The sequence below is a fragment of the Schaalia odontolytica genome, assembly GCF_031191545.1.
Taxonomy (GTDB): Bacteria; Actinomycetota; Actinomycetes; order Actinomycetales; family Actinomycetaceae; genus Pauljensenia; species Pauljensenia odontolytica.
In genome coordinates this window covers 460,750-518,420 of sequence record NZ_CP133472.1, presented here as the reverse complement: position 1 = coordinate 518,420, position 57,671 = coordinate 460,750, and the positions used below count along the sequence as shown (strand labels likewise).

At 64.5% G+C, this 57,671-nt stretch carries 41 protein-coding genes (1 of these 41 running past the window's edge); 23 read left to right on the top strand and 18 right to left on the bottom strand.

Annotated features, from left to right (window positions below; translation table 11 throughout):
- Positions 1-1,076: 1,076 nt before the first annotated feature.
- Complete coding sequence (locus RDV55_RS02220; protein WP_111822738.1) at positions 1,077-2,852, bottom strand: DEAD/DEAH box helicase; 1,776 nt, start codon at positions 2,850-2,852, stop codon at positions 1,077-1,079.
- A gap of 253 nt (positions 2,853-3,105) precedes the next feature.
- Here RDV55_RS02220 and RDV55_RS02215 point away from each other — a divergent pair, with 253 nt between their 5' ends.
- On the top strand, positions 3,106-3,735 hold the full coding sequence (locus RDV55_RS02215; protein ID WP_111822739.1) for a ferritin-like fold-containing protein: 630 nt from the start codon (positions 3,106-3,108) through the stop codon (positions 3,733-3,735).
- Positions 3,736-3,820: 85 nt separating this feature from the next.
- Here the strand turns inward: RDV55_RS02215 and RDV55_RS02210 are convergent, their stop codons facing one another.
- On the bottom strand, positions 3,821-4,048 hold the full coding sequence (locus RDV55_RS02210; protein WP_111822740.1) for a DUF3107 domain-containing protein: 228 nt from the start codon (positions 4,046-4,048) through the stop codon (positions 3,821-3,823).
- Positions 4,049-4,126: 78 nt separating this feature from the next.
- Here RDV55_RS02210 and RDV55_RS02205 point away from each other — a divergent pair, with 78 nt between their 5' ends.
- The 6 genes from RDV55_RS02205 to RDV55_RS02180 all read left to right on the top strand — a co-directional run bounded on the left by RDV55_RS02205 (position 4,127) and on the right by RDV55_RS02180 (position 15,641).
- Positions 4,127-7,312, top strand: coding sequence for a PD-(D/E)XK nuclease family protein (locus tag RDV55_RS02205; RefSeq protein ID WP_111822741.1), 3,186 nt, complete (start codon positions 4,127-4,129; stop codon positions 7,310-7,312).
- Positions 7,313-7,331: 19 nt separating this feature from the next.
- A complete protein-coding gene (locus RDV55_RS02200; protein WP_111823112.1) occupies positions 7,332-10,769 on the top strand; it encodes an ATP-dependent DNA helicase in 3,438 nt (1,145 codons plus the stop codon).
- 292 nt (positions 10,770-11,061) lie between these two features.
- Positions 11,062-12,315 (top strand): ABC transporter substrate-binding protein, encoded by a 1,254-nt coding sequence (locus tag RDV55_RS02195; RefSeq protein ID WP_245907603.1) that lies wholly within the window; start codon positions 11,062-11,064, stop codon positions 12,313-12,315.
- Between the two features lie 143 nt (positions 12,316-12,458).
- The gene (locus tag RDV55_RS02190; RefSeq protein WP_111822743.1) at positions 12,459-13,427 is read left to right on the top strand and encodes a carbohydrate ABC transporter permease; all 969 of its coding nucleotides are present in this window, start codon (positions 12,459-12,461) and stop codon (positions 13,425-13,427) included.
- Entirely contained in the window at positions 13,420-14,241 is an 822-nt protein-coding gene (locus tag RDV55_RS02185) for a carbohydrate ABC transporter permease (protein ID WP_111822744.1), read from the top strand. The genes RDV55_RS02190 and RDV55_RS02185 overlap by 8 nt, the downstream gene beginning before the upstream one ends.
- Positions 14,241-15,641 (top strand): alpha-L-fucosidase, encoded by a 1,401-nt coding sequence (locus RDV55_RS02180; protein WP_111822745.1) that lies wholly within the window; start codon positions 14,241-14,243, stop codon positions 15,639-15,641. The genes RDV55_RS02185 and RDV55_RS02180 overlap by 1 nt, the downstream gene beginning before the upstream one ends.
- A 121-nt stretch (positions 15,642-15,762) precedes the next feature.
- Here RDV55_RS02180 and RDV55_RS02175 read toward each other — a convergent pair whose 3' ends face one another.
- The 3 genes from RDV55_RS02175 to RDV55_RS02165 all read right to left on the bottom strand — a co-directional run bounded on the left by RDV55_RS02175 (position 15,763) and on the right by RDV55_RS02165 (position 19,495).
- Complete coding sequence (locus tag RDV55_RS02175) at positions 15,763-18,252, bottom strand: AAA family ATPase (RefSeq protein WP_111822746.1); 2,490 nt, start codon at positions 18,250-18,252, stop codon at positions 15,763-15,765.
- 186 nt (positions 18,253-18,438) lie between these two features.
- Positions 18,439-18,708 (bottom strand): hypothetical protein, encoded by a 270-nt coding sequence (locus RDV55_RS02170; protein ID WP_111822747.1) that lies wholly within the window; start codon positions 18,706-18,708, stop codon positions 18,439-18,441.
- Positions 18,709-19,015: 307 nt separating this feature from the next.
- Positions 19,016-19,495 carry a hypothetical protein gene (locus RDV55_RS02165; protein ID WP_165835819.1) on the bottom strand — a complete coding sequence of 160 codons (480 nt, stop codon included), beginning with the start codon at positions 19,493-19,495 and terminating at the stop codon, positions 19,016-19,018.
- A 232-nt stretch (positions 19,496-19,727) separates the two neighbouring features.
- On the opposite strand from RDV55_RS02165, the gene RDV55_RS02160 reads away from it, so the two are divergent.
- The gene (locus RDV55_RS02160) at positions 19,728-20,861 is read left to right on the top strand and encodes an ImmA/IrrE family metallo-endopeptidase (protein ID WP_111822750.1); all 1,134 of its coding nucleotides are present in this window, start codon (positions 19,728-19,730) and stop codon (positions 20,859-20,861) included.
- Between the two features lie 3 nt (positions 20,862-20,864).
- A complete protein-coding gene (locus RDV55_RS02155) occupies positions 20,865-21,350 on the top strand; it encodes a DUF4411 family protein (protein WP_111822751.1) in 486 nt (161 codons plus the stop codon).
- Between the two features lie 429 nt (positions 21,351-21,779).
- On the opposite strand, the gene iolE is transcribed toward RDV55_RS02155, so the two are convergent.
- From iolE to RDV55_RS02135, 4 genes are all read right to left on the bottom strand, one after another.
- Positions 21,780-22,706, bottom strand: coding sequence for a myo-inosose-2 dehydratase (gene iolE / locus RDV55_RS02150; RefSeq protein WP_111822752.1), 927 nt, complete (start codon positions 22,704-22,706; stop codon positions 21,780-21,782).
- A gap of 282 nt (positions 22,707-22,988) precedes the next feature.
- Complete coding sequence (iolG, locus tag RDV55_RS02145) at positions 22,989-23,978, bottom strand: inositol 2-dehydrogenase (protein WP_111822753.1); 990 nt, start codon at positions 23,976-23,978, stop codon at positions 22,989-22,991.
- Positions 23,979-24,073: 95 nt separating this feature from the next.
- On the bottom strand, positions 24,074-25,150 hold the full coding sequence (locus RDV55_RS02140; RefSeq protein ID WP_111822754.1) for a transaldolase family protein: 1,077 nt from the start codon (positions 25,148-25,150) through the stop codon (positions 24,074-24,076).
- A 111-nt stretch (positions 25,151-25,261) separates the two neighbouring features.
- The gene (locus RDV55_RS02135) at positions 25,262-26,029 is read right to left on the bottom strand and encodes a GntR family transcriptional regulator (protein WP_111822755.1); all 768 of its coding nucleotides are present in this window, start codon (positions 26,027-26,029) and stop codon (positions 25,262-25,264) included.
- 189 nt (positions 26,030-26,218) lie between these two features.
- On the opposite strand from RDV55_RS02135, the gene iolC reads away from it, so the two are divergent.
- From iolC to RDV55_RS02110, 5 genes are all read left to right on the top strand, one after another.
- Complete coding sequence (gene iolC / locus RDV55_RS02130; RefSeq protein WP_111822756.1) at positions 26,219-27,184, top strand: 5-dehydro-2-deoxygluconokinase; 966 nt, start codon at positions 26,219-26,221, stop codon at positions 27,182-27,184.
- A gap of 67 nt (positions 27,185-27,251) precedes the next feature.
- Positions 27,252-28,124, top strand: coding sequence for a 5-deoxy-glucuronate isomerase (iolB, locus tag RDV55_RS02125; protein WP_111822757.1), 873 nt, complete (start codon positions 27,252-27,254; stop codon positions 28,122-28,124).
- 22 nt (positions 28,125-28,146) lie between these two features.
- On the top strand, positions 28,147-30,054 hold the full coding sequence (gene iolD / locus RDV55_RS02120) for a 3D-(3,5/4)-trihydroxycyclohexane-1,2-dione acylhydrolase (decyclizing) (RefSeq protein WP_111822758.1): 1,908 nt from the start codon (positions 28,147-28,149) through the stop codon (positions 30,052-30,054).
- A 661-nt stretch (positions 30,055-30,715) separates the two neighbouring features.
- The gene (locus tag RDV55_RS02115; RefSeq protein ID WP_111822759.1) at positions 30,716-32,218 is read left to right on the top strand and encodes a CoA-acylating methylmalonate-semialdehyde dehydrogenase; all 1,503 of its coding nucleotides are present in this window, start codon (positions 30,716-30,718) and stop codon (positions 32,216-32,218) included.
- 406 nt (positions 32,219-32,624) lie between these two features.
- Entirely contained in the window at positions 32,625-34,241 is a 1,617-nt protein-coding gene (locus RDV55_RS02110; RefSeq protein ID WP_111822760.1) for an MFS transporter, read from the top strand.
- A gap of 1,088 nt (positions 34,242-35,329) precedes the next feature.
- Here RDV55_RS02110 and RDV55_RS02105 read toward each other — a convergent pair.
- The 8 genes from RDV55_RS02105 to RDV55_RS02070 form a co-directional block, all read right to left on the bottom strand.
- Entirely contained in the window at positions 35,330-36,529 is a 1,200-nt protein-coding gene (locus RDV55_RS02105) for a glycosyltransferase family 4 protein (protein ID WP_111822761.1), read from the bottom strand.
- Positions 36,522-37,877 carry a lipopolysaccharide biosynthesis protein gene (locus tag RDV55_RS02100; protein WP_111822762.1) on the bottom strand — a complete coding sequence of 452 codons (1,356 nt, stop codon included), beginning with the start codon at positions 37,875-37,877 and terminating at the stop codon, positions 36,522-36,524. The genes RDV55_RS02105 and RDV55_RS02100 overlap by 8 nt, the downstream gene beginning before the upstream one ends.
- The gene (locus RDV55_RS02095) at positions 37,874-38,773 is read right to left on the bottom strand and encodes a LicD family protein (protein WP_111822763.1); all 900 of its coding nucleotides are present in this window, start codon (positions 38,771-38,773) and stop codon (positions 37,874-37,876) included. Before RDV55_RS02095 ends, RDV55_RS02100 begins: the two co-directional genes overlap by 4 nt.
- Positions 38,774-38,801: 28 nt before the next feature.
- Positions 38,802-39,659, bottom strand: a complete 858-nt coding sequence (locus RDV55_RS02090) for a LicD family protein (protein WP_111822764.1) — start codon at positions 39,657-39,659, stop codon at positions 38,802-38,804.
- Positions 39,660-39,715: 56 nt separating this feature from the next.
- Entirely contained in the window at positions 39,716-40,690 is a 975-nt protein-coding gene (locus tag RDV55_RS02085; RefSeq protein ID WP_111822765.1) for a DMT family transporter, read from the bottom strand.
- Positions 40,687-42,516, bottom strand: coding sequence for a phosphotransferase (locus tag RDV55_RS02080; RefSeq protein ID WP_111822766.1), 1,830 nt, complete (start codon positions 42,514-42,516; stop codon positions 40,687-40,689). Before RDV55_RS02080 ends, RDV55_RS02085 begins: the two co-directional genes overlap by 4 nt.
- A 93-nt stretch (positions 42,517-42,609) precedes the next feature.
- Positions 42,610-44,163 (bottom strand): DUF2142 domain-containing protein, encoded by a 1,554-nt coding sequence (locus RDV55_RS02075; protein ID WP_111822767.1) that lies wholly within the window; start codon positions 44,161-44,163, stop codon positions 42,610-42,612.
- 26 nt (positions 44,164-44,189) lie between these two features.
- Positions 44,190-45,353, bottom strand: coding sequence for a glycosyltransferase family 4 protein (locus tag RDV55_RS02070; protein ID WP_111822768.1), 1,164 nt, complete (start codon positions 45,351-45,353; stop codon positions 44,190-44,192).
- Positions 45,354-45,452: 99 nt separating this feature from the next.
- Here RDV55_RS02070 and RDV55_RS02065 point away from each other — a divergent pair, with 99 nt between their 5' ends.
- From RDV55_RS02065 to RDV55_RS02025, 9 genes are all read left to right on the top strand, one after another.
- Entirely contained in the window at positions 45,453-46,568 is a 1,116-nt protein-coding gene (locus RDV55_RS02065) for a glycosyltransferase family 4 protein (protein WP_245907605.1), read from the top strand.
- Complete coding sequence (locus RDV55_RS02060) at positions 46,565-47,551, top strand: glycosyltransferase family 2 protein (protein ID WP_111822770.1); 987 nt, start codon at positions 46,565-46,567, stop codon at positions 47,549-47,551. The genes RDV55_RS02065 and RDV55_RS02060 overlap by 4 nt, the downstream gene beginning before the upstream one ends.
- A gap of 99 nt (positions 47,552-47,650) precedes the next feature.
- A complete protein-coding gene (locus RDV55_RS02055) occupies positions 47,651-48,502 on the top strand; it encodes an NAD-dependent epimerase/dehydratase family protein (protein WP_111822771.1) in 852 nt (283 codons plus the stop codon).
- A gap of 4 nt (positions 48,503-48,506) precedes the next feature.
- Complete coding sequence (locus RDV55_RS02050) at positions 48,507-50,369, top strand: rhamnan synthesis F family protein (RefSeq protein WP_111822772.1); 1,863 nt, start codon at positions 48,507-48,509, stop codon at positions 50,367-50,369.
- Complete coding sequence (locus tag RDV55_RS02045; protein ID WP_111822773.1) at positions 50,366-51,637, top strand: acyltransferase family protein; 1,272 nt, start codon at positions 50,366-50,368, stop codon at positions 51,635-51,637. Before RDV55_RS02050 ends, RDV55_RS02045 begins: the two co-directional genes overlap by 4 nt.
- Positions 51,634-52,935, top strand: a complete 1,302-nt coding sequence (locus RDV55_RS02040; protein ID WP_111822774.1) for an alginate O-acetyltransferase AlgX-related protein — start codon at positions 51,634-51,636, stop codon at positions 52,933-52,935. The genes RDV55_RS02045 and RDV55_RS02040 overlap by 4 nt, the downstream gene beginning before the upstream one ends.
- Positions 52,936-52,975: 40 nt before the next feature.
- The gene (locus RDV55_RS02035) at positions 52,976-53,818 is read left to right on the top strand and encodes an ABC transporter permease (RefSeq protein ID WP_111822775.1); all 843 of its coding nucleotides are present in this window, start codon (positions 52,976-52,978) and stop codon (positions 53,816-53,818) included.
- On the top strand, positions 53,818-55,110 hold the full coding sequence (locus RDV55_RS02030) for an ABC transporter ATP-binding protein (RefSeq protein ID WP_111822776.1): 1,293 nt from the start codon (positions 53,818-53,820) through the stop codon (positions 55,108-55,110). The genes RDV55_RS02035 and RDV55_RS02030 overlap by 1 nt, the downstream gene beginning before the upstream one ends.
- Before the next feature lie 147 nt (positions 55,111-55,257).
- Positions 55,258-56,799 carry an NlpC/P60 family protein gene (locus RDV55_RS02025; protein ID WP_111822777.1) on the top strand — a complete coding sequence of 514 codons (1,542 nt, stop codon included), beginning with the start codon at positions 55,258-55,260 and terminating at the stop codon, positions 56,797-56,799.
- An 87-nt stretch (positions 56,800-56,886) separates the two neighbouring features.
- Here RDV55_RS02025 and RDV55_RS02020 read toward each other — a convergent pair whose 3' ends face one another.
- Positions 56,887-57,671, bottom strand: partial view of a glycosyltransferase family 2 protein gene (locus RDV55_RS02020; RefSeq protein WP_111822778.1) — the 3' portion only. It continues 262 nt past the right edge of the window; 785 of the gene's 1,047 nt are visible here — the last part of the coding sequence; its start codon lies beyond the right edge, outside the window — the gene reads right to left on this strand; its stop codon occupies positions 56,887-56,889.

Here is a 57,671-nt window from a genome sequence, read left to right as displayed (position 1 = left end):
GGGGACAGCGCGGTGCTCCACCGAGTTTTCGACAGCTGCGTGGCAGTGCCCGAGCGACGTTGTCAAGCTGCTGGCACAGGGCAGCCCGCTTTTGCTCTTGTCGTGGGGGCACTGCACCCGATCCGCGGCATTACACCCCTTCTGTTCGGGTGTTGCGCCCCGTAACGGGTGTACTGCCCCGTAACGGGTGTAGTTCCTGCTTCGTTTCTGCTGCGATGCCAACCCGCTGCTGGGGCGAGTATCTCGTGGCTGTGTGGCTGCGTCTGGGACTGCCGGATAGGGTGTGTGGGCAGGAGTTGCGCGCAGTTGTGGTTGTTGTGGGAGAAGGTGCACCCGATCCGTGGGCATTACACCCCTTCTGTTCGGGTGTAGCGCCACGTAATGGGTGTAGCGCCCCGTAATGGGTGTAGTGCGACGTATCGGGTGCAGCGACTCTCGTGTGGAGCTGGGGCGAGCATTGCGTGGCTGTGGCTGTGTCTGGGGCTGTCGGTTGGGGTGTGTGGGCAGGAGTTGCGCGCAGGTGTGGTTGTTGTGGGAGGTGGTGCACCCGATCCGTGGGCATTACACCCCTTCTGTTCGGGTGTAGCGCCACGTAATGGGTGCAGTGCGACGTAACGGGTGTAGTGCGGCGTAACGGGTGTAGCGACTCTCGTGTGGAGCTGGGACGAGCATTGCGTGGCCGTGTGGCTGTGGCTGTGTCTGGGGCTGTCGGTTGGGGTGTGTGGGCAGGAGTTGCGCGCAGGTGTGGTTGTTGTGGGAGGTGGTGCACCCGATCCGTAGGCATTACACCCCTTCTGTTCGGGTGTAGCGCCACGTAATGGGTGCAGCGCGGCGTAACGGGTTGAACGGTCCCGATCAGGTTGAATCCTGCGCCCTCAATGCGCCAATAGAGCAGCTCGGTCAGTTGGTGAGCCGCGTGTACGTCGCTAGCAGTGACATCGGTGCTAGTAAAACGCTGCAACCATGCTTCTCGGCTCACCCCCCCGCAACACAACAGGGGAGGGGCCCAAGCCGTGCGGCTTGGACCCCTCCTCATGTCGCATCAACGCGGGGCTCTATCGCCTCGCTCTATCGCCTCACTCGCCGCCCTTACGGCGGCGGATGCGCTTGCGAGTGCGGGGCGCGCGCTCAGAAGTAGAACCAGCGGAAGTGGAATCGGCTGATCCCGAGCGCGGCGAGTGCTCGCCGCGGCCGCGGCCGCGCGTGCCGCGATCGGAGCGGCCGCCCTTACCGGCGTTGAGCGTGCGATCCCCATCCTGGGAACCGCGCGCCCGCGAGCCGCGCGACCCGCGCGAAGAACGACTGGAATCGCCGCTGCGAGCGGAACGCCCGCGACCGCCACGCGATCCCGAACGGCCGCCACGGCCTCGACCCTCGGAGCGGGGAGCGGAGCCTCCCAGGTCCTCGAGGACCTCGGCGTCCAGGCCTGCGCGCGTGCGCTTGGCGCGCGGCAGTCGACCGGTCGTGCCCTCGGGAATGTCCAGGTCGGTGAACAGGTGAGGGGACGTGTGGTAGGTCTCGAGCGGATCCGGCACACCCAAGCCCAGGGCCTTGGAGATGAGCGACCAGCGCGGAATGTCGTCCCAGTCGACGAAGGTGACGGCCGTGCCCGAGTTGCCCGCGCGGCCGGTACGGCCGATGCGGTGGATGTAGATCTTTTCGTCTTCGGGGCACTGGTAGTTGATGACGTGGGTGACATCGTCGACGTCGATGCCGCGCGCGGCGACGTCGGTTGCGACCAGCACGTCTACCTTGCCGTTGCGGAAGGCGCGCAGAGCCTGCTCGCGTGCGCCCTGGCCCAGGTCGCCGTGCAGCGAGCCGACGGCGAAGCCGCGGGCGCTCAGGTCCTCGCCCAGACGAGCGGCGGTGCGCTTGGTACGGCAGAAGATGACGGAGCGGCCACGGCCCTCGGACTGGAGGATGCGGGCCACGACCTCGACCTTGTTCATGGCGTGAACGCGGTAGATGACCTGCTTGACCGTGTTGACAGTCTGGTTCTGGTCGTCGGGATCCTGGGCGCGGATGTGAGTCGGCTGCACCATGAAGCGGCGGGCGAGCGCCACGACGGGGCCGGGCATGGTTGCGGAGAACAACATGGTGTGGCGGTTCTCGGGAACACGGCCCAGCAGGGTTTCGACGTCGGGCAGGAATCCCAGGTCGAGCATTTCGTCGGCCTCGTCGAGGACGACGGTTTCGACGCCGGACAGGTGTAGGTGGCCTTTGCGCAGCAGGTCAATGAGGCGGCCGGGCGTGCCCACGACGATGTCGGCGCCGCGCTGGAGGGCCTCGATCTGGGGCTCGAAGGCGACGCCGCCGTAGATCTCGACGATGCGGGTCGACAGGTACTTGGCGGCACCGCGCAGGTCCTGGGCGACCTGCTTGGTGAGCTCGCGGGTGGGCAGGATGATGAGGGCCTGCGGCTGGTTCGGGTTGAGCAGGTCCTCGTAGCCCTCTTCGTCGGGCGCGATGACGTCCTCAAGGACGGGGATGCCGAAGCCGAGGGTCTTACCGGTGCCGGTCTTGGCCTGGCCGATGATGTCGTGGCGCTCGAGCGCCGGACCGAGGGTCAGGGCCTGGATCGGGAAGGGGTGCGTGATGCCCTTGTCTTCGAGGGCATCGACGATGGGGTCGGTGACGCCGAAGTCCGCGAAGGACTTCTTGTCGAGGTCTTCGCCTCCCTTGTCGGTGATGTCCGGGGTGGCCTCTTCGACCTCGGGGGCTGCGGGCTGGATGTTGCCCAGACGGACGACGCCTGCGGAGTATTCGACGGACGAGGCCGGGGCCTGGGGGGCCGCTTCGGTGGCGTCAACGTCGGGGGTGGGCACAGTTGCCTCAGTGCTCGTGTTGGTCACGATCTACCTTGTCTCCCGGGCTTTCCCGGGGTTGGGGTCGGTGCCGATCGCGCATTGTCTGGCACGGGGATTCTCGTCCGTGCGTATGTGTCATGTGTTCAAGAATGCGACCGGTCTTCCGGTGGTCGTCTTTCAGTGTAATGGTGTGGGTGACATTAGCGGGGGAGGGGCTGGTCACAGCGGGGGTGTAGCGAAGCGGTTTGAGGGGCGGATGCACCGGGCCGCGGAGGTTGTCAGGCACTATGCTGGAGTCATGGCACACGAATTTGATTCCGTCCCCGCCGACGACACAGAAGTCATTGGTCTTCTCGCCTATTCGTCGCTCGCGTTCATGACGCGCCTCGCGAAGGACGGGGAGCAGGCGCCCTCGTTCGAGGCTCACGTGGAGCATGCGCGTATGGCGGCGCAGTGCTTCACGCTCTACCAGCAGCTGGAGGTGTGGAGCGAGCATCGCGGCTTTGATCTGATGGCGGCCGCCGACGCGTTCACGAGCGCGTACGACGACTTGGATGCGCGCACGCGTCCGACGACGTTCGCGGAGCGCTCTGTCAAGACGTTTATTACCCGCGGCATGCTGGGCGACATGCTGATCCGCGTCGCTCAGGTGCATGGCCTATTCGAGGGGATTGAGGACGTGTGGCCCTTCGAGCAGGGGCATTGGGTGCGCAGCCACCTGGGCCCGCAGATCGAGGCGGATGAGCAGCTGTCGGCGCGCTTGTCCCTGTGGGGTCGCCGTGTCGCGGGCGAGGCCCTCGGCCTCGTGCGCGCGACACTGTTCACCTACCCGTCGCTGGCGGCTTCCCCGGAGAACGTTGATGAGATCACGGAGTACGTGATCAAGCGTCACGGTCAGCGCATGAAGGACATTCACCTGAAGGCTTGAGGCCGCAGGGCGTAGACGAGGCCGGGGAGCGGCGCGGACATGAGCCGCGTGCGCTCCCCGGCTTCTCTTGTTGTGGGTGGTGCGATCAGTGGATCGCGAAGCCGACACGGCGTTCGGTCTTGTTGGCGATCTGCACGTAGCCGAGGGCGTGTGCGGGTACGAGGGTGCGCTGGCCCTTGGTGTCGGTGAGGTCGAGGACGCCGTGGGCGGAGATGAGGGCCTCGTTGACCTTCGCCATGAGCTCGTTTTCGGTCATGTCGACGTCGAGGGCGAGCTGGCGCGTATTGTCGCGGATGCCGATGAAGATCTCCATGATGACTCCTTGCTGGTAAATGTCGTCATGGCCATCATATGTGCCGCAGATGCGGGTGGGGTCTGTCAGTATTGCGTCATGAGCGAAATAAAGGTCAGGTTGCGCAGCCGCGACGCCGATTGGTGGCGGTTGCCGGAGCTGAACCCTGAGCAGAGCGCGGTCGTGGAGGCTGCACGTTCGGGTGACGTGATTGCTCGGGGTGCGCCCGGCTCGGGGCGTTCGACGTGCGCGCTCGCCGTCTTCGAGCGGGCGGCCGCACAGGGGCGATCCGCCCTGATTCTCGCTCCGGATCGCGCGCGCGTCGACGTGTTGACGCCGCGCGCTCAGGCCCTCGGCCCGGACACGGTGCGTCCGGTGCGCACTCCCGCATCCTTTGCCTATCAGGTCGTGGCGACGTGGCGGACCCAGCGCGATGTCCCTCTTGAGGGGGTGGAGCTCGTGACGGGCGCGGCCCAGGATCAGATGCTCGCCGAGGCCCTCAAGTCGGTGGACGCCCCGTGGCCCGAGGACATTGGCGAGCAGATGCGCTCGATGCCGGCATTTCGCTCGGAGCTTCGTAACCTGGTGGCCCGCGCGGGCGAGGCAGGGATGGGCGCGGCCGCCCTGTCCGAGGCCGGGGCGCGCTTTGGGCGTCCGCAGTGGCAGGCGGCCGGCGCGATCGTGGCCGCCCTCGAGGAGGGTCCGCAGCATTGCCCGGAGTATCCGCAGACCTTGCGCGTTGACCTGTCGCGCATCCAATCCCTGGCAGCTGACCTGATCGACGCCTGGGAGAAGGACGCGCCTTCTCATGGCGTGCAGGCCGCGTGCCCGGTGCCCGACGTCGTGATCGTCGATGACCTGCAGGATTGCACTCCTTCGACACTGACCCTGCTGCGCGCCTGCCGAGATGCGGGTGCCCGCATCGTTGCTTTCTCGGATTCCGACGTGGCCGTGGCGGGGTATCGCGGCGGCGAGCCGCACCTGGATCGCAGGCTCGCCTCCGCGCTCGACATCGAGATCGAGGAGCTGGGCCAGGTCTACGACACGTCCCGCGCCGTGCGTGAGCTGGAGCAGCAGGCCTGCGCGCGCATCGCGCAGTCCGGCTCGCCCGCCCGCCGCGAGGCCTCAGTCGCAGACGACGCACCCGCGGGGCAGCTGGTGACGCACCTGGGGGCCACGCCCTCGCAGATGGGTGCCATGATCGCGCGGGCGATCCGCTCCCATCACCTGCACGACAGCATTGCCTTTTCGGACCAGGTCGTCATCGTGCGCAGCTCGTCGATGGTCGTCGAAACACGCCGTTACCTGGAGCGCGGCGGGGTGCCCGTGGCGGGCGGCGGCCGAGCCTTTGACTTCGCGACACAGCCGACGACGCGCCTGCTTCTGGACCTGGTGACGATGCCAGCCGGGGACAGCGACACGGATGTGGCCGCGCGCCGGGAACTCGCCGAGCGCCTGGTGCCCTCGCCCCTCGTGCGCGCCGACGCTCTCGCCGTTCACCGTCTGCTGCGCCGCTTGAATGCCGCGCGTGCCCAGGCCGCCGAGGATGCGGGCGACGAGGCCGCGCAGATTCCGCTGACGTCTGCGGACCTCGTCGATGATCCCGAGACGTGGAAGCCCACCCTGGAGCAGGCCGAGCAGGCGGGCGGCAAGCGCGCTCGAGCCGCCGCTCTGCTCGCGCGCCCCCTCGAGACCGCCGCGCGCCTGTGGGAGCTGGGGATGAGCGGCAGCGCGCGCCCCCAGGAGCGCCTGTGGTCCCTGTGGGAGGCCTGCGGGGTTGCGGGCGATTGGCGCTCTCGGGCCATCGCATCGGATGAGTCCTCGGCCTGGTACGACGACCAACTGGACGCCGTCGTGGCCCTCCTGCGCGTCGCCGACGTGTGGGAACAGCGCAACCCGGCCGGTTCCGCCGTGCGTTTTGCCTCCGAGCTGCTCTCAGGTTCTGTCCCCATCGACACGATTTCGCGTGTGGGCGTGCGCCCCTCCGGCGTCGAGGTCCTGACCCCCGCGCAGGCGATGGGCCGCCGCTGGCAGGTCGTCGTCCTCGCCGGCCTGCAGGACGGGGCCTGGCCGAACCTGCGGCTGCGCGACAGGATCCTTCGCGCCGACCTCCTCGCGGACGTGGGTGCGGGCCGCACGGTGGTGGGCGAGGACGGGCGCGAGGAACTGATTGACTCGACGCGCTCCGCTCGGCGCGTGGTCTTGGATGACGAGTACCGCCTCTTTGTCGCTGCCCTGTCGCGTTCGCGCTGCGTCGTGCACGCCGGTGCCGTGCGCTCGGAGGATGCGGCCCCCTCGGTGTTTTTCGACATGGTGGCGCGCCTGGCGGGCACGCCGCGTGACAACGACGTGGTGCCCATTGATCAGGTCGACGCGCCTTTGTCCCTGTCCGGGCACATCGCCGACCTGCGGGCACGCGCGGCTTCGCCGGATGACCCGGTCGACGCCGAGCTTGCGGCCACGCTGCTGGCGTTCATGGCCCGCGAGGGCATAGAGTCCGCGCAGCCGGAGCGTTGGTTGGGCGCGGGCGGCACGCCGACCAGCGCACAGGACTACCGTGGGCAGATCGTCTTGTCGCCGTCGCAATTCGAACGTGCGCTGGCATGCCCACTGCGGTGGTTCCTCACCACGATCGGAGCCGACGCGCCGTCGAACGCGGCCGCCAGCCTGGGCACTCTCGTCCACGCGGTGGCCGAGGAGCATCCGCACGGGACCCCCGAGGAGCTCACCGCGGCGCTGGAGGCGCGTATCGAGGAGCTGGGCTACAACCTGGACACGTGGGCGGGGCGCGTCGCCGATCGGCACGCCCATGACATCGTGAACAACCTGGCGTCTTACGTCGTCGGCGTTCCCGGCGACGTCACGGTGGAACAGACGGTGTCGGCCGAGGTCGAGGGCGTGACCATCCGAGGCCGGATGGACCGACTCGAGCAGGTGGACGAGGGCGTTCGCGTGACTGACCTGAAGACCGGTAAGAGCGGTTACACGAAGGCCAGCGTCAAAGAGAACCCGCAGCTGGCCGCCTACCAGATGGCCCTCCTTGCCTCGGGCGAGAAGGTCGCGGGGGCACGTATCGCACTGCTGGGTGGTTCCAAGCCGCAGATCTTCGATCAGCCAGCGCTTGAGGGGGAGGAGCTGGAGCGGTGGCGCGAGTGGGTGCGCGAGGTGGCACTCGCTGCTCGTGGCCCGTATTTTGAGGCGAGGCCCTCTGCGGAGGCCTGCAGGTACTGTTCCTTCGATCGGCTGTGCCCGGCACGCGAGCGCGGCCGCAAGGTGGTGGAGTGACGTGGGAAAGGACAGCGCCATGAGCCTGAGCGCTATGCAGATTCAGTCGATCGTCGACGCGACGAAGACGCCGACGCCGGAACAGGTGCGCGTGATCGAGGCCCCGCGTCGTCCCCTCCTCGTCGTCGCGGGTGCCGGGTCGGGTAAGACCGAGACCATGTCGATGCGCGTGCTGTGGCTCCTCGCCAATCACACGGACTTGAGCCCGTCGTCGATCCTGGGCCTGACCTTCACGCGCAAGGCGGCCGGCGAGCTGGGGGAGCGCCTGCGAGAGCGTATCCGCCTGCTGTCGCGTGAGATGCCTCAGCTGCGCGAGCGCCTCGACGAGGATCCTGTGTCCCTCACCTATAACTCATTTGCGGAGCGCATCGTGTCCGAACACGGGATGCGTATCGGCATCGACCCCGACTTCTCGATGCTCTCCGAGGCCGGAGCTTTGGACCTCATGCTGCAGATCGTCGAGGCATGGCCCACCGACCTCGACGAGGATCTCACGCCCCTGGGCGCAGTCGGCCAGATCCTGCACCTGGCCGGGGAGATCGCCGAGCACGGGTACGCGGTGGAGAGCGCCCGCGAGGCCCTCGTTGACTTTGGGCGCGAGCTCGAACAGGTGGGGGAGACGAACGACGACGCGCGGCGCCTGCTGCGCGCGAACCGTCGCCGCATCGCCTTCCTCGACCCGATTGAGGAATACCATAAGCGCAAGCGGGACATGGGTGTGCTGGATTTTTCCGACCAGCTCGTCCTGGCCACGCGCATCGTGCGCGAAGCGCCAGCGGTTCGTGAGTCTCTGCGCGAGGAGTTCCGCGCGGTCCTCCTCGACGAGTTCCAGGACACGTCCGTGATCCAGATGGACCTGCTGTCCATGCTGTTCGGCGACCACGCTGTCACCGCGGTGGGCGACCCGAATCAGGCGATTTACGGGTGGAGGGGGGCCTCGGCCTCGTCCCTGGAGTCCTTCCTGGATCGATTCCAGACGGGGGAAGCGCTGGAGAGCCAGACGCTCACCCTGTCCACGGCATGGCGCAACGACCAGGCGATCCTGGATGCGGCGAACCGCGTGGCCGCGCCGCTGCGCGATGTCGCCGCTTACCAGGAGGGCAAGCAGCGCCTTAAGGCCCAGTCGCCCGTCCTGGTCGCGCGAGACGGAGCTGGACCCGGGCATGTTGACGTCGCGTACGCCCCCGACTACGAGGCCGCGCTGGGGACCGTCGTCGACTTCGTTGGCAGTGTCCGCTCCCAGGCGGGCCCGGGCGGCAAACGCCGCACGGTCGCGGTGCTGTGCAGGCGACGCAAGGACTTTGCGTACGTGGACGCGGCCCTGCGCGACGCGGGAATCCCGACTGAGATTGTGGGGCTCGGCGGTTTGCTTGATCAACCCGCCGTGCAGGACGTGCGCGCCGCGCTGGAGCTGGCTTACGACGTCGAGGCCTCCCCGTGGTTGGCACGCCTGTTGGCCGGCGTCGACCTGGGGGCCACTGACCTGATGGCGCTGGGCGATTGGTCGCGTGTCCTTGCCCGCTCGGAGGGGACAAACCCGCACCAGGCGGTCCTTCTGGATGCGGTGGATTCTCCGCCGGAGCCGGGGTGGGCGGCCGAGGGACGGCCCGCGATTAGTGAGGAGGCGGTGCGCCGCGTGCGGCTGCTGGGCGAGCGACTGCGGCGGGTGCGCGAGGGCGTGGGGCGTTCGGTCACCGAGCAGGTCGAGCGGGCGATTCTCATCATGGGGACTCTGGATGATGTGATCGCCGATCCGCTGTCGATGGGTGGGCGCGCCGCGCTGGACGAGTTCATTGCGGTGACGGCGGCCTACGAGAAGGACACGCCGGGGGCCTCCCTCGGCTCGTTCCTGGCCTACCTGCGCATGGCCGACGAGCGCGAGGACGGGCTCGAGGCGCCCCTGGGGGAGCCTGACCCGCGCGCCGTGCAGATCATGACGGTCCACGCCTCCAAGGGGCTCGAGTGGGATTGCGTCGTCGTCTTCGGGTTGAGCGATGGAGTTTTCCCGTCGCACGACAAGCGCAAGACGGTGTCGTGGCTGGATGAGCCGCCGATCGCTACTGCCTGGTTGACGGATGCGAGCGCGTTGCCCCACCCGCTGCGCGGGGATCGCGCGGATCTGCCGCCTTTCTTGCTGGACGTGGAGGGGGAGTCCAAGCCCTCTGCCGCCTATTCGAAGTGGGTAAAGGGGAACTACGGGCGCGCGCTGGGTGAGCACGCGGAGCGCGAGGAGCGCCGCCTGGCGTACGTGGCGATGACGCGTGCTCGCAGTATCCAGCTCCTCGTGGGATCGTGGATCTATCGGACGGGTTCGACCTCGCGCCAGCCTTCCCGCTACCTCATGGAGGCGCGCGCACAGCTGTTCGGCGATGCGCCGGATCTGGTCGATGACTCGCTCGTGCGCGCGGGGGAGCACGGAGTGTGGGCGAGGGGAGATTGGCGCAGCCTGGGGGTGGAATCCGTGTCCGGGTCCGGGGTGTGCCTGATCGCGCCGGAGCCCGGCGACGAGGACATTGTCGAGCGCGAGGCCGGTGTGGCGTCGGTGTCGTTCCCGGAGGAGGCGGGACCCTCGCGTCAGAGGGTTGCGGCGGCTGCGCAGGCTGTCGAGGCGCGGATTCGTGACCTGGCGCAGGATCAGGACGTGTACGAGGCATTGGCGCAGTTGGGGGATAACCCTGCGGTGCGCGATACGGTCGCTCTCATCGAGGAGTATCACCTGTCCCGGGAGACGCCCGTCGTCGATCTGTGGGCGGAGCGTGTCCCCGCGACCTCGGTGTCGGCTCTCCTGCAGGACGCGGATGAGTTCGCGCGGGACATGCGTCGGCCGATGCCGACTCGCCCCAGCTCGTTCTCCGCGCTGGGCACGGTGTTTCACGCGTGGGTGGAGCGCGAGCTGCATCTAGCGGCGGCCGAACCGGCTGCCGAGACGACGGCTCCTGCTGGCGTCACTGCGGGGGAGGACAGCGCCCTGTCCGGGGGCGACGCGACGGCCGACGAAGCCCTGCTGACCGACGGTGAGCGCGAGCGCCTCGAGCGTCTGCGCGCCAGCTTCCGGGTCTTTGTCGCCCGCGAACTGGAGGACTATCGGGCCGTCGCGATCGAGGAGGCCTTCTCGGTTCAGGTGGGTGGCGTGTCCGTCCAAGGCCGTATCGACGCCGTGTTCGAGCGAGTGCGCGGCAATGGGAGCGGGCCGCGCTTCCTGGTCGTGGACTGGAAGAGCGGTCGTCCGGTGACGGATACGACCAAGCCGGACAAGGTGGCCTACTTCGTCACCCAGCTGCGCCTGTATAGGCGTGCCTGGGCGGCTCGAATGGGTGTGTCCGCGGATGAGGTCGGTGCGATGGTCGCCTTCCTTGCGGGCCCGTCGCACCACACGCTCGAGGGTCTTGAGTCGATGCTCGGCACGAGTGGAGCTGTCTCTCTGGACGATGCGCTGCGCGACGCGCTCACGTCATGAATCCCTGTTAAATCCGTTTTGCTGGCTGACAACCTGGTGGCAGTTTGACGAGAATGATTGAAACGCAAGTCGTTCACGCACCTGTGGGTCTTTACAGATTGGTCAGACTAAATGGCCGCGTGTGACGCTTGAGGAAACTTCGGTTGTGTGCCCAGCTCAGGGGCTGGTACAGTTGTCCTGTCAATTTCAATGACGAGAAACGGCACCCACGGGATCCTTACCCGCAACCGCGCTACAGAGAGGCAGCGCGACCACAGGAATCCCGGTGCCCCTGACAAGGAAGGAGCGCAGCGTGCGCCCCACTATCTCCAAGTTCCTCGCACTCGGTGCGACCGCCTCTGCCTTCGCGCTGCTCGCTGGTGCGTGCGGCTCGGGAAGCACCGCGTCCGGCGGTGGCTCTGGCTCCGACCAGGTCCACCAGATGTACACCTGGGTCTCCACCGATAACGATCGTGCCCAGTGGCAGTCCTTCGTCGATGCGGCCAAGGAGAAGGACCCCAACTTCACCCTGACCTTCGACGGCCCCGCCTTCAACGACTACTGGACCAAGGTCAAGACCCGCATGGTCGCCTCCGATGCGCCCTGCATCCTGACCACTCAGGCGGCCCGTGCTCAGGAGCTCTCCGGCCTGCTGGAGCCCCTTGACTCCTACATGGAAGCCGCCGGCATCAAGGCCTCCGACTACAACGCTGCGATGATGCAGGGCATGACGGTCGAGGGCAAGGTCCTGGCCCTGCCCTACGACGCGGAGCCTGACGTTTTGTACTACAACCGGGAGATGTTCGAAAAGGCTGGCCTGACGGCCCCCTCGACCTCCTACACGACCGAGCAGTTCCTCAAGGATGCGAAGGCTCTGACGGGTGACGGCAAGTACGGCATGGCCGTCAAGCCTCTGTTCCTGGGCAACGCGGCCGGTGACTTCGGCATCTCCTTCGGCGGCCAGGTCTCCAGTGATGGCAAGAACACCCTGACGGATCCCAAGTTCGTCGAGGGCGTCCAGTTTGCCTTTGACTTGGTGCACAAGGAGCAGGTCGCTGTGGCACCCAACGCCGCCGACAATGACGGCCCGGCTCAGACCGCCTTCACCTCCGGCACGGCCGCGATGATCGTGGACGGCCCGTGGATGTACGGTTCTTTCGAGAAGGAGCTCGGCGACAAGCTGGGCGTCGCGGTCATCCCGACACCCTCCGGCCAGCCCCGCGCGATCATCCAGGGTTCCGGCTTCGGCATCTCCAAGTCCTGCCCGGACAAGCAGGCTGCGTTCGACGTCCTCAAGGAACTGGTGACCCCCGAGGTCATCGGCACTGTTGCCGACAAGCAGGGCACCGTTCCCTCCGTTGCCTCCGCGATGGACAACTGGGCTGCCAACAAGCCCGAGGATAGCGCGGCCGCCGTGCAGGCCCTGCTTGACAACGGCACCCCGCTGGTGACGACCACGACGTGGAACCAGATCAACACGTCCTTCCAGCAGTACTCGCCTGAGGGCTTCCGTGGCACGAAGACCGCCCTTGAGATCCTCACCGATCTGCAGAACTCGGCTGGCTGAGGCTAGCTCACCATTGACGAGGCCGGGGCGATCGCTCGGTTCCCCGGCCTCGTTTAGTGGGTCCTGACCGTTAGCGCTAACGATGGCGTCAACGACCTGCCGAGGACCCGCTTTCTCACAAGACGGAAAGGTGTGCATAGCTCGTGAGCGTTGACACTGTCGTACCCGACCGCACGGCCGGTTCGGGGGAGGCCAAGGCCTCCAAGCGTGCGAAAAAAACCGCACGCGCCGAGGGGCGGTCGGGCGATGGCCTGCGCGCCCTCCTCTACCTGTCGCCCGGAATGACGGGCTTCCTTCTCTTCATCGTCCTGCCCCTGATCGCCTCGCTCGTGATCTCCTTCTTCGACTGGTCCCCCTTCGGCGGCGGCCGCTTCATCGGAGTTGAAAACTACCGACGCATGCTCAGCGGCGAGGATCCGGCGTTCTGGACGGTCATGCGCAACACGGTCGTGTTCGCCGCATGCTACACGGCCCTGAACCTGGTGATCTCGATCGGCCTGAGCTACTGGCTCCAGCGCGTTCCGGAGTGGCTCAGCCGCGTCCTGCGCGTCATCTTCTTCATCCCGGTCGTTACCCCGATGGTCGGAAACGCCCTCATCTGGAGGCTCATGCTCTCTGACCAAGGCGTCGTCAACTCCGCGCTCGGTGTCTTGGGGATCGAGCACATTCCCTTCCTCAACCATCCGGCGCTGGCAATGGGATCGCTGCTGGTGATGAGCCTGTGGCAGGGCCTGGGCTACAACATCGTCGTGCTGACAGCTGGCCTCAACGGCCTGAACACCTCGGTTCTCGAGGCCGCGACGATCGACGGCTGCAACGGCGTCCAGCGTTTCTTCAAGGTCGTCTTCCCGATGATTTCCCCGACCGTCTTTTTCTGCACGGTCATGACGGTCATCGGCGCCTTCAAGGTGTTCGCTCAGCCCTACTTCCTGACGCTGGGCGGCCCCGGCGAGGCGACCAACACCATCGTGCTGTCGCTCTACCGCAACGGTTTCTCTTTCGACAAGCTCGGTTACGCCTCCGCGATGGCGTGGGTGCTCTTCGTGATTGTCATGACGGTAACGGCCGTGCAGTTTGCCGGTCAGAAGAAGTGGGTGAACTACGATGCATAACAAGCGCATCTCCACGGTGATATCGGTCGTCCTGCTGGGGCTGATCGCCGTCGCGTTCCTCTTCCCCTTTGCGTGGATGGTTGCGACCTCCCTCAAGCCCACGACTGAGGTCTTCAGCTTGAGTCCGTCGGGTAGCCGGATCGCTTGGGACAACTACCCCTCGGCTCTCAACTCGATTCCCTTCGGTCGCGTCGTCCTCAACTCGTTCATCGTCTCCCTGTGCGGTGCGGGCCTCGTGGTCGTCGTGTCGGTGCTCTCCGCCTACGCGTTCGCGCGCCTGCGTTTCAAGGGACGCGATCACCTGTTCATGGTGTTCCTGGGAACGCTCGTTCTGCCGCAGGAGGTCCTCGTTATCCCCCTGTACATCGGCATGCAGCGCATGGGCCTGGTGAACTCCTACTTCGCGCTCATCGTGCCCTTCGCCTTCGGCGCCTTTGGTGCATTCCTGATCCGTCAGTTCCTCAAGTCCCTGCCCCTCGAGTTCGAAGAGGCGGCGCGCATTGACGGCTGCAGCGACTGGCAGATCCTCACGAAGATTCTGCTGCCACTCCTCAAGGCACCGATCACCGTCGTTGGTGTGTTTGCGTTCATCGACTACTGGTCCGCGTTCCTGTGGCCCCTCATCGTGGTCAACGATTCGACGCTGGCGACGATCCCCCTGGGCCTGCAGATGTTCTCGGGTGAGCGCGGCACTGACTGGGGCCCGCTGATGGCCGCGGTCACTATGACAACGATCCCGTCGATCCTGCTTGTCGTGTTCCTGCAGAAGCAGCTGGAAAAGGGCGTCACCCTGGGTGCCTTCGGAGGACGGTGATGAGCGTGAGTGAGCACAACGAGCTGACTGCCCACGCCGATCGCTGGAGCGCCCTGGCGCGCCCGACCCCGCAGTGGTTCGAGGACGCCCCCCTCGGTATCTTCGTCCACTGGGGCCCCTATTCGGTTCCCGCGTGGGCCGAGGATCACGGGGAACTGGGTGTCGAGGAGGACTGGGAGGCCTGGTTCACCCATAACTCCTACGCCGAGTGGTACTTCAACACGATTCGTATTCCGGGCTCACCGGCCGCGCTGCGGCACAAGGATCTGTACGGGTCGGCACCCTATGATGCCTTCCTGGACGCGTGGGATCCGGATGCGTGGGATCCGGCCGAGTGGATGCGACTCTTCCACCGCGCCGGTGCTGGGTACGCGGTGCTGACGACCAAACATCACGACGGTGTCACGCTGTGGGATGCCCCCGAGACGGGCACGCGCAACACGGTGCGCCGAGGACCGCGCACCGACCTTGTGGCCGGCTTCGCGGATGCCGCGCGCGACGAGGGCCTGCGGGTCGGCCTGTACTACTCGGGTGGCCTGGACTGGCACTACCGCCCCCATCGTCCCATCCTCTCCGAGGATGATTGCAAGGACCTGTGCCGCCCGAAGGACGCGGACTACGCGCGCTATTGCTTCGTGCACGTGCGCGACCTGATCGACCGCTACGCCCCCGACGTCATCTGGAATGACATCGAGTGGCCGGACGAGGGCAAGAACTTCGGCCCCTACGGCCTGGGTACGCTCTTCGAGTACTTCTACGCGGCGCGCCCCGAGGGCATCACGAACGACCGCTACGGCGGCGTTCACGCCGACTACCTGACGAGCGAATACCAGCACATGGGCGACTCCGAGACGAGCGGCAAGCCATGGGAAAACTGCCGAGGCGTCGGCTTGTCCTTCGGCTACAACCGCGCCGAGGGAGAGCATCAGTACCTCAGCGGCGCGGCCGCCGTCCGCCACCTGGTGGACGTGGTCTCGCGCGGCGGTCGCCTCCTGCTCAACGTCGGACCGCGCGCCGACGGCACGATCCCGCGCGAGCAGCGCGAGTGCCTGGAGGGCCTGGGCGTGTGGAACGACCTGTACGGCTCGGAGCTGCGCGGCGTGAGCCCGTTGTCCGCCGGTGAGGTGGGTGCGGTGAGCGCCTGTACGGGGGACTGCCAGGACGAGGCCTGGGTACGGCTCCTGGGCCACGGTGACCACATTGCCGTGGTGGCGGACGCGTTGGTCACGTCCGTGTCGGGCCTGCCACAGGGGTTTGACTATTCGCGTGCTGCCTGCTCGACGCGGGGAGCCCTATGTTCCTGGGATGGTCAGAGCCTGGTCATTGAAGCCGGGGACAATCCTCCGCGCGATGCTCGCGGTGAAGCGCTTCCGCTCGTCATCACCGTTCCTCGGGCGTGAGACGAGGTTGTCGGTGCGGGCATTGCCCGCACCGACAACATTTCAATGTGCCAACGCGAATACGCTCAACACATAACCGCTAGTACGAAGCAAAAAATGCGCTATTCATGCGTCGTATTCCTCATGGTTGCTTAGGTCGGGCGCTTGCAGGCAGCAATGCATATTCATCCTTAAAATCGAGTGCTTTACACATTCCCTGAAAGTGAGATTCGTCAACAAGATACATGAAATAGAAGACTTGGCGGATAAAGAGATCGATGGATTGACCCGAGTGCGTGCCAACAGTCGTGGGAAATCTGTTGTGTGAGCCCGTGTTTGTGACCGGTAATACGATATGCTGGCAAACTGTAATAATCTGGCTGACCTCAGCGGGGTCTACTCCGGCGTTATGTCCGTTTTTGCGTACGCGAGCAGCACCAGCGGTTATTCCGTCCTTGAAGTTTGTTGCGAGATGAGGAAACTCAAATGCCAAAAACTGCTCAAGAAGTCGTCGTGCAAGGTTTGGGTATAGTAGTTGTAGATCCATAATGGATTGCGTGGTTCCTCTGTTGGCAGTGCCAATTGCTCTGCCGAGCAGACCAAATGCGTGATGATAGGAGGAGAATACCTCCATCTTTGATCCGTCGCCGACGTGCCAATCCACAAGATAGGGGCGACGGACTCCGGAGGCGTGTTGAGAAGCGATTTCGTACGCGGAAGTGGGGCCAACTGGCTTGGCTTTCTCGGCAAGCGAGCAGAAGAGATATCTGAAAAAATCAAAATTGTGTGTTAATATAAATAGTTGTGATACGTCCGAAGTTTCTAAACTATTCTTGCGTGCGTTGAACTTGATCATCAGTTCTCGCATCATTGATGCAACTCCGTACTGGATGCGTTCGTCGAGGCTCGAAACCGGATCGTCGATCACGATGATTGGATGTCCGCCGTTCGCTGTGTAAACATCCACCATCTCGATGAAGTGCACGAAGGTGATTGCTGTTTGTTCTCCTTCGCTTAGTCGGATGGCGGGCTTACCGTTTCGGGTCACGCGATAATGGTCTCCATCAACCTCGAAGTGTAGTTCGTTGCGGCCGAGTAAGTCGGAAACTCGTTTGTTGAGGGAATGGGCAGAAGGGAGTGGGTCTCCACTGAAATTTCTGAGTTCACTCAGTTCGCCTTGAATTCGTCTCATTTCATTCTCGTGTGAAATCGCTTCAGAGTTGAGTTTGTCTCTATCTCTGGTGGCGCTTCGATAAGCCGTGCAGTGGCGGGCGCAGTAGTAGGAGCGAATTGTTGCTTCTGCGATTTCTTTTCGCTCTGCCTGTCTACTTGAGTTGTGGTTATAGGTGTTGATCCAGTCGATCAGAGATGTTGGATCAGGCATCTTTGTTGTCTGGAGCAGCTCTGAACTGGCTATCATGACGTTGTTCAGCTTGTTTTCAATGATCTGCTTTGCAGCTCGGATCCATGTTGTGTATGTAGCTAGTTCAGTAGTGTAGTTCTGCGAGAAGTTCCTTAGTTCGTCGCTATCGGAAAATTCGTCTGCCAGCCTGTCGATAGTCTCGGCTAACGTTTTGCCTACCTCTATCTCCTGTTCAAAGTCACTTCTGTGCTGTCGAAGCGTAGCCTGCAGTTCTTCGACTTCGTGAGAAAAGTGGGTACGAATGTCGATCATTCGGCTTGTGGATATACGAGCGCCGCAAAATATGCATTGTTCCGCGCCTTCGTGCAGTTGTATACCTTGTTGTACCCAGTTTGAGGCACCCGGATTGCTGTCGAGCGTGTCTAGTGTTGTGACGTTTGGGACCTTTTCTAAGAGCGCGTTGATTGTGTTGATGCGTTTTATCAGATTATCCCCGATAAAGACTGGCAGTGCCAGTTGTCGTTGTTCTCCTTCTGCGAGTGTCTTGAGGTGCTGTGACACCTCGTTCTCATCGAGGGATTCAAGACAATGAATTACCTCCTCATTTGTAGTTGCCCGCTCTTGTAGCATCTTGTCAATCTTGGCAATCTTGCTGGTGACATATTCTTGCAGATCCTGTTCTGCGCGCTTCTGATTGTACTTTCCCTTGGTGGCCCATCCCTTATAGCTTTTGAGAGTGTTGAATATGTCATTCTGAAAGTTTGATACCGTATCTTCTGCCATCGATTCAGAGTGTTCTCTGCGGCTACTAGTATCGGCTAGTTTTTTGGTTTCAATACTTAGTGCTTGCTCTAGTTCGGCGATTCGGCGTTCGCGGTCTACACGTTCCGTTCCGAGCGTGAGGATTGCAGACATTGTCGCATCGTCGACAGTTAGTGCATGAGCTTCCTTGACCATGTCTCGTGTGAATACGTGAACCTGCTCGAATACGGGATCGTCTAGATTGTTAGTTGTCCTCGAATATTGATCTTCATACCCCACTTCAAGGGAGACGTGTCCGAAGGTTCGTTCTGTTTCGGTCGGCCAATCATGAGCTAGCCCGTAAAACATGTTGGCTAGGGATGTTTTGCCGGATCCGTTTGGCCCGTAGATGAGATTTGTTCTCTGGAATTGCTTTGGAGCATTGCTTGATGTTGCTGTGTAGTCCCAGTTTCCAACATCGTGGAGGCTTTTTATTGACAAAATCTGTTCCGCTTTTTTCTTGCCCATCTAACTTCCGTTCGTTGGAGTCTGCCTCGGCGCAAACCTGTAGTTGACGTATCCTAAGCTACCAACTGTGTGCCCGATTGTCAGCAGTTTGACAGTTGTTTGTTCTAACGGAACTTTGGGCAGGGGGATGCTGTCATTTCTGATGCGGAGTCGTTGCGACAACGGTTGTCGCTGTGATGAGAGTCCTCAGGGCCGGTTGTCTTCCTCGTTGCTGTGGAGCGCGAGGCCGTTGTTGGCGGCGTGGGTGCGTGCGGTGTCGATGAGCTGGGTATCCTGCTGGACGTAGACCACCGGTCTCGGCCAGTGCTTTCCCGCGGAGGGCGTGCGCAAGTCGATAAGAGTGAAGGCACCGAGTTTGCCGAGAGGCGTTGATTTCCCGAGCCCGATCGTCTGATGCAAGCCCTCCGGCACGTTGACTCTGTCGGACAAGCTCCCGGTGGGTGTGGTGTGAAGCATGGTGTCGACAGTATCGGCCTCGATGCTCGTCAGTCGCGGGGGACTGAAGCCTTCGATGAGCTGATATTTGATCGCTGATTCGACGACGTAGTTCTTGCCAGTGCACGCGGGGAGGTTGCGGTCTTCGTTGCTCGACGAACACGCTCCAGCGAGCGAGGTGGCGTGCCCTATGGCGCAGCCGATCCGAAGGCCACTACAGACACGTGCGGACGTGACATGACTCCTTTATCGATGTTGACGGTTGATGCGCTCTGGAATGCATACCACTAGTGGGTGCCATCATGGGAAACGAGCAGGCTCCCCGCGCTTACATGAGCAGTTGCGCCGTCGCGATGATCGTCGTGACGATGACGTGTGTCCCGTAGACTGCTCGCGCGACGCGCTCTGCGCGCAGGACGAGCGGAACCCACCGGCGCTGAGCGAGCGTAATGATGATGATGAGAATGAGAAGGATGATGCCGACAGTGCGCTGCATCTGTGATTGCGTACTCACAGCTATTTGGAGAGCCCCAAGGCCTACGTCGGCGAGGATTGAGGGTACGAGGTGTCTCAGGATCGCGGTGTTTGCGGCGTGGCGATACGTCCACAGTGTGACCGCGTCGCCGATCAGGAGGAACGCGAGCATGGTGCCCGTCGACTCCTTCGCTGACGGAGCCAGGACGAAGAGTGAGGCAGCGACCGACGCCAGCCCGGGTGCAGCGTGCTCGTGGGACGGGGGCAGAGTGACGCTGCAGGTGGGAGAGCGCCCGCGCGATGCTCGCGGGGAAGCGCTTCCGCTTGTCTTCACCGCTCCTCGGGCGTGAGACGAGGTTGTCGGTGCGGGCCTGAGGCTCGCGCCGACAGTTTTCTTAGTAGGAGCGGCACCGCCGCTTCGAGGAGCATTTGGGCAGCTTGTGCCATAGCTGAGGACACGGTTCTTAGTAGGGTGATGTTGCATGGAGAACCGTGCAAAGAGACGGAAATGGCAGGGGTCCACTGTACGATGGAGCTATCGATAGGTGCATGGGAGGAGGAACACTATGAGCGAGCGTATTGCCGTCAGTCAGCCAGTGCTGTCGTGGGCCCTCAAGCGCTCTGAGCGTACCTTTGAAGAGGCACTTATGAGGTTTCCGAAACTTAGGGACTGGATGGAAGGAAGCGGCCAGCCGACTCTTCGCGATCTCGAAAAGTTTGCTGCTTACACCCACACGTCCCTCGGTGCACTCATCATGCCTGAACCACCCGATGAGACACTGCCTATCGCCGACATGCGTACTCGTGAGAGTGCCGCCATTGAGCGTCCATCAGGAAATCTGCTCGACACGATCGACCGTTATCAACAGTTCCAGGACTGGTATCACGATTATGCGAGCGAGCAGGGGGCAGAGAAACTTCAGTTCTTGGGTTCCGCGAGCTCACAGGATAAGCCACACGTGGTTGCTCGGAGTGTACGTGAGCTCTTGCTTCTTGACCAGATAACGGCGACCACCCCGGACCAATGGCGACGTGACATTGTCAAGGCACTCGAGGATGTGGGTGTCCTTGTGATGATGAGCGGGATCGTTGGAACCAACACTCATCGGTCCTTGTCTACGGATGAGTTCCGTGGCTTTAGCCTCTACGACGATCTTGCACCCTTGATTTTCGTGAATGTCGCCGGTGAGCCCTACACTGCACAGAACTTCACCCTGGTGCACGAGTTTGCACACCTGCTGCTCGGCCACAGCGCACTGTCCGGCGGCGACCGCGAGCTCGGCGGAACTGATGAGGAGGCATGGTGCAATCGGGTCGCTGCGTTTGTATTGCTGCCTGATGAGGTGATGAAGGCTTTCGGTTCGGCGCGAACTGTGCAGGCCTACCGTAACGTTGCGCGTCGCTTTGGCGTATCCGCCGAGGTTGCGCTCCACAGGCTGCACGGTGCTCGCCGGATCGACGAGGAACGTTACGTCGAGCTTTTGGATGCGGTACGTGCTGACTATGGTGGTGAGAAGCGCGGTAGCGGTGGTGGTAACTTTTACAACACCCTCACTGCACGTCTTGGCCGACCGCTCGCGACCGCGATCATCACCTCCACCCTGGAGGGGCGTACGGGCTTCACCGAGAGTTTCCGTTTGATCGGTACCCACAAACGGGAAGTATTCGACAAACTCGCGAGACATCTCCAGGTGGCGTGAGCGATGTACGTCCTCGACACAAACGTTTTCATTGACGCGGCAAACACCTACTATGCGTTTGACCTGACGCCTGGTTACTGGGACTTCATTGCGGGATTATTCAACTCGCAGCGCGCTGTGAGTATCACGCATGTCTACAAAGAACTTGTTCGTGAGGATGACGAGGATTCGTTGAAGGTTTGGGCTAGGAGAAACAGGAAACAATTCGTTGATCCAGACGCTCTTGTGATGGCCTCGTATCGGCAAGTGATGGAGTGGGCCCGGGGACAAAGCTACAAACCGAGTGCGATCAATGAATTTCAGAGCGTTGCGGACTCGTGGATTGTCGCGCACGCTTTGGCTTATGGACGGGTGGTCGTCACGCGCGAAAAACCTGCACCAGGATCTAAGAAGCGGATCAAGATTCCCGATGCTTGCGACGGGTTGAACGTGGAGTACCTGGATCCATTCACAATGCTGCGCGACGAGAAGATGAGTCTCGTTCTGTAGTGGCTCCGGTTTGTGGCGGGGATTGGACTACTCGCACTCCACGTTTCCTACGCCGGGCGCGGCGTGCTCGTGGGATGGCGAGAGATCGACCTTGCAGGTGGGGGAGTGCCCACCGAGCGATGCTCGCGGGGAAGCGCTTCCGCTTGTCTTCACCGCTCCTCGGGCGTGAGACGAGGTTGTCGGTGCGGGCATTGCCCGCACCGACAACCTTTTGTGGCAGAGGTGGGCTTGCGCGACCGAGGACTGTGCGGGCATAGCGGCTTCTGTCAGCCCCGTGAGGCTGTAGTAAAGGAGAAGATGCCCCGTGTGAGGGCAGTTAGCGGTGACGGTTTAGGTGCTTGACGGGGCGTCGATAGAGGGGTGGAAGCGAACGAGTCGCTTCCACCCCTCATGACTTGCGCGGGATGTTGAGGAACCGCGCGAAGCTGCTCACTGACCCAGCAGCGTGCCCAACACGTAGTCACGCGCGATGTGCGCGTACTCGAGCGGAGGGGCGATCTTCGGATCCTGCTCGGCCTCAACCAGGATCCAGCCCTTGTAGCCGTGCTCAACGAGGAAGGCGTAGGGCTCGGTGAAATCGATGGTGCCGTCGCCGGGGACCGTGAACATGCCGGCGAGGAAAGAATCGAGGAAGGAACGCTTGGCCTCGCGTGACTCTTCCATCTTGGCGGGGCGCACATCCTTGAAGTGCACGTGCTTGATGCGGTCGATCGCGCCGCGCAGCAGGCCCATGACGTCGCCGTCGCCGACGAACGCGTGGCCCGTGTCGAACAGGAGGGAGACCTTGTCCGGATCCGTCAGCTCGAGCATACGCAGCGTCTCGTCCTTGGTCTGGATGACGGTGCCCAGGTGGTGGTGGTAGACCAAATCGAGGCCGTACTCGTGGGCGATTTCGCCGAGCTTGTTCAGGCCAGCGGCGAGAACCGGCCATTCCTCTTCCTTGAGGACGGGCTTGTTCTCGAAGATACAGATGTCGCGGATTCCCTGCACGGAGCCGGTCTGCTCGGAGACCACGACGCGTGAGGCACCCAGGAACTGCAGGTATTCGCAGGTGGCGCGGAAGTCCGGGATGACGGCCTCGACGCCGTCGCGGACGATGAAGGAGGAGAACCACTGGGCGACGATCTTCAGGCCGGCAGCCTCAGCCTTTTCCTTCGTCTCTTCTTTCGAGGGATACCAGCCGGCGACCTCGGTGCCTGCGAAACCAGCCTCGGCTAGGTCATCGAACATGATGTCGATGGTGTTCCATTCGCCGACCTCAGGAATGTCGTCGTTACGCCACGCAATCGGGTGCATGCCCCATGTGATGCCGTTCGGGTCGAAGATCGCGGTTGCGGGATCGTAGACGTGAGTCATTGCAGCTCTCCTATGAGTCGCGGTTGTCAACATCGGCGAGAAGTGCCGGTGTCGCCATTCTACTCGATCCTGTCTAATTGTCCAGACAAAGAATCTGCCTTGGGAGATTTCCCAGCCCCCGGTGTGAGGCGTGAACACACGCGCATGCGCCGACCTGTGAAACCCGCCTGACATGCTGTTTTGGCATCCCCGTCAGATGGCGTAGTGCTTCGACAATGACCATCCACGCGCGAGAATCCCGGTGGGACGCCTTGCGTCCCACCGGGACAATTCAGGCTCATCTCAGGCCAGCGACACGGGCTTGCCGGTCTGCGCCGACTCCGTCGCGGCCTCGGCCAAGCGCAGAGCCTCAATCGCATCGTCAATGGACGGCGTGGGCTTGGTGCCCGCGACGACCGCGTCGATGAACTCGGTCAGCTCAATGCGGTAGGCGTCCGCGTAGCGCTGCAGGAAGAAGTCCAGGTAAGGCTCGGCCGCATCTGTGACCTCGCCGTTGGACAGACGCACGGTCGTGGCGCGGATGTTGTCCGCGTTGAGCGTCCCCGTCGAACCCTGGGCCTCAAGGCGCTGGTCGTAGCCAGCCGAGCACTTGCGGTTGTTGACGATGGTCGCGACAACGCCGGCAGCGTTCTTCAGGGTGACGACGGCGGCGTCGAAGTCGCCGGCTTCCTTGATCTCCTCGTTGAAGTTCTGGCCGAAGGCGTGAACCTCGACGATGTCGCCCAGGAAGAAGCGAGCCATGTCGAAGTCGTGGATGGTCATGTCGCGGAAGATGCCGCCGGAAACCTTCACGTACTCAGCCGGGGGAGCGGCGGGGTCGCGCGAGATGATGAGCAGGTTCTCCAGCTCGCCGATTGTGCCCTTTTCGAGCTGGGTGTGGACCGCGGCGAAGGAAGGGTCGAATCGACGGTTGAAGCCGAACATGACCGGCACGGACACGGCGCTCAGCTCGTCGCGGGCGGCCTCGACGTCCTCCATGTCCAGGGCGATCGGCTTCTCGCACAGCACGGCCTTGCCTGCCTTGGCGGCGGCGAGCAGGTGGGGGATGTGCAGCGGAGTGGGGGAGCCGATGACAACGGCGTCGACACTCTCATCAGCGAAGACGGAGTCCACGTCTGTCGTGTGGCGGGCACCGTATGTGGCCGCGAGTTTCTCGGCGGCGTCACCGAAAGGGTCCGCAACGAGGGCGAGGGTGGCACCTGGGTGGGCGGCGATGGTCTTGGCGTGGACGTGGCCGATGCGGCCGGCACCGATGACGGCAATGTTGAGCATCTTTGCTTCTTTCTGGTGAGGAGTGGGTTGTTGGAGGGCAGAGAAACCGTGACCGTTGGTGGCCCCACACCTCAGATGTGGGGCCACCGAGTGGATCATGGAGCGGGCATAATGACGTCGCGCACCAGGGTGTCGAGGTCGGCGTCTGCCTGCAGGAAGCCACGCAGGGTCTTCACGGTGGCGCCGAAGGTGTCGAACTCCTCCGGGGTCATGCCGTCGGGCTCGTAGGCGCGGACGAACTCGGGGATCGAGAGCAGCGTCTTCATGATGTCCTCGCGCACCGGGATATCCATGCGCTCTTCCATCTTGTAGTCCGACTCGTTGATGAGCTTGGCCCACTTGAACGGCGGGGAGACGACGACGTCGCCACCGACGAACTCGGACCAGTGCATGACGTTGCGGAATGCAGCGGAGAGCATGCGTGCGCGCAGGCCGCGCTCGCGGAACTCCTGGTAGGCGCGCTTGAAGGCGGCAACGCCACACCACTCGAGGTGACCCGGATCCAGGAACATCTTGTCGCGCGCGGCGACCTCTTTGATCCAGTCGTCGAGGCGGCCCACCATGAGGGTGACGACCGGGCCCATCTGGGAGGTGTCCTTGCCCTCGGCCTCGCGGCGCTTCAGGCCACGCTCGATGGCCTCGCCGGTGGTGACGGCCTGCGCGACGGAGAAGGACACCGTCACGTTAATGGAGACGCCACGGTAGGTGGCCTCTTCGATCGCCTCAACGCCCACCGAGGTGGCGGGGATCTTCACGATGATGTTCTTGGCGAGGTTGTGGAACTCCTCGGCCTGGTCGGCCAGGGCCTTGGCGGAGCGGGCCAGGCGGGGGTCCGTCTGCATGGACAGGCGGCCGTTGCGCCCCTTCTCGGCCTCGAAGATGGGTTCGAGGAGCTTGGCGGCCTCGAGGGACAGCTCGCGCACGACCTGCCAGCCGATCTCGGACTCGGTGGCGTCAGGCATCTCCTTGGCGAGTTCAGCGATGCGTGGCAGCCAGACGTCGCGACGCTGGTTGATGCAGGTGTAGGCGATGGTGGGGTTGCAGGTCGCGCCGACGCCGCCGAAGGAGATGGACTGTGCCAGCTCGCCCGGATCCGAGGAATCGTTCCACAGGGCGGTGGGGGTGTTGCGCGCGGCGTCCAGAAGGGGGCCGGGGGTGTACTCGATGGACATGGCGGGAAGCACTCCTTTGTGATTGCTTTTCAACTTTCTCCGTCGGGAATGAGTCTACGGCCAGCGCTTCTACCTGTCAACAGTTTGTTAGGACAAAGTGTCAATGCTTCGTCACTGAGCGAAAAGGCTGGCCTCGAAGGAGTATCGTGACGCGCGGTAGATGTGGGCGCCATACTCGACGATGCGTCCCGAGGGGTCGTAGGTCGTGCGCTGCGTTGTCAGCAGTGCCGCGCCGCGATGCTCGGATAGTAGCTTGGCTTCCTTGGTGGTAGCGCTGCGTGCGCCGATTACCTGACGGGCCGAGGCCAGGGTGACCCCGCGCTCGCGCATGAGGTCGTAGAGGGAGCCGGACTCGAGTTCTTGCATGGTCGGCGCGATGTCCGTGGGGATGTAGTTCGTCAGCACGGCGATCGGCTCATCGTTGGCGAAGCGGGTGCGTTCGATGTGGACAATGAGGGTGCCCTCGGTGATCTTCAGGGCATCTGCCTCCTGCGCTGTCGCCGGGCGGGCTTCGTAACGCTGGATGGTTGTATGAACCTTGTGGCCCGCATCGACGAGGTCGCGCATGAGCGAGGTGAGTTCCATGGGGCGGTGGACGTGGCGCGGGGACACAATCGTGCCGACGCCGCGGCGGCGCGTCAGGAGGCCTCGATCGACCAGACGTTGCAGGGCCTGTCTCGCGGTGGGGCGGGAAACGTGCAGTCGCGCCGCCATGGACAGCTCGTCCTCCAGGCGGGTGTCCGCCGGTAGTGCGCCAGAGTTGATGAGCTCTGCGATGGGCTCCGAAATCTGGAAGTACAGGGGTACGGGGGAGGAACGGTCCAGCGTAATGTCCGGAACGTAGGGAGCGTTCTCTGTGGTGAGCGATGCTTTTGACATGTCAAACCTTCGTGTGTGAGCGACGGCTGCGCTAAATATTTAGGGTTACATAGTATCAGCGTCGATCTAGCGCAGGAGAGTGACGCGCTGGTATATATTGTATGGACAAAGTTTGACGATTGCCTGTCGATAGTGCATCCTTGGAACGAAACGTTTACGGGCCACCCCAATGGAGAGGAAGGTGCCACCATGTCCCTTGAGCGCCGCTATGTCGACATTCTGACAATGGGTCGTTCCGGCATCGATGTTTTTCCTCTCCAAATCGGCGCCCATCTCGAGGATGTCGAGACCTTCGGAAAGTTCCTCGGCGGAAGCCCGACGAACGTCGCGGTCGCCGCCGCGCGCCTCGGGCATCGCTCCGGCGTCATCACCGGCGTGGGGGACGACCCCTTCGGTCGTTTCGTCACCCGGGAGCTGGAACGCCTCGGCGTCTCCTCCGACCACGTCGTCACCGTGCGCGACTTCCACACCCCCGTGACCTTTGCCGAGCTGTTCCCTCCGGACTCCTTCCCTCTCTACTTCTACCGTGAACCCAGCGCCCCGGACCTGGAGCTGGGGGAGGACCAGGTGGATTGGGACGCCGTCGAGCGCGCCGGAATCTTCTGGTTCACCGTGACCGGCCTGTCGCGCGACTCCTCCTTCGGCCTGCACCTGCGCGCCCTCGATCATCGGGATCGCTCCAGCGGCGTGACGATTCTCGACCTGGATTACCGCTCCAACCTGTGGAGCGGCATGGCCCAGGCACGTTCGCGCGTCGCAGCTGTCCTGTCCCGCGTGGACGTCGCCGTTGGTAACCGCGAGGAGTGTGAGATGGCGGTCGGCGTCTCCGATCCCGAAGGAGCGGCCGACGCACTCCTCGAACGCGGCATCAATCTCGCGATCGTCAAGCAGGGACCCAAGGGCACCCTCGCCAAGACCGCCGACGAGCGCGTGTGGGTCGAGGCCTGGGATGTCGATGTCGTGAACGGCCTGGGCGCGGGCGATGCCTTCGGAGGGGCGCTCATCCACGGCCTCGTCGAAGGGTGGGACCTGGAGCGTACCATCCGCTACGCCTCGGCCGCGGGAGCCTACGTGTGCTCGCACATCGAATGCTCAACCGCGATGCCCACCCAAGAACAGCTGAATACCTTCGTCGAAACGGGGGTCCTCCCGTAGCTAACCCGCCCCGCCTTGTCCCCATTTCTTTCCGCGGCACCGATGCCACCCCTACCAGGAGACTACGATGACTCTTCCCGATATCTACGTTCCCGCCGGTTCCTCCGGCCACGGCAATTTCACCGTCGACATTGATCCCAGGCGCGCCGGCTGGGCCTTCTCTGGCCTGAGCGTCCTCGTCCTGACAGCGGGTGCCTCCCAGGTCGTCGAAACCGGCGAGGCCGAGCTCCTCGTCCTGCCTCTCGCAGGCGGTGCCACCGTCGAGGTTGACGGTCAGACCTTTGAGCTCGAAGGCCGACGCGGCGTCCTCTCCGGCGTCACCGATTACCTGTACGTGGGACGCGGCAAGACCCTGACCGTCACCTCTGCCCAAGGCGGCCGTTTCGCCTTGCCCTCCGCGATCGCCACCCGTGACATCCCCGTCGCCTACTACCCCAAGAGTCAGGTCCGCGTCGACCTGCGCGGTGCCGGCGACTGCTCGCGCCAGGTCAACAACTACTCCCTGGCCGTCGAGGGCGTCACCACCTCGCACCTGCTGGCCTGCGAGGTCATCACCCCCGGCGGTAACTGGTCCTCCTACCCGGCCCACAAGCACGAGCAGGACTCCGAGGACGAGCGTGAGCTCGAGGAGATCTACTACTTCGAAATCGAAGACGGCCCCGAGGGATCCAAGGGCTTTGGTCTGCACCGCACCTACGGCAGCCCCGGCCGCCCGATCGACCTATGCTGCGAGGTCCACGACGGCGATGTCGCCCTCGTGCCCCACGGGTATCACGGTCCCTGCGTCGCGGCCCCCGGCTACGACATGTACTACCTCAATGTCATGGCCGGCCCGAACGAGGATCTCGTGTGGCTGGCCCCCGACGATCCGGCGCACCACTGGATCCGCGCAACCTGGGAGAACCAGGAAGTGGACCCCCGTCTCCCCATGAACAAGTAAGGCAGCCCCGAAAGGACCACCCATGAGCAAAGAAGCCTACAAGGGAACCGTGCGCCTGACGGTCGCGCAGGCGATCATCCGATTCCTGTCCAACCAGTACACCGAGCGCGACGGCGTCGAACACCGCCTGATTGCTGGTGCCTTCGGCATCTTCGGACACGGCAACGTCGCCGGCATCGGACAGGCGCTGCTACAAAACGAGATCGCCCCTGCCGAGGGCGAGAACCCGATGCCCTACATCATGCCCCGAAACGAGCAGGGCGCCATTCACGCGGCCGCGGCCTTCGCCAAGACGACAAACCGCCTGCAGACCTGGATGACGACCGCGTCGATCGGGCCGGGCTCGCTGAACATGGTGACCGGCGCCGCGACGGCGACGACCAACCGCCTGCCCGTCCTCATCTTCCCCTCCGACCAGTTCGCGACCCGCATCCCGGACCCGGTCCTCCAGCAGCTCGAGGATCCGACCTCGCTTGACGTCACCGTCAATGACGCGTTCCGTCCCGTGTCGCGTTTCTTCGACCGTATCAACCGCCCCGAGCAGCTGATCCCCTCGCTGCTGAGCGGCATGCGCGTCCTGACCGACCCGGCCGAGACCGGTGCTGTGACGATCGCTCTGCCCCAGGACGTCCAGGCCGAGGCCTACGATTGGCCGGTCGAGTTCTTCTCCAAGCGCGTGTGGCACGTGCGCCGTCCCCCGGCCGAGCGCGCCGCCATTGAGCGTGCGGTCGCCAAGATCCGCGACGCCAAGCGTCCCCTCATCATCGCCGGCGGAGGTGTCATCTACTCCGAGGCCTCGGAGGAACTGCGTGCGTTCGCGGCCGCGACCGGCATCCCGGTCGCCGACACGCAGGCCGGTAAGGGTGCCATCAACTGCGACCACCCCTGCTCCGTGGGCGGTGTCGGTTCGACCGGCGGCGACTCGGGTAATCACCTGGCCGATAAGGCCGACCTGATCATTGGCGTGGGCACGCGCTACTCCGACTTTACGACGGCCTCGAAGACGCAGTTCAAGAACCCCGACGTCTCCTTCGTCAACATCAACATCACGCCCTTCGACGCTGCCAAGCAGAGCGCGGAGATGGTCGTGGCCGACGCCCGCGAGGCACTCGCGGCACTGACCGAGGAGCTGGCCGACTACCGCGTTGACGAGTCCTACACCGCCGAGATCGCCGCCGAGCGTGAGGCATGGGCCGCCAAGGTTGAGCAGTGCTACCACGTGGGCAACGCGCCGCTGCCCGCCCAGACCGAGGTGTTCGGCGCGCTCAATGAGCTCATGGGTGACGAGGACGTGGTCATCAACGCCGCCGGCTCGATGCCCGGCGACCTACAGGCCCTGTGGCAGGCGAAGACCCCCGTCCAGTACCACGTCGAATACGCCTTCTCCTGCATGGGCTACGAGGTTCCGGCCGCGATGGGCGTCAAGCTGGCGCGTCCACAGTCCGAGGTCGTTTCGATCGTCGGCGATGGCACCTATCAGATGCTTCCGATGGAGCTGGCCACGGTCGCCCAGGAGGGCATCAAGGTCATCTACGTCCTGCTGCAGAACTACGGCTTCGCCTCGATCGGCGCCCTGTCCGAGTCGCGCGGCTCCCAGCGCTTCGGCACGAAGTACCGCCAGCGCGGGCAGGGTTCGCACCTGGAGGATACGGACACAATCGCGGGCGTGGATATCGCTGCGAACGCCCGCTCGTGGGGCATTGACGTGCTCGAGGTCCACACGATCGAGGAGTTCAAGGAGGCCTACAAGACGGCCGCCGCCTCCGATCGTGCGACCATGATCCACATTGAGACCGACCTGATGGGCCCCAACCCGCCCGGATCCTCCTGGTGGGACGTGGCGATCTCGGAGGTGTCCGTGCTCGAGTCCACGCAGCGCGCCTACGAGGACTACCAGAACGATCGCAAGCCGCAGCGCCACTACCTGTGACGCGCGTGGTTCGTGAGGGGTGACCCCGGAGAAATCCGGGGTCACCCCGTTTCTGTTCGCGTGAGCGTCAGCCGCGTAGAGTCTTGTCTGCGCGGGTGAGGTCCGTGTGGGCGGGGTCCGTGTGGGTGGGGTGTCCCGTGCCTTGGGGGCAACGGCCGTGGCGACGCATGGTGGCCGTATGGGTCCGGCTTGCGTGGGTGCGTGTGCTGGTGTGTGCAGGTGTGGCTGTGTGCTGGTGTGTGTGAGTATGTGTGGATGCGACTGCCTGTCCGCGTGCGCACGCTAACCCGATAGGTGGAGCGTTAACCCCTTGTTCCGCACGCTAACCCGATGATCTGCACGTGGGCGGGCCTGCCCACGTGCGTGTTAAGGGGTTTGCGTGCGTGTTAAGGGGTGTGCGTGCGCGGGCCAGGCTCGGATGAGGAGTGCGTGGCGAGGCTCGGATGAGGATTGCGTGGCGAGGCTCGGATGTGGAGAACAGGGACGAGGCCGGTGTTGGGGGCACCAGCAGGCGGGCGCGGGTGTCCAATAGTCGGGACAAATGCGCTCCTCCGTGCGCTGCTAGGGCGTCTGTCGCGACATTGGTCCTACCCGCGTGCTACCATTTGTCCGAACAAAGTTGTTCCGCCATTCGTGGATGAATGGGAAGAAAGGTAAATCAATGACAATCAACATGTGGGTCAACGGCGAAGAGTATGTCGCTCACTGCGAGAAGACTATCGGCGTCGAGAATCCCGCCACCGGCAAGGTCGTCGACCAGCTGGCGCTGGCCGACAAGCATTGCCTCGACCACGTCGTCGAGATCGCCCGCAATGCACAGAAGGAATGGGGTCGCACCGCCCTGGCCAAGCGCGTGGACATCATGTTCAAGTTCCGTCAGCTCGTCATCGAGCATCAGGATGAGATCGCCGACGCCATTGTCCGTGAGGGTGGCAAGACCCACGGCGACGCCCTCGGCGAGATCGCCCGCGGTCGCGAGACTATCGATTTTGTCTGCGGCATCAACGCTGCCCTCAAGGGTGAGTTCACCGACCAGGCCTCGACCGGCGTGGACGTGCACACCCTGCGACAGCCCGTCGGCGTCGTCGCTGGTATCTGCCCCTTCAACTTCCCGGCGATGGTCCCCATGTGGATGCATCCGGTCGCCCTGGCCACCGGTAACGCTTTCGTTCTCAAGGTTGCCTCGGTCGTCCCCTCTGCCTCGCTGATCATAGCCCGTCTCTACAAGGAGGCCGGTCTGCCCGACGGCCTGTTCAACGTCATCGCCGGCGACCGCACCCTGGTCACCGACATCCTCACTCACCCCGGTATCGATGCCATCTCCTTTGTCGGCTCCACCCCGGTCGCTCACATCGTGCAGGACACGGGCGTGGCCCACGGCAAGCGCGTCCAGGCCCTGGGCGGCGCGAACAACCACGCGATCGTCATGCCCGACGCGGATGTTGAGTTTGCCGCGCAGCACATCAGCGCCGGTGCGTTTGGCGCGGCCGGCCAGCGCTGCATGGCTCTGCCCGTCATCGTCGCCGTCGGCGGCGTCGAGGAGAAGCTGGTTCCCGCGATCAAGGCTCGCGCCGAGAAGATCGTCGTTGGCCCCGGCACCGACCCTGCCTCCGAGATGGGGCCGGTCATTACCCGTTCCTCTCAGGAGCGCATCACCAAGTGGATCGACGAGGCCGAGGCCAAGGGTGCGAACATCGTGCTGGATGGTCGTGGCTACTGCCCCGAGGGCGAGGAATATGCGGACGGCTTCTGGCTGGCCCCCACGATTATCGACAATGTGGACCGCGACCTGAGCGTGTATTGCGAAGAGGTCTTCGGCCCGGTCCTCGTGGTCGTGCATGCCGACACCTATGAGGAGGCCATTGAGATCGTCAACTCCTCCGAGTTTGGCAACGGCTCCGCGATCTTCACCTCCGACGGCGACACCGCCCGCCACTTTGTTGTTGACGTCGAGGCCGGTATGGTCGGCGTCAACGTGCCGATCCCGGTCCCGGTCGCCTACTACTCCTTCGGTGGCTGGAAGGAGTCGCTGCTGGGTGACACTCACATCCACGGTCCCGAGGGTGTGCGCTTCTACACGAAGGCCAAGGTTGTCACGACCCGCTGGCCCAAGCGTGGCGAGAAGGTGGGCTACGTCGGCATGAACTTCCCGACGAACGCCTGAGCTTGACAAAGTTCCGAGGAGGGGTGGGCGCGCTGCGTCCACCCCTCCTCTTCATGTAGCTTCGTTAGAATAAAGGTATTTAAGTAGGCGGCTTCAAATGAGCTACAAATCGCGTGACTCTAAGTGAGTCAGCATAGTTTCGATGTTCGATTGAGTGTTTGTATGGTCAAATCTGAGACATGCTGAGTGTTTGACGACTGTCGAAAGGGGATAGTCGAGGAGCGCCCGGCCCGTCGGTACGCAAGGACGATGCTGTCAAACATTCAACGTCGAGATCCCAACGCTTCCATGATCGTGATCGAGATATTCTCGGTTCGAGATTGGAACTTGATCTGCCGCCAGGCCGACCGAGGGTGAAGCGCCCTTCATCCGCACAGCTCCAACGAAGAAGCAATAGGAGAATCACATGTCAAACGTTCCAACGATTGACGATTACACGCCCGATAGGGTGCGTGACCTCGTCGCGAGTACTCCGGCCTCCGGCAAGAAGCGCTCCCTGGGTGCCATCGCTGCCGTTGCGACGCTAGGCTCGCTTCTCTTCGGCTACGACACCGGCGTGATCGCGGGCGCTCTGCCCTACATGTACATGCCCGGCAATGCTGGCGGACTGCACATGACCACCTTCGAAGAAGGCTGGGTCGGAGGCCTGCTGTGCATCGGTGCCGCCGCCGGCGCATTCTTCGGTGGTCGCCTCTCCGACCGCTTTGGTCGTCGCCACAACATCACCCTGCTGGCCATCGTCTTCCTCTTCGGCGCCATCGGATGTGCGATCGCCCCGAACATCTGGGTTCTCTACCTGGCGCGCATCATCCTCGGCTTCGCCGTTGGTGGTGCCTCCGCGACGGTTCCCGTCTTCCTCGGAGAGACCGCGCCCAAGCGACTGCGCGGCGTCCTCGTCGCAACCGACCAGATGATGATCGTTTTCGGCCAGTTCATGGCCTTCTCCATGAACGCCGTCATCGCCCGCCTGCAGGGCGGCCCCACCGTCACGCTGACCGGCGACGCCGTCGATGCCTCTGGCAACGTGCTCGGCCATGCTGGTTCCTCGGTCGCCTGGGAGACCGTCCAGGCCGCCGTCAACATCGCCGAGGTCTCCGGCGCTGGTAACGGCCTCACCTGGCGCTACATGCTCATCCTGTGCTCTCTGCCCGCCATCGCCCTGTGGATCGGTATCCGCATGATGCCCGAGTCCTCCCGCTGGTACGCCGCCAACCTGCGCATCGTCGAGGCCGTCGGCTCCCTCAAGCGCGTTCGTGACGAGAAGAAGGACGACGTCGCGGGCGAGCTCAACGAGATGCTCGAGGTCCAGCGCGCCGAGTCCAAGCAGGAGAAGTGGTCGCTGTCCCAGATCCTCAAGGTCAAGTGGGCCCGCAAGCTGCTCTACATCGGAATCGTCCTGGGTATCGCCGACCAGCTGACCGGCATCAACACGGCCATGTACTACACGCCGAAGATCCTCAACGCCGCGGGCGTTCCCATGGAAGACGCCATTACCCTCAACGTCGTATCCGGCGGTATCTCCGCGATCGGCTCCGCCGTGGGCCTGTGGCTCGTCGCCCGCTTCGCCCGCCGTCACGTCGGCATGTACCAGGAGCTCGGCATCACGATCTCCCTGGCCGCCCTCTCCGCCGTGTTCGCGGTCTTCATCAGCCCCTACCTGGATGCTGACGGCAACATCTCCGGTGCCCCGAACTTCGCCCCGTGGCTGGTTCTCGGCATCGTCTGCCTCTTCGTGTTCATCAAGCAGTCCGGCACCGTGACCTGGGTTCTCGTCTCCGAGATCTACCCGGCCGCCATCCGTGGCACCGCCCTCGGCATCGCGGTTGGCACGCTGTGGCTCGCCAACGCCCTCGTGTCCGTCATCTTCCCGCCGCTCATGGCGACCGTCGGTGGCGCCGGCACGTACGCGATCTTCGCGGCCATCAACTTCCTGTCCTTCCTCTTCTACTGGAAGGTCGTCCCCGAGACGAAGTTCCACTCGCTGGAGGAGCTGGAGCTGAAGTTCCAGAAGGACTACTCCTGAGAACGAAAAGTCCACGTCCGTGTGTCCGGTGGGGAGGCCGTCCCACCGGGTACACCTGTTTGTTGAACGGATAGGAAGGGCGATGATGACACCGCAACAGGGAAGCATCCCGCTCAACTCGCCCGCCGGTTGGTTGTGGCGGGGCGTGCGTGAGCGCTGTCGGTCCCGCCCAGCGGACATTCCTTGGGGGAATGGCACCATTAGAACCCCGACACGCCGGCGACACGCCGGCAGTGAGTTCCTAATGCTGCAAAACCCCCATTGTTGTCCGATTGGATGGGCGTCAGTCCTGCGGGCTGGAGGTGGCTGTGGCACAGGTGGGTGGCGGCAGGGCCAGGGGTGAGTGGCCGCCCGACTGGTGGGTGGTGTGAGGCAGTCGTGGTACGGCCGTGGCTGCCCTGTGTGCCGGGGGCGATGGGGCGATCGTGCTGGATGTGGATAGGTTGTGACGTTGTGGATAGGTTAGGCGCATGCGGATAGGTCATTAACCTATCCGCATTGAAGTAACCTATCCGCGTTGCGATAACCTATCCGCACATGGTCGTCATGGCTTCGTTACGTGGGAAAACGTGGTTTCCGTGGTTGACCTGATGAGCGTGAGCGCTGTCGGTCCCGCCCAGCGGACATGCCGTGGGGGAATGGCACCATTAGAACCCCGACACGCCGGCGACACGCCGGCAGTGAGTTCCTAATGCTGCAAAACCCCCATTGTTGTCCGATTGGATGGGCGTCAGTCCTGCGGGCTGGAGGTGGCTGTGGCGCCGGTGGGTGGCGGCAGGGCCAGGGGTGAGTGGCCGCCCGACTGGTGGGTGGCGCGAGGCCTGCGGGGCCTGGCCGGGCTTCGAGACGACGCGCCGAGCGAAGCTCGCGGCGCGGGCGGCGAGCGGGCGGGCGGGCCTCGCGCCGCTCGGAGGTCTGGCGGTGGGGTCGGGTGGTACTAGCCGCGACCGGTGTACAGAGCAGCCACGGGTGACAAGACGTGCGTTCGCGGCGCGGGCGGTGAGCGGGCTGTGAGGTCACGCTATGAAACACGCTGGACGCGCATGGCAGCCCCGGGTGGGCTACTGGGTGCGAGCAGCTGCGGATACTTAGCGAGCCACGGCCTCGTCGATGACGGATGCGACCTCGCGGGCCACCGACGCCCACGTGAAGTGCTCACGTACGCGAGCCCCCACAGCTGCCGCGCACGACGCACGACGGAGCGGATCGGTTACCGCCTCACGCAACGCGGGGACGAGGGCCTGTGTCAGCTCGGCGGACGTGCGCCCGTCGACAATCCAGCCCAGAGCGGGGGAGGTGATGACCTCTTCGGTCCCGCCGCGCGGCGTGGCCACGATCGCGCAATCTCCTAAAGCAGCTTCGAGAATCGAAGTCGGTAAGCCTTCTGGATACATTGATGGGTAGACGAATATGTCCGAGCGGTGGTACAGGCTCATGACCGCAGAAAAATCCAGTTTCCCCAAGAAAGACACCGCTGGATCCGAACCGTAGCGCTCGTGCAGCTCCTCCTCGATAGGGCCAGAACCCGCCACGGCCAGACGCAACGCAACATCTGGAAGTTCGGCGCGGAGGAGCGCAAACGCGTCCAGTAGCGCGACGATGCCTTTTTCGGCAATGAGGCGACCCGCGTAGGAGATAACGATCTCGGAGTCGGAACCGCCGCGCGGCCACTCGCGCTCGTAGCGCTCGTCCGCCACTGCCGTGTCCTCTGGAGTCACCGCGTTGTACCAGACGCCAGAGGCCTCGATCCCGAAATGGCGCAGCCACTTGTTGCAGTTGCGCGACACCCCGTAGTAGGAAGTCACGTGCTTCTTCACGAAGTGGGTGAGGCCGTGTTCGTAGATGCCGCCGAAAAAATCCAACACCGGGTTTCCGACGCTCATGTGCGCGGTCCCGTGCTCAATGAGCGCTACCGGCCGCCCCAGGCGATGCGCCAGGCGCGCGCCGAGTAGGCTCGTCAGGTGGAAACGCGTATTGACGATATAAAAGTCTGCGTTCTCGGCCGCGACCGCCGCCATCGTCTCTTTGAAACGTTCGTCTCGCTTAAAGAACGGGTAGCGCTGTTTGAACAGTCCCTTGGTCGGCAGGCGGTAGATGCGAAGACCATCCCTCTCCTCGAAACGAGGCAGCGACTCGTCGTGCAGGGATGTGACGATGAAGATGTCATAGCCCAGCTCGCGCAGCTGCTCGCTCAGGCGATCCTGGTAGCGTTCGATTCCACCCAGGTAGGGCAGGAAAAACTCCATGAAGATCCCGACCTTGACGGGACGGTGGGTGCGATCAGTCATCGATGGACTCCGTTTCAATGGATCCGCGCGTGTGGGGAACGAGCATGAAGATGGTGAACAGAATGGCGAGCAGCCCCATGGTGGCCGCGTAGGCAAGGGAAGCGCCCATCATCGCGTGGGAGTTTGTGAGCAACGGTGCAATCACGTAGGCGGTCGCGCCTGCCGCCACGTACGCAACGAGCACGGCCCTCAGGCGGCGCATCGTCGCCAGCGCGTAGTAGAGAATGACGCCAGCAGCGTTGAGTGCACCCGCCAACACGAGCACCATCAGCTCGCCGACGTAGCCCGACACGTCCGTGCCGAACACGAGGGTCAGGAGGGGAGCGCCGATCACGTACGTCACCGTGGCGACGACAGCGAAGGCACCGGCGGTCGTCAGGAGGCCCCTGCGTACGATGGAGAAGAACTCGCCTTGCTTGCGCTCCGTCCAACGCATCGCCATGCGCGTGAGCAGGGGGCGGAACACAAACAGCGAGAGCATGTTGATCGCGACCGCTGGCATGTAGATGATTGCGAAGACCCCCAGCTCCTCGTCGCCGAGGGATGCGTGGATCGCGAAGCGTGGAGCGTTCGCCAAATACTGGTTGAGGAACGCAGCGATAAACAGGGGCAAGCACTCCCACAGGATCCCCGTGATTCCACGGATGTTAAGCGAGGGGAGCAACGAGAAAACGCCGCGTGCCGGCAGACCGTAGGCGACCACGAGTACCACGCATGTGAGCGCGAACGTCACGAGCGTAGACAACAGGAGATCTTGGGAGAACCAGTACAGGCCCGACCATAGGAACGTTGTGGTGAAGATGCGAGCGAAGCACGCCTTTCCGGCGATGTCGAGGCGGCCGGAGCGCTGGAACTCCGAGTAGTACACGTCCTCGAACGCGTCAAAGATACGCAGGAGGGCCATCGCCGCGATAACCGTGAACGCCGGGTATGGGTCGTGCGTCGACGCGTTCCACGAGTGGTAGGTGATGAGGGCGACCATGACCAGGCAGGTCAACAGGCGCGTCGACAGGTATGTGCCGAAGTCGAAGCGGCGCCGCACGTCCGTCACGTGGAAGGTGCGAACCTCGTACAGGCCCACCGTCTGGTACTGCTGGCCGATCGCCAGCGCCAGGGTGAACAGGCCATACTGGGCTCGCGCGAATGAATCAGTGGCGCCCGATCGCACGATGGCCACACCCATGATGACCACGGCCAGGCTCGACATGAGTGAGGCCGCCGTGTTCCACAGGTAGTCGCGTCCCAGCTGGCCGCGGGATTCCAGTGCCCCCTCGGTGGCCTCCACCGGTGCGTCGCCGGTGTCCGGCGTGTTCGGCAGGGACGAGGACGCGGGGTGTTTCTCGCTCACGAGCCGGTCTCCTTGGTGGCCTGGGGGCCCGGATCGTGGGGGCCGAATACGATGTGGAACGGTTCATGGGTGACGCGATCCTGCGGATCGGGAATGCGCATGTAGTCACCGTAGCCGCGCGTCAGGACTACGTCGTAGGAGGCTGGAATGCGCACGGTGATGTCTTCGAAGGGAGCGGAGAGTGCGGGGAAAAGCTCGGCCTCAGACGCGCTCCACCGGCGTGGATCTCGCGTCGAAAAATCGCCGTAGAGCGTCGTCCCGTCCGCGGCCTTCTGAGGGTTTTCGCGCCCCCTGAGGGCAGCGCTCTGCCAGCGGCGGTACAGGGCGGCCTCGTTGACGCGCAGCGCCCGCATCCCCCAGTGGGCGCAGGCCATCGCCGCTGAGGCCAGCTGGCGCGCGGGCGCGGGCAGGCCCGTCGGCGGGTTGGGGATGGAACGCAGGAACATGAGACGTGCCCACAGCCACGTGCCGCGCGACTGTGCACGGAAACGCGCCGGGTCATCTGCGATCTCGTCCAGGACGAACAGGTCGACGCCTATCGGCATGCGGAAGGAGCGGTCCTTCGCGACCTTCGAGACGAACTCCGAGCCCTTCAAGCCCAGCACGCCAAAGCTGATCGGATAGTCCGGGTGGGTGGCAGGCGAGGCGATAAAAAACTCGTCCCCGAGGAGAGCGGGGGCCTCGGCGATGAAACGTTCGTAATCCTCCCGCGGCATGCATACGTCCCCGTCGTCGTCCCACGGGATGAACCCCTTGTGTCGCACCGCCCCGATCGCTGTTCCTCCGTAGGCGACGTAGCGCAGATCGAGGAGGGCGCACACGCGGTCGATCTCGGCAAGGCAGCGCTTGGTGACGCGCTGAATGGCTGCCAGGGTTGCGGGGTCTGCTGCGCTCATCAGTTCTCCGATCGTCAGGGGACGAGGCCTACAGGGCCTCGGCGTAGCGGCCAAAGTCGATGACGGCGGCCTCGTGGTTGTAGCGCTTCTCCGGGGGAGGCAGCTGCATGTAGTCGCCGTATCCGCGGCGCAGCAGCGCGTCGTACTCGTTCTGGATCATGACCGTGATGTCTTCGAAGGGAACGTCGCGGGTGGGGAAGAACTCCTCCTCGCGCACGATCCAGTTCTGCGGGTCGCGCATCGTGAAGTCGGCGTACACGCCCGTGCCCGTGCCCTCGTAGCGGCGAACAGCGCGCTCCCAGCGGGCCTGCAGGCTCGCCGGCGTCGCGCGCACCGCTTTCAGGCCCAGGTGCGCGAGCGTCGTCGCCGAGAAGATCAGCGCCTTCTTCCACGCGGGCGTGTTGATCAGGTGGGGACGGGCCGTGCCCTGGAGGAACAACAGGCGACCCCACAGCCACGACTGGCGCGACATCTCCTGGAAGGCCTTCTCGTCGGCCGGGATCTCGTCCAGGGGCAGGATGTCCAGGAAGAAAGGCATCCGGTACTTCGAGTTCTTGTCTGCATCGGGAATCAACAGCGTTCCCGGCATGACCATCTTCGTGAACATGAAGGGGAAATCGTCGCGCGTGCGCGTGTTATCCAGGCGGAAACGCTCGTCCAGCAGGGCCGGCGCCTCGGCAAGGAAACGCTCGTAGTCGGCGCGCGTCATCATCACGTCGATGTCGTCGTCCCAGGGGATGAAGCCGCCGTGGCGGATCGCGCCGATCGCGGTGCCGCCGTAGATCGCATAGGACACTCCGATGCGGCGGCACACCCGGTCGAGCTCGGCCAGGATCAGCGTCAGCAGCTTCTGGACCTTACGCAGGTCGGTGTCGGGCGTCGTCATCAGTCCTCCGAATATGGCAGCGCGGGTGGGCGCAAGCGCGCCCACCCGCCATTGTCTCACGCCTGGGAGCTCGTGACCTTCTCCGTTCGCTTGGGAAGCAGGTCACCCCAGTTGGAGGTGGCCGCCAGGACCGTGCCCACCAGGATCACGACGCAGCACAGGACCTGCATGGGTGTCGGGATCGTTCCCTGCAACACCAGGGCAAAGATGATCGCCCACGCCGAGTAGGAAATGTTCAGGGCCATGCCTCGCGAGGCGCCGATGGCCGACAGGGCCTTGTAATAGAACAGGTACGAGGCCGTACCCGCCAGACCCGCCAGTGCCACCACGCCCGCCGACAGGTGAGCCAGCGAATGCAGTGTGAAACCGAAGACGCCAGCGATGGGAGCCACGATGAACAGGTACACGGCCGCCGAGGTCGTCTCGCGGATCTGGAGGGCCACCTCGTTATCGACGGCCTCGTCGCGCATGCCCCACGTGAGGATCACGGCCTCGGAACCCCAGCCGATGACGCAGGCCAGCGCGCCGACCACGCCGAGGATCGCGTTGCCGCCCTCGATCGGTTCGGACGTCGCCGACCAGCCCGTCGCAACGATCGCCGCGAGTGCGACCAGCAGGGCAACGATCTGGCGAGGCGCCATGCGTTCCTTCAAGAGAATGAACGCCAGCAGGGTGCCGAGCGCCGGGTAGAACGTCGAGATGATCGCCGTCAGGCCCGGGCCGATGTTGTCAATCGCGATGAGGTACCCGCTCATGCCGATCGGGCCGCCCAGGAGCGCCGCCACGATCACCGACTTACCCGGGCGGGTGCGCAGTGCCTTCGCGGTGTCCTTCAGGCGGCCGCGCAGACCCATGTAGACCAGCAGGATCAGCGCGCACGCGACGTCGTGCAGGACAGCCCCGGCGAGCGCCGACTGACCAAAGTCGAGGAACGGGGTCATGGCCAGTGCGATTGCCAGCACGACCGTGTCGAGGCCCCACAGGGCACCCGAGAAGAAGCCGTAGCGCTTGCCTCCGTGCTGAGTTTTCATGCCAGTTCACCTTCCGTGGAGATCTGAGTGCTCGAGGCTGCCTCGTAGGCTGCGAGCAGGGAATCGAGCGTGCGTGTCGCGTGCGAGTAGTAGATGTAGAGCCACTCGCCGACGTCGTCCCCCTCGGCCTCCTTGACCAGCGCCCACAGGTACCAGCACCAGCCGGCGAACACCTCGTAGGCGAAGAAGTGGCGCGCCTCGCGCTCGGAAGGGGCGTGGCCCAGGTAGTACTCGAGGGCGGCGGCCGCGCGCTCGCGGGTCATCTCCGGTGTGCACACGGTCATCGTGCCGAAGTCGGCTGCCATGTCCGACATGCCCGCATACTCCCAGTCGATGAGGCTGATGTTGCCATCGTTATCCACCAGGAAGTTCGGGGGGAAGAAGTCGTTGTGCGAGGGGACTTTATCGAAGCCGTCCGTGTCCGCGAAGGCCTTGAGGCGCAGGACCTTGTCGCGCAGCTCAAAGTAGCCGGGCACATCAATCGGCCCGAAGGTCTTCAGGAGGCCCTCGTAGCGCAAGCCCTCGGTGACAAAGTCGAAGGAGCGGTCCAGGATTCGACCGGAGGTGTGCAGCGCGCGGTCCATCTCCATGGCCGCCTTGAGCTCCTCGGGGCGGGTGACGTCCAGGTTGCGCACGTCGCGCACGAAGCGCGAGATCTTCCAGCCCGCCTCGGGGTCACCCGTGAGGAAGGTGTCGTCGATGCCGAGCTCGGCGGCGAGGCGCAGGCCGGCGAACTCCGCGCTGCGGTCCACGATCTTCTCCGTGCCGATGCCCGGGTGACGGTAGACGTACTCGTTGTCGCCCACGGCGAAGTGGCACGACAGGTTCGTGATGCCCTGCTTGAGCGGGTAGAAGTCGCGGATGTCGGCCTTTGTGCACCCCAGTGTGTCGACGATGTGGTCGAATACCTCGGAGTCCACGTTCTCCATGAACAGGGGGTCGAAACTGCGCAGCTCGTCGACCGAGTCGAACTCGTGGATGACGCCGTCCGGGTAGCGGTGGATCACCATGTCGAAGGACTTGATGTGGTCGAGGTAGATGGACTCCCACAGCTTCGAGACCGTCTCAGGCAGGTGGTAGACCTGCTCGAGGACCTTGCGGAACTGCGCGGAGAAGACGCGATCGAAGTAGACGTGGCCGAGCATGACCCACGCGTCGGAACCCCCCACGGTCGCGCCCGTGATGCGGTCGCCCGGCCCCGTCTTGATGCACCACTCGTCGGTGGGACCCTCGACGTAGTTCGCCGAGTAGTAGGACTTGTAGACGTAGGGCTCGAAGGGGTTGGAGGTGAAGTAGTCGTCCGAGGAGCACACGTATGTGTTGTCCAGGCGGTCCTTCACTCGCCACAGGGAGCCGTTGTTGTTGCGCGTGGCGTACTCGCGGTTGACGACGATGTCGACCCCGTACTTGTTGGCCAGGTAGAAGAAGTACTCCTTCTTGTATCCCACGACCAGCGCGATGTTGGTGACACCGGCTTCGTGGAGTTGACGGATCTGGCGTTCGACGAGGATGTCGCCGCGCACCTTGAGCGTACCCTTGGGGCGCTCGTAGCTGATGGGGGCGAAGCGTGAGGACAGGCCGGCGGCCATGATGACGGCGCCCGTGACGCGGTATGGCTCGAGTGCCTCGCGGCCCGCGTCGGTGATGGAGCGTTCGTCGATGTAGCCCGCTGCTTCGCACTCGCGGGTGGCAGTGTTGACGCGCCCCAGGCTCATGCCGGTGGCTTCCGAGAGTGCCCTTTGCGTCAGGGGTCTTGCGGACTTTGCCAGGGTCGTCAGGATGTTGAATTGGGGCTCGCTGAGCGTGCCGACGTTCGCCGAGGGCATGCGACCACCTTTCGTTCACAGGTTCATCTGGGTGCTACATGTTCGATCGTAGCACTGTTGTATGAAAATGTGAACAAATTGAGTGTGGGATGTTTATCGACGAGGCTCGGGCGACGTTTCGGGGGACTGAGACCCCAGGTAGCAGGCGATGCCGATAGCTACTGCTGCGGCAAGAGCGCCTGTGATCCACAATGTCATCGGGCCGATCGGAGCCGTCGGCCACCACCACTCGTTGCCCGCACTCAAGTTGCGCGTCGATAGGTCGATGGGCATTGCGTGAGGCGTGCGCCCGAACGCGTAGCGCTCGATGACCAGGTAGAGGGCACGGGCATTGGTGAGTGCCCACACGCCTGCGACGAGTCCGGCTACCGCGCGCCCGACCACGCCAGAGGGGATGCGGAAAAGCTCGCTGCCCATCCGCCGCCCCTCGCCGTCCGCGCGGGCTGGGGAGGGGGCAAGGAGCATGAGCAGGAAGACCGCGAACAGGGGCAGCATGTAGCGCGGCTGGTAGACGAGGACGTTGTTAAAGTGTCCGCGCATGCCGATCACCACGGGAACGCCCATGATCGCACCCGCCACCGTGACCGCCGACAGGGCCTTGCGCCAGGTCAACGAGCGCAGCGACCACAGTGCAACGGCGACGACCACGACGGAGGCACCGTAGGAGACCGTGCCCTGGTAGGACACGTCGTTCCACCCCGGCCCGAGCAGGTGACCGACGAAGCCACGCAGGTAGTTGGGAAGCGAGGACACGTTGAGCCACGCGATGTGCTTGAGCGAGTATTCCGCCAGCTCGTTCCCCGAACCCAGGTGCGAGGCCGCCACGTTCGTGCGTGCCATGACCCAGATGCCCACGACGGAGGCGACGCACGCGAGGATCGCCTCGGGAACAATGCGCTTACTCGCCGGAACCGCGAAGGCGAGGGCAACCGTCACGACGAACAGGAAGAACGCGCTGTCACCGCGCGACGTGCAGGCCAAGACCGCGCCCGCGACCGCGCAGGCAATGAGGCCGACGCGCCGCGCGCCGGCGCTGCGGGTCGCCGCCAATAGCCCCGCAGCGAACGCGAAGGTGCCCGTCATCGCCCACGACGAGGGGTTCATGCCCGCAATGAAGTAGAAGCCCATCGGCAGCCATGCCGCCGTCAGCGCGACGCCGATCGCGCGGCGTAGCCCAGAATCGGACAAAGCGATGATCCCGCCGACCAGGCCGATCGCCAGTAGCGTGTTGACTGCACGCAGCGCCAGCACTGCTCGGTTCGTCGAGTGCTGGACGAACAGGTGGGCGAACTGGTAGTACCCCCACGGGTAGTTCCCGTCATCCCATCGCACAGTCGGTGCCAGGACGTCATCCGAGGCGTTAAGAGAACACTGCGCGGAGTTGTTGTGGTCGAAGGCGTAGCACGTGACGTGCTCCTTGGCCAGCGACTGCGGCACCATAACGGCCTTTTCGCCGTCCTTGGTGGAAATCTGGCAGCCTGTCTCGTCCACCGGCGGAGGACACCACATGGAGCCGACGTGGTAATCCTCGTCCGGGGAAGCCCCGACCGGGGATGCAACGACCCACGCCAACGAGGCCGCAACGACTGCGACGACGAGCATGAACACGGCGATAAACGTGCGGCGCTGCGACACGGACGTGCGCATACGACTGCCTCCTTCGGTGCGGGGACTCACGCGTGGGCTGCGGCCCGGAACGCCTCAATATGAACGCTGGCCGCGCGGGCCCACGTGAACTCGTCCGCACGCGGAATTGCGGCGGATCCCAGCGCCTCGCGGCGAGCCGGGTCGTCCAGCAGATCCACCAGAGCCGAGGCGATCGAGTCGGGGTCGATGTCGCAGTAGGCCACGGCGTCACCGCCGACCTCCGGCAGAGAGGTCAGTCGAGTCGTCAGCGTCGCGGCACCGCAGCTCATGGCCTCCAGGACCGGCAGGCCGAAGCCCTCCGCGATCGAGGGGTAGGCCAGGATGACGCAGCCCGACAGGAAACCGGGCAGGTCCTCGAGGGGCAGGTATCCGGGACGCAGGACCGTCAGGTGTTCGGGCACCGAGGCCAGGGCCGGGTCGATGTCCTCGTCCCAGCCCTTACCTCCCGCCAGCACGAGGGCCGGAGGGTTTGGGCGATCGGAGACGGCCTTGACCCAGCCCCGCACGAGGTTCGGCACGTTCTTGCGGGGTTCCAGCGTCCCCAGGAAACCGATATAGTCGCGGCCCTCCAGCCCCAGGGAAGCCCTGACGCGCTCGCGTTCGGCATCCGAGACCGGGTGGAAGATCGAGCGATCCACGCCGTGGTAGGCCACGTAGAACTGCGAGGGGTCACCGCCCGCGTACTTGATGGTCTCGTCGCGCGTGGCCAGGGAGGGCACCACGAGGGCGTCCGCGCGCCGGATCGCGCGGCGGATCGCCGTGGTGAAAAAGCGCTGCTTGAGACGAGAATGCGCCTGCGGGTGCGAGAAGAACGTCGCGTCGTGCAACGTGATGACGACGGGCACGCCCGGGAACTGCGGGGACGTGTAGTGCGGGGAATGCAGCACGTCGGGGCGGACCTTGCGGATCAGCTTGGGCAGACCGGTCTGCTCCCAGGCCATGCGCGCCGGACGAGACTCGAAACGCTTGTCGATCGGGATGATGCGGGCCGAAGGCAGGCGCGTCGCGAAGTGCTCGGCATCGCGCTCCTGAACCGCCATCGTCAGGTCCACGCCCTGCTCGACCAGCTCCGGAACCAGGTCGTCCACGTAGCGGCCGACGCCGCCCAGGTCTGCGGGGATCGCGGTTCCGTCCAGAAGGACGCGGATCGGATGCGAGTGAGAAACGGAGTAGGCCACGATCATCCCCATTGGGTCGGGAGCAACAACTATTCCCCTTATCGTATGCCATTTTGCGGGCGCTCATACTTTTGCCTCGGCCCCAGCGCGCCCGTGAACTACCCTGGACGCATGAGCGTTAACGTTGGAATGGTCGTCGAACAACTGTGGCAGCCGGTGCCCGGAGGCTCCGGCCGGTACATTGTCGAGGTCGCCGCCCGCCTGGCAGATCAGGACGTGCGAGCCCTGGGCATCGCAGCGCGCCGCGGCAGGGGCGAACCCGCCCCCCACGAGGTTGGCATGACCATCCCGGTTCTTCACTCGGCCCTGCCTCGCCGCGCCCTGTACGCCGCGTGGGACCGACTGGGAACCCCGAGCGTCGACCGGATGCTCGGCGTCGGATCGGGCGGGGGAGCGCACGTCGTGCATGCGACCACCTGGGCAATCCCGCCGACCTCCCGCCCGCTGGTTGTCACCGTTCACGACGTTGCCTTCCTGCGCGATCCCGACCACTTCACGGCTCACGGATCCGCCTACTTCCACCGTGCCCTCGAGATCACGCGCGAGCGCGCCGAGGCGATCATCGTCCCATCCCAGGCCACCGCCGACGACTGCACCCGGGCCGGACTGGACGCCTCGCGCATCACCGTCATCCCGCACGGCCTGAGCCACACGCCCGTCACGCACGCGCAGGTGGAGGAGTTTCGCGCCCGCCACGGCCTGGCCCGCCCCTACATCCTGTGGGTCGGCACCCGCGAGCCCCGCAAGAACCTACCGACACTCCTGGCAGCCTACGAGCAGCTGCAGGGCGCCGACCTCGACCTCGTCCTCGTCGGACCCGCCGGGTGGGGATCCGACCCCACCGACGCGCCCCTGCCGCACGGGCGCGTCCACGTTCTCGGACGACTGGACGACACCGACCTGGCCTGCGCGTACGCGGGGGCCCGCGTCTTCACCTTCCCCTCAATCTGGGAAGGCTTCGGCCTGCCCGTCCTCGAGGCCATGGCGCACGGCACGCCCGTCGTGACCAGCGCGGACACCTGCATGGCGGAAATTACGCGCGACGACGCCGGCCTCCTCGTAGCGGCTACGGACGCCTCGGCCCTCGCCCAGGCCCTCGAGGCCGCCGCCGGAAGCGAGCACGACCGCCTCGCGGCCGCCGGTATCGAGCGTGCCCACGACTACACGTGGGAGGCTTCCGCCGCAGCCCACGCCGCCGTTTACGCCGAGCTGGCGGGTTCGCGATGAGGCAGCGCAGCGCCAGGGTCATCCTCGTCAACTGGAAGAACGCGCCCCTCACTCTGCGCGCCGCCCACTCGGTCGCCCCGCAGCTGGCGGAGCGCGACCATCTCGTCATCGTCGACAACGGATCCGGCGACGACTCGCTGACCGTCCTGCGTGACGGTCTCGAGGAACTCAGGGGGGCCGCCGAACCTGCGCGCGTGTCCCTCGTCAACGCGGGGACCAACGGCGGCTTCGGTGCCGGCGTCATGGCCGGAGCGGCCGGACTACGCGAAGACTGCGTCGTCCTGCTCAACAACGACGCAACTGTGCGCGACGGATTCCTCGACGCCCTCCTGGCGCCCCTGGGTGGGACCGTCGGCGCCACCACCGCGCTCATTCTCCTGACCGGCAGCTGGCGGCCCTCCACCCCCTCGGACACGGAGTTCCTCGTTGCCCGCGACGGCAGCCGCTGGACGCGCGTCGCCGATGGCGAGAGCGGCGGGCAGATCCTCATTAACTCCACCGGCAACGAGGTCGACGCCGCCGGTAACGGCTACGACCGCTCCTGGCTGGACCCCGCAGACTCCCCGCTGCCCGCCCCCGAGGTCTTCGGACTGTGCGGCGGCGCCTGCGCGATTGACGCCGACGCGTGGCGAGCCGTCGGGGGAGTGCGCACCGACCTGTTCATGTACTACGAGGACACGGACCTGTCCTACAAGCTGCGCGAGGCAGGCTACGAGGTGCGCTTCACAGCCGAAGCCGTCGTCGACCACGAGCACGCGGCCTCCTCCGGCACCTCCTCGCCCATGTTCCTACGGGTCAACGCGCGCAACCGCATCATCGTTGCCGCCCAGCACGCCCCCTGGGGCGTCGTCGTGCGCGCTGTCGCCCGTTCCATCGCCCGCGCCGCGCGCTCGGGCCTGCGCGGACCGGTCGCCCGAGGAGTCCTCCAGGGACTTATCGCCCTGCCTCGCGCCCTGCGCCACCGCACCGCCCCCCGCTTCTAGGCGCTCGCCTCCTCGCCGAGGCCGGAGCAGGCGGGTGCGTCGCGGCACACAAGTCGGGGCGGAGCTGCGCAGCGCCCCGGCCTTGATAGACTGACTGCCATGGTGAAGACTGTCCTCGTTACCGGAGCCGGCGGCTACATCGGCCGCCACATTGTTCACGCCCTGCTGGAGCGCGGCCTTGACGTCAGTGTCGTCGACTTCCGCCTCGACGGTGTCGACGAGCGGGCCCGCCGCATCGACACCCAGATTTTTAGCGGAGATGCTGACATCTACGACCAGCTCGGACGCCCCGACGCGGTCCTGCACCTCGCATGGCGCGACGGCTTCGTCCACAACTCGCCGGCCCACATCGAGGACCTGCCTGCCCACTACCGCTTCATCGAGAACCTCCTCGAGGGCGGATGCACCCACCTGGCCGTCATGGGCTCCATGCACGAGGTCGGCTACTGGGAGGGTGCCATCGACGAAAACTCCCCGTGCAACCCCGCATCCCTGTACGGCATCTCCAAGAACGCCCTGCGACAGATCACGATGCTGCTGGCCACCAAGCACGGCGCGACCGTGCAGTGGCTGCGCGGCTACTACATCGTCGGAGACGATGCGCACGGCTCCTCGATCTTTTCCAAGCTCCTGGCTGCCGCCCAGGAAGGCAAGAAGACCTTCCCCTTCACCACGGGCAAGAACCTCTACGACTTCATCTCCATTCAGGAGCTCGCCTACCAGATCGCTGCCGCCGTCTCCCAGGACGAGGTCGACGGCATCATCAACATCTGCAGCGGCGAACCCTTGAGCCTCGCTGACCGCGTCGAGGCCTATATCCGCGAGAACAAACTCGATATCACCCTCGAGTACGGGGCATTCCCGGATCGCCCCTATGACTCGCCCGGCGTGTGGGGTGACGCCACGAAGATTCGCCAGATCCTGGCAACCGTCGACGGCACGGGGGAGTAGAGCCGTGAAACGCGCAGGTATTTTCCTGTTCTTTGATCCCCAGGGCCTCGTCGACGATTACATCGTTGAATGCTTGACCTCGCTGCGCGAGTACCTCGACGAGATCCTCGTCGTGTCCAACTCTCCCTTGGATGACACCGCTCGCGCGCGCCTCCTCACGGGTGCCACCGAGGTTTTCGAGAGGGAGAACACCGGATTCGATGTGGGCGGATACCGCGACGGTATCGCCCGCTTCGGCTGGGATCGCCTCGGCCAGATCGACGAGCTGATCCTCTTCAACTACACCTTCTTCGCGCCCGTCAACCCGTGGAAGAACCTCTTCGACCGGGTGGAGGCCGCCGGTGCGGTCGACTTCTGGGGAATCACCGAACACGACGAGGTGCGCCCGCATCCCTTCCTGGCAGCCACCCGGATGCCCCGTCACATCCAGTCCCACTGGATCGCCGTGCGCAACCCGCTGCTCAGCTCCCCGGACTTTCGCAAGTACTGGGATGAAATGCCCCCGATCCGTTCCTACAACGACTCGATCCAGTGGCACGAATCGCGCTTCACCGAGTACTTCGGGAACCTCGGCTACACGCACGTCGTGGCATATCCGCGCGAGGACTACCCCTCGCGCAACCCCGTGTTCGATAACGCGTCGCTGCTCCTGGCTGACGGCTGTCCGATCCTCAAGCGTCGCAACCTCTTCCACGATCCGCTCTACCTGGACCGCCACGCCATCGTCGGCGCGGACATGCTGGAGCTGGCCGAGAAGGCGGGTTACGACACCGACCTGATCCTCACGAACCTCGCGCGTACCTCGCGTCCGCGTGACCTCGTGACGAACGCTGGCCTGACGACCGTCATCTCCCCGCGCGCCGACCAGGCCACCCTGGATGCTGCCGCCTCCCTCAAGGTCCTCGCGGTCGCGCACATCTTCTACGCGGATATGGCCGACGAGATCCTGGAGCGCCTGAGCGTCCTGCCCGAGGGATACCACCTGGTGGCCACGACCTCGAACGCACAGAACAAGGCGCTCATCGAGGCGCGAGCCCAGGAGCGAGGCGTGGACGCCGACGTGCGCGTCGTCTCATCCAACCGCGGCCGTGACATCGGCGCATTCCTCGTCGACTGCAACGACGTGCTCACTTCCGGCGAGTACGACATCGTCGTGAAGATTCACTCGAAGAAGTCCGTCCAGGACGACTACAACGCCGCCCAGCTTTTCAAGGAACACCTCTACGACAACCTGCTGGCCTCCTCCGATCACGTGGCCGGTATCCTCGCCGAGTTTGCCGCCCACCCGGGCATGGGCATGGCGATCGCGCCCATGCCGCACATGGGCTACCCCACGATGGGCCACGCCTGGTTCGCGAACCGCACCCCCGCCCGCGACTTCGCCAAGAAGGTCGGCATCACCGTCCCCTTCGACGATCACCAGCCGCTGGCACCATACGGCTCAATGTTCATCGCTCGCCCCGAGGCGCTATCCCTGCTGACCGGCGCCGGCCTCGTCCCCGAGGACTTCCCCGAGGAAGGCGGCTACAAGGACGGCTCCCTGGCACACGTCATCGAGCGTCTCCTGTCCTACGCGGTCCTGTCGCGCGGCTACTACGTGCGCCCCGTCATGACCCCGAAATGGGCGGGCGTGTACTACGGCTACCTCGAGTACAAGCTGGCCTCGACCTCGTCGATGATGCCCGCCTTCGCTATCGACCAGGTGCCCTTCCTCAAGGCGCGCATGGGTTCCGTCCCTAACCTGCTAGGTGCCGTCAAGACCAACATCATGATGCGTACCCCCGGACTGGGCAACGCCCTCAAACCCGCGTACCGAGCTGCGCGCGGCGCCGTCCATAAGATCCGAACCATGAAGGGTAAGCGATGAGCCTGGCCTCCACGATAAGGGCTGCGGCCCCCCACACGCCCCAGTCCGTCGCGCAGGCCTTCAACTCCAGGTCCAACTCGATCGGGTTTTTGCGCTGGCTGATGGCCTTCATGGTCATCTTCTCGCACGCCGGCCCGATCGCCGGTTTCTACGGCGGCGAGGACCTGGGCGTGCAGATCTCGAAGGAGCAGTCCATCGGTGGCGTCGCCGTCGCGGGTTTCTTCTTTTTCTCGGGCTTCCTCATCACGCGCTCGCGTATGGGGCGCGCGACGATCTGGCGCTACATGTGGCGCCGCGTCCTGCGTATTTTCCCCGCGTATTGGGCGGCCCTCCTCTTCACGGTGGCCATCCTCGCGCCGATCGCATACTGGCACACCTTCCACAACATCTCCGGCTACCTGCACCCGGCCACCGAGTCCCCGCTCACTTACTTCGTGAACAACATGTGGCTGAATCTGGGCCAGCGCAACATCGCCGGAATGGGCGAGAATCTGCCGTACTTCATCCTGCATGGCGCCCGCGACTGGAACGGCTCGGCCTGGACGCTCATCTACGAGTTCAAGGCGTACATCCTGGTCGCGATCCTTGGCCTGTTCGGGGCGCTCGCGAATCGCAAGGTGGGCGGCACCTTCGCGCTCGTATTGATCGCCCTCAACGCCCTGCAGTGGATGGGCGCGGGCCAGGTCTCCAACGTCAACTACCTGCTGCGTGACCCCTTCATGCTCATGTTCATGGGGCCTTTCGCCTTCGGCATGCTCTTCACCCTCTACGGCGACAAGATCCCCATGGACTCGCGCCTGGCATGGGGCGGCCTCATTTTCGGCGTCCTGTCCTACGCCTCGGGCGGTTGGAACATCGTCGGCCAGTACGGCTTCCTGTACTTCCTCATGTACCTGGCGATCCGCCTGCCCCTGCAGAACTGGGAGAAGCACGGCGACCTGTCCTACGGGATCTACATCTACGCGTGGCCGATCATGGCATTCGCCGCCTACTTCCACCTGCAGGATCGAGGCTGGATCGCCTACCACCTGACGGTCGTCGTGACCGTTCACATCCTGGCATACCTGTCGTGGCATCTCATCGAGAAGCCCGCGATGAGCCAGAAGAACTACCTGCCCGGTTGGATGGAAAGGCTCATCGAGCATTTCCGTCCCGCCTACGAGGCCGTGGCCCGCCGCATCGTCACGCCGGCCCTGTCCTCGACCAGGATCGCGACGGTCATGGAGGCCGAAGAGACGGCCGCCCGAGCCGAGGAGGAGAGCAAGTGAGCGACAAGAAGGCTGCCGGCCAGTTCAAGGAATCCGACTCGGGCCTGCGCGACGTTTCCTTCGACGAGGGCGTGCCCGCGGGCTCGTGGAAGCACCGCCTCCACTACGTGCCCCTCGCGGTTCTCCTCGCGGGCGCCTGCGCTGCCACCGGCGTGGGCACGTGGTACAAGGTCACCCACCCCGCACCACAGGCGCCCGCTCCGGCTGCCCAGGCATCGTCCTTCGCGCGCACCACGCCCCAGTCCCTTCCCGAGGTCTGTGCGCCCACCCCGCGCGCCGACGTGGGCCCGTGGACGCCCGGCGTGGCGGGCACCGGGGGATACCTGCCCACCGATGCCGCCCAGGCCTCGTTCGAACAGAGCATGACGGGCGTGACCACGTACGTGGAGGGCCGTGACGGCTACCTGTTCCTCTCCGATGTCTTTAACGCGAACTTCTCCCAGGCGCTCGGCCGCGTGCGCCCCACCCCCGACCAGGTGGGCGCGTGGGACCGCTACATGAGCGGCATCGAGACCGCCGCCAGCGCCCAGGGGGCGACCGCGCTCTTCATGCCCGCCCCGGCCACGTGGGACGTGTACTCCGACAAGTTGCCCCAGTGGGCCGACCCGCTGATGGGCACGACCTCCCTGGATCTCATGCGATCGGCGCTGCCCACCCACGCGTGGGTGGACGTGCGTGAGGGCCTGCGCGAGGCCCGCGAGGGGAGCGACGCTCCACTGTACTCGGCGGTGAACCCTCACTGGTCGCCCTACGCGGCGCACGTCGCCTGGAGTCAGACGCTGTCCTGCCTGGCCGCGGTCAACCCCGATCTCGCGAACCTGCCGTCCCTGTCGCCCTCCGGGGTGAGCGGCGCGGACGCCCCCAACGAGTACGAGGCCCTGGGTGCCCCCGCTCAGGTGGGCCCGTGGGCGGTTCCCACCTACGAGCAGGACCCGGGCAGCGTTCACCTGCTGCAGTTGGAGAACCGAGACGATCTGGCCGACGCCGCCGCGCGCCTGTCCGAGGCGACGGGAGCCCCCGAGGTGTCCCTGGCGAGCCCCGTCGACTTCCAGAATAAGCCGGCCCTCACCTTCAACCCGAACGGACGCGGCACTGCGCTCATCGTGCGCGACTCTCAGGGTAACAACCTGGGTCCCGACGTGGCCGCGACCTTCGAGTACACGATTCAGGTCGGCCACGGGCTCGACTCCGAGCAGCCGACGGACGTCGCGGCCCTCATCGAGGCCTACAAGCCCAGCGTCGTGATTGTGGAGTTCACGCAGCGGTACCTCGCGCTCGCGCCGGGGGCGGGCAAGTAAGATAGTTTTCCTGACCACAATAGAAGCGATGGGAGTAGCCGTGTCTGAGACGAAACGGGTCATCGACCTGACGGTGCGCATGGCGCAGCGCTCGATCTCCTCGGAGTTCAAGGGCACCGCGCTCGGCCGCCTGTGGTCTTTCATCAACCCGATCGCGACGATCGCGGTCTACGCACTGATCTTCGGCGTCGTCTTCCGCGGCGAGGCAGACAAGGGCGTGAACTCGGGACTGTCCTCATTCGCGCTGTGGATCGGCGTGGGCGTCATCGCTTGGAACTTCATATCGAGTGGCATCTCGCGCGGCATGGACTCCCTCGTGGGTAACTCGGGCCTGCTCACGAAGGTCTATTTCCCGCGTCAGGTCCTCATTTACTCATCGGTCCTGGCCCTGGCCTACGACTTCGCTTTCGAGCTGGGCGTCATCATCGTGATCATGTGCATCGCCGGCGGCCCCGGCGTCCTGCTTATGATCCCGGCGGTCATCGCCATCACGGCGCTCGCGATGCTCTTCGTCATCGGCATGGGCCTGATCCTCTCGGTCGCGTCGGTCTACTTCCGCGACATTTCGCACCTGTGGCAGATCTTTAATCAGATCTGGATGTACGCCTCCGGCGTCGTCTTCTCCCTGTCGATGCTCAACAAGGTTCAGACCGATCTGGCCGCGAAGGGCTGGACGTGGGGAGACGAGCCACTCCCGATCGTCACGATCTTCCGCCTGAACCCCGCCGAGCTCCTTTTGGAGGCCTACCGCTCGACGCTGTACGGCTTTGCGATGCCGTCGTGGCAGGTGTGGCTCGGCTGTGCCGCATGGGCCTTCGGAGTCTTTGGCCTCGGCTCGCTGATCTTCCGCCGCTTCTCGGCACGAATCGTGGAGGAACTCTGATGACGAACGCGATTTCGGTGGACGGCGTGTCCAAGCGCTTCCGCATCTACAAGAACCGCAACCAGTCCCTCAAGGGTGCCTTCCTGCAGCGTTCTCGCGCGCAGTTTGAGGAGTTCTGGGCCCTCGACGACGTCTCCTTCGAGATCCCCCAGGGCAAGACCTTCGGCCTGCTTGGACACAACGGTTCGGGCAAGTCCACGCTCCTGAAGTGCATCGCGAAGATCCTCTCCCCGGACAGGGGCTCCATCTCCTCGACGGGCCGCATGGCCGCCATGCTCGAGGTCGGCTCCGGCTTCCACCCCGAGCTGTCGGGCCGCGAGAACATCTACCTCAACGGCGCGATTCTGGGCATGAGCAAGAAGGAGATCGACTCCAAGCTCGATGCGATCATCGACTTCTCCGGTGTTGAGCGTTTCATCGATCAGCCGGTGAAGAACTACTCCTCGGGCATGTACGTGCGCCTGGGCTTCTCTGTGTCCATCCACGTCGAACCGGACATTCTCCTCGTCGACGAGGTCCTGGCCGTGGGCGACATGGAATTCCAGAACAAGTGCATGGACAAGTTCGCCCAGCTCAAGGACCAGGGACGCACGGTCGTCGTCGTGTCCCACGGCCTCGAACAGATGCGCACATTCTGCGATCAAGCCGCCTGGCTGGACCACGGGACGCTCGTCGACGTGGGCGCGGCCGCAGAGGTCATCGACACCTACTCCGACGTGGCCCATCATGCTGTCGAGGTCGAGGGAGGCGGCACGCGCTTCGGCAGCGGCGAGGCCATGATCGAACGCATCGACCTGCTGTCCTCCTCGGGGAAGCCCACCTCGCTCGTCTACCCGGGTGATCCCGTGCGCCTGCGACTGCACTACCGTGCGAAGGAGCGTATCGAATCCCCGGTCTTCGGTGCCTCCATCGATACCCGCGAGGGTGTCTTCGTGTGGGGGCTGCACGGCATGGACGCCTGCTACGTGCCGACCTCGATCGAGCCGGGTACCGGCCACCTCGACATCGAGATCCCACGTCTGACCTTCAACCCGGGTGCCTACACGATCTCGGCGGCAATCCAGAATCACGACATGACGAGCGTCATCGATGCCCTGCAAAAGGCTCGCCGCTTTGACGTCCTGCCCGGCCCGGGCATGGAATCGGGTGGTCTAGTGAACCTGGGTGCCTCATTTACGGACCTGACTCCCGCGCGTCCGATGCGCGACGTTCCCAGGCGAGGTGCCGCCGACTACGAGCACCTCGCGCGCAAGCAGGCCCAGCAGGCCGACGCGCTCGAGAAGGACGACTGACGCGCCGACAGTGGCGCGGGGCCCAGCGGAGCACATACCGATGGGCCACGGGACTTGTCGTACGGCCGGTGGGCCAAACGCACCCGTCCATGGTGATGACTGTCATATACTTCTCGGAGAACTGTCTCCCAGCGACAAGGCACCGCCATGGCATTGACGTCCACGCTCGCCCGACGCGCGTACCCGTGCGCCCTGACCGCCGCCCTGTCCCTCGCGCTGATAGCCCTGCCCGCGCAGGTGCGCGCCGATGCCGGGGAACAAGGCGCGGCGCAATCCGGAGCCCTAAGCTCCGCAACGACCCAGTCCGCTTCGCTCACTACTCCGTCGTCCCCTCCCAGCCCCGAGGCCACGGACGCACCCGAACCCGCCGCCCCTAACGCGAGCAGCGAGAACCGGGCGGGTGGGGCCTCGTCGGTGTCGGACGAAGCTCCGACGATGGGTGCCTCGGATGAGATCGACAGTGGCGCATGGATGCGCGACTCGGTCGGCTGGTGGTGGCGCCGCTCCGACGGCAGCTACCCGTCCTCCCGGTGGGTGGAGATCGGCGGAAGTCGCTACTACTTCAACGCCAGCGGATACATGGCTACCGGCTGGCTGCGCAACTCCGGCAACTGGTTCTTCCTGGCTCCCTCCGGAGCGCTGACCGGCGGCTGGCTACGCGATGGGGGATCCTGGTACTATCTCGACCCCGCTACCGGCGTCATGCGCACGGGCAAGACGGGAGTGGATGGAACCTGGTACTACCTGGATGAGTCGGGTGCGATGCGCACCGGCTGGCAGCGCCTGGAAGACGGGTGGCACTTTTTCGCGGCATCCGGCGCGCAGATGGGCGGTTGGGTGCGCGACGGTGGAGAGTGGTACTACCTCGACCCCAATACGGGAATCATGCGAACCGCACCCCTGGAGCAGGGCGGCCGTCGCTACGAGTTCGACGCCTCGGGCGCGTGGCGCGGGTACGAGGCACCGGCGGAGTACCTCCAGCCTACCGACCACATCACGGGGCTCGCAGGAGCGACCAACACGCTCACGTGGGGCATGAACGGCACGAAGGTGCGCATTGCCCAGGTGCGCCTCGGCCTGTGGCACTCCAGCAAGCTCGCCTCGGTCGACGCCCCCTTCGTGGCCGCCGTCAAGAACTTCCAGCAGCGCATGGGCCTGCCCGTCACCGGAGTCGTCGACGAGGCGACCTGGGATGCGATGGACACCGGCTACCCGTGGACCGTCGACCAATACCAGGCGACGCCCCTGCCCCTGACGGCCAGGCGCAGCGAGCGTATCGAAGCCATGATCGGGTATGCGTGGAATCAAACGGGTTCGTCCTACACGTGGGGAGGGGCAGGCCCCTACGACCAAGGATTCGACTGTTCGGGTCTGGTTCTCCAGTCCCTGTACCGTGCCGGACTCGACCCCCAGCCCATCGATGTCATCAAGCACGCGTGGCCCTCCTATCGCACGTCCCAGGAGCTGTATGCCTACCCCTACTTCCAGCACGTTCCCCTCGGGCAGCGTCAGCGCGGTGACCTCATTTTCTACAAGACCGGTGGGGTTGTCACACACGTCGCCATCTACCTGGGCGATGACCTCATCGTCCACACCGACTGGATGGGACGCCCCGCCCGCATGCAGCACATCACCGCCGGATACGGGTGGGACCGCATGACCCCGGACGTCGTGCGGCCCCTGCCCTAAGGGTTGCGCGTCCCACGGCAGCGGGCCGGCCGCGGAAAGCTCCGCGACCGGCCCGATTCTCTCACTATATGGCGTGCAGCGATGCGATTAGCTGCGGCCCATCAGCCGCTTGGCGGCGCGCTTGGACTTGGAGGCGGCGCTCCTGACCGACCGCGCGAGCTGCGAGCCCGCGGCGAGCTCCTCGCGCAGGGACGCAACCTCTTGAGCAAGCTCGTGCACCTGCTGGTGCAGCGCCGTCATCGTGTTGAGCATGTCGACGTGCACGAGGTTGAGAGCCCCGTGGTAGCTGCTCTCCGTGCGGGTAATCTCCTCGCGCATGCGCCGGTAGTACTCGGCGCTGAGCAGCGCCTGCCCCAGGTGTGGGGAGGTCGGGTCCGTCGTGGCCAGCATCGCACGCAGGTAACGATCACGGATATGCAGGTTGTCCCACTTGTGCAGATACGCGTCCGTGACGATCGAGTTGCCCAGCGCGGCGTCCTTCGTGTCACGGTGATGCCAGTAGGCCAGGGGACCCTCGTCGATGAAGCCGACCGGGGAGTCGGCCAACAGCCGCAGGTTGAAGTCCCAGTCCGCCTGCGTCTGCAGGGAGCCGTCCCAGTGCCCCACGCGGTCCGCGACCTCGCGGCGGATGAGCTGCGAGATCGGCGGCGTGTAGTTCTCCACCAGCATGTCCACGAGTGACAGGCCATAGTTGTCGGTCGACAGGACCTCGCGCTCGATCTCCGTGCACGTCCCGTCGGCGCGCACGCGCTCACGCACTATCTCGCAGCGGGTGGCGACGCCCCCCGCGTCGGGATGCTTATCGAGGTAGGCGACCGTCTTGTTTAGAAAGTGCGGATGCCAGGAATCGTCATCATCGTGAACGGCATAGT

Coding starts and splice junctions, on each gene's coding strand:
- RDV55_RS02110 (WP_111822760.1), top strand. CDS start 32,625: ATGTCAAACGTTCCAACGATTGACGATTACACGCCCGATAGGGTGCGT.
- RDV55_RS02045 (WP_111822773.1), top strand. CDS start 50,366: ATGAGCCTGGCCTCCACGATAAGGGCTGCGGCCCCCCACACGCCCCAG.
- RDV55_RS02215 (WP_111822739.1), top strand. CDS start 3,106: ATGGCACACGAATTTGATTCCGTCCCCGCCGACGACACAGAAGTCATT.
- RDV55_RS02170 (WP_111822747.1), bottom strand. CDS start 18,708: ATGCTTCACACCACACCCACCGGGAGCTTGTCCGACAGAGTCAACGTG.
- RDV55_RS02030 (WP_111822776.1), top strand. CDS start 53,818: ATGACGAACGCGATTTCGGTGGACGGCGTGTCCAAGCGCTTCCGCATC.
- RDV55_RS02105 (WP_111822761.1), bottom strand. CDS start 36,529: ATGACTGATCGCACCCACCGTCCCGTCAAGGTCGGGATCTTCATGGAG.
- RDV55_RS02065 (WP_245907605.1), top strand. CDS start 45,453: ATGAGCGTTAACGTTGGAATGGTCGTCGAACAACTGTGGCAGCCGGTG.
- iolE (WP_111822752.1), bottom strand. CDS start 22,706: ATGACTCACGTCTACGATCCCGCAACCGCGATCTTCGACCCGAACGGC.
- iolG (WP_111822753.1), bottom strand. CDS start 23,978: ATGCTCAACATTGCCGTCATCGGTGCCGGCCGCATCGGCCACGTCCAC.
- RDV55_RS02205 (WP_111822741.1), top strand. CDS start 4,127: ATGAGCGAAATAAAGGTCAGGTTGCGCAGCCGCGACGCCGATTGGTGG.
- RDV55_RS02080 (WP_111822766.1), bottom strand. CDS start 42,516: ATGCCCTCGGCGAACGTCGGCACGCTCAGCGAGCCCCAATTCAACATC.
- RDV55_RS02085 (WP_111822765.1), bottom strand. CDS start 40,690: ATGAAAACTCAGCACGGAGGCAAGCGCTACGGCTTCTTCTCGGGTGCC.
- RDV55_RS02180 (WP_111822745.1), top strand. CDS start 14,241: ATGAGCGTGAGTGAGCACAACGAGCTGACTGCCCACGCCGATCGCTGG.
- RDV55_RS02140 (WP_111822754.1), bottom strand. CDS start 25,150: ATGTCCATCGAGTACACCCCCGGCCCCCTTCTGGACGCCGCGCGCAAC.
- RDV55_RS02185 (WP_111822744.1), top strand. CDS start 13,420: ATGCATAACAAGCGCATCTCCACGGTGATATCGGTCGTCCTGCTGGGG.
- RDV55_RS02210 (WP_111822740.1), bottom strand. CDS start 4,048: ATGGAGATCTTCATCGGCATCCGCGACAATACGCGCCAGCTCGCCCTC.
- RDV55_RS02095 (WP_111822763.1), bottom strand. CDS start 38,773: ATGAGCGCAGCAGACCCCGCAACCCTGGCAGCCATTCAGCGCGTCACC.
- RDV55_RS02055 (WP_111822771.1), top strand. CDS start 47,651: ATGGTGAAGACTGTCCTCGTTACCGGAGCCGGCGGCTACATCGGCCGC.
- iolB (WP_111822757.1), top strand. CDS start 27,252: ATGACTCTTCCCGATATCTACGTTCCCGCCGGTTCCTCCGGCCACGGC.
- iolD (WP_111822758.1), top strand. CDS start 28,147: ATGAGCAAAGAAGCCTACAAGGGAACCGTGCGCCTGACGGTCGCGCAG.
- RDV55_RS02115 (WP_111822759.1), top strand. CDS start 30,716: ATGACAATCAACATGTGGGTCAACGGCGAAGAGTATGTCGCTCACTGC.
- RDV55_RS02075 (WP_111822767.1), bottom strand. CDS start 44,163: ATGCGCACGTCCGTGTCGCAGCGCCGCACGTTTATCGCCGTGTTCATG.
- RDV55_RS02090 (WP_111822764.1), bottom strand. CDS start 39,659: ATGACGACGCCCGACACCGACCTGCGTAAGGTCCAGAAGCTGCTGACG.
- RDV55_RS02175 (WP_111822746.1), bottom strand. CDS start 18,252: ATGGGCAAGAAAAAAGCGGAACAGATTTTGTCAATAAAAAGCCTCCAC.
- RDV55_RS02160 (WP_111822750.1), top strand. CDS start 19,728: ATGAGCGAGCGTATTGCCGTCAGTCAGCCAGTGCTGTCGTGGGCCCTC.
- RDV55_RS02135 (WP_111822755.1), bottom strand. CDS start 26,029: ATGTCAAAAGCATCGCTCACCACAGAGAACGCTCCCTACGTTCCGGAC.
- RDV55_RS02060 (WP_111822770.1), top strand. CDS start 46,565: ATGAGGCAGCGCAGCGCCAGGGTCATCCTCGTCAACTGGAAGAACGCG.
- RDV55_RS02070 (WP_111822768.1), bottom strand. CDS start 45,353: ATGGGGATGATCGTGGCCTACTCCGTTTCTCACTCGCATCCGATCCGC.
- iolC (WP_111822756.1), top strand. CDS start 26,219: ATGTCCCTTGAGCGCCGCTATGTCGACATTCTGACAATGGGTCGTTCC.
- RDV55_RS02200 (WP_111823112.1), top strand. CDS start 7,332: ATGAGCCTGAGCGCTATGCAGATTCAGTCGATCGTCGACGCGACGAAG.
- RDV55_RS02025 (WP_111822777.1), top strand. CDS start 55,258: ATGGCATTGACGTCCACGCTCGCCCGACGCGCGTACCCGTGCGCCCTG.
- RDV55_RS02155 (WP_111822751.1), top strand. CDS start 20,865: ATGTACGTCCTCGACACAAACGTTTTCATTGACGCGGCAAACACCTAC.